The organism is Mycobacterium hippophais, assembly GCF_027529605.1.
GTDB classification, from domain to species: domain Bacteria; phylum Actinomycetota; class Actinomycetes; order Mycobacteriales; family Mycobacteriaceae; genus Mycobacterium; species Mycobacterium arseniciresistens.
This window is the reverse complement of record NZ_JAPZPY010000007.1, coordinates 57063-112613: the sequence shown is the minus strand read 5'-3', so window position 1 is coordinate 112613 and position 55551 is coordinate 57063. Positions and strand designations below refer to the sequence as shown.

57 protein-coding genes, 2 tRNA genes and 1 pseudogene (2 of these 60 running past the window's edge) are annotated in these 55551 nt (G+C 70.1%); 42 read left to right on the top strand and 18 right to left on the bottom strand.

The window, feature by feature from the left end; translation table 11 throughout:
- A protein-coding gene (locus tag O6P37_RS16440) for an alanine/glycine:cation symporter family protein (protein ID WP_269895086.1) crosses the window boundary here: on the bottom strand, positions 1-97 show its 5' end (the start). It extends 1454 nt beyond the left edge of the window; 97 of the gene's 1551 nt are visible here — the first part of the coding sequence; the start codon lies at positions 95-97; its stop codon lies off the left edge, out of view.
- A gap of 112 nt (positions 98-209) precedes the next feature.
- Positions 210-1493, bottom strand: a complete 1284-nt coding sequence (locus O6P37_RS16435; RefSeq protein WP_269895085.1) for an outer membrane protein assembly factor BamB family protein — start codon at positions 1491-1493, stop codon at positions 210-212.
- Positions 1494-1634: 141 nt separating this feature from the next.
- On the opposite strand from O6P37_RS16435, the gene O6P37_RS16430 reads away from it, so the two are divergent.
- The 4 genes from O6P37_RS16430 to O6P37_RS16415 all read left to right on the top strand — a co-directional run bounded on the left by O6P37_RS16430 (position 1635) and on the right by O6P37_RS16415 (position 3795).
- Entirely contained in the window at positions 1635-2372 is a 738-nt protein-coding gene (locus O6P37_RS16430) for an acyltransferase (RefSeq protein WP_269895084.1), read from the top strand.
- An 88-nt stretch (positions 2373-2460) separates the two neighbouring features.
- Entirely contained in the window at positions 2461-3030 is a 570-nt protein-coding gene (locus O6P37_RS16425; RefSeq protein WP_269895083.1) for a TetR/AcrR family transcriptional regulator, read from the top strand.
- Between the two features lie 32 nt (positions 3031-3062).
- The gene (locus O6P37_RS16420; protein ID WP_269895082.1) at positions 3063-3422 is read left to right on the top strand and encodes a DoxX family protein; all 360 of its coding nucleotides are present in this window, start codon (positions 3063-3065) and stop codon (positions 3420-3422) included.
- 19 nt (positions 3423-3441) lie between these two features.
- On the top strand, positions 3442-3795 hold the full coding sequence (locus O6P37_RS16415) for a nuclear transport factor 2 family protein (protein ID WP_269895081.1): 354 nt from the start codon (positions 3442-3444) through the stop codon (positions 3793-3795).
- A gap of 8 nt (positions 3796-3803) precedes the next feature.
- Here the strand turns inward: O6P37_RS16415 and O6P37_RS16410 are convergent, their stop codons facing one another.
- Genes O6P37_RS16410 through O6P37_RS16400 form a run of 3 tightly spaced genes read right to left on the bottom strand, consistent with a single transcriptional unit; the run spans position 3804 to position 7466 of the window.
- Positions 3804-5048, bottom strand: coding sequence for a glycosyltransferase family 4 protein (locus O6P37_RS16410; protein ID WP_269895080.1), 1245 nt, complete (start codon positions 5046-5048; stop codon positions 3804-3806).
- A gap of 19 nt (positions 5049-5067) precedes the next feature.
- Positions 5068-6672, bottom strand: coding sequence for a glycoside hydrolase family 57 protein (locus O6P37_RS16405; protein WP_269895079.1), 1605 nt, complete (start codon positions 6670-6672; stop codon positions 5068-5070).
- Positions 6669-7466, bottom strand: a complete 798-nt coding sequence (locus O6P37_RS16400; protein ID WP_269895078.1) for a class I SAM-dependent methyltransferase — start codon at positions 7464-7466, stop codon at positions 6669-6671. Before O6P37_RS16400 ends, O6P37_RS16405 begins: the two co-directional genes overlap by 4 nt.
- A gap of 217 nt (positions 7467-7683) precedes the next feature.
- Between O6P37_RS16400 and O6P37_RS16395 the strand changes: the two genes are divergently transcribed.
- The 9 genes from O6P37_RS16395 to mnmA all read left to right on the top strand — a co-directional run bounded on the left by O6P37_RS16395 (position 7684) and on the right by mnmA (position 15907).
- Positions 7684-8475: an electron transfer flavoprotein subunit beta/FixA family protein gene (locus O6P37_RS16395; protein WP_269895077.1), complete on the top strand. Its 792-nt coding sequence runs from the start codon at positions 7684-7686 to the stop codon at positions 8473-8475.
- 45 nt (positions 8476-8520) lie between these two features.
- The gene (locus O6P37_RS16390; RefSeq protein ID WP_264011975.1) at positions 8521-9477 is read left to right on the top strand and encodes an electron transfer flavoprotein subunit alpha/FixB family protein; all 957 of its coding nucleotides are present in this window, start codon (positions 8521-8523) and stop codon (positions 9475-9477) included.
- A 171-nt stretch (positions 9478-9648) separates the two neighbouring features.
- Complete coding sequence (locus tag O6P37_RS16385; protein WP_269895216.1) at positions 9649-10392, top strand: SDR family oxidoreductase; 744 nt, start codon at positions 9649-9651, stop codon at positions 10390-10392.
- A 1-nt stretch (position 10393) separates the two neighbouring features.
- Positions 10394-11110: an SDR family NAD(P)-dependent oxidoreductase gene (locus O6P37_RS16380; protein WP_269895076.1), complete on the top strand. Its 717-nt coding sequence runs from the start codon at positions 10394-10396 to the stop codon at positions 11108-11110.
- Positions 11111-11121: 11 nt separating this feature from the next.
- Positions 11122-11781, top strand: a complete 660-nt coding sequence (locus tag O6P37_RS16375; protein ID WP_269895075.1) for a nitroreductase — start codon at positions 11122-11124, stop codon at positions 11779-11781.
- Positions 11782-11874: 93 nt separating this feature from the next.
- Positions 11875-12711, top strand: a complete 837-nt coding sequence (locus O6P37_RS16370; protein WP_269895074.1) for a GNAT family N-acetyltransferase — start codon at positions 11875-11877, stop codon at positions 12709-12711.
- A complete protein-coding gene (locus tag O6P37_RS16365; protein ID WP_269895073.1) occupies positions 12708-13601 on the top strand; it encodes a lysophospholipid acyltransferase family protein in 894 nt (297 codons plus the stop codon). The genes O6P37_RS16370 and O6P37_RS16365 overlap by 4 nt, the downstream gene beginning before the upstream one ends.
- Positions 13602-13648: 47 nt before the next feature.
- Positions 13649-14839: a cysteine desulfurase family protein gene (locus O6P37_RS16360; protein ID WP_269895072.1), complete on the top strand. Its 1191-nt coding sequence runs from the start codon at positions 13649-13651 to the stop codon at positions 14837-14839.
- On the top strand, positions 14840-15907 hold the full coding sequence (mnmA, locus tag O6P37_RS16355) for a tRNA 2-thiouridine(34) synthase MnmA (RefSeq protein ID WP_269895071.1): 1068 nt from the start codon (positions 14840-14842) through the stop codon (positions 15905-15907).
- Here the strand turns inward: mnmA and O6P37_RS16350 are convergent.
- Both O6P37_RS16350 and O6P37_RS16345 read right to left on the bottom strand, forming a co-directional pair.
- On the bottom strand, positions 15904-16281 hold the full coding sequence (locus O6P37_RS16350) for a DUF4267 domain-containing protein (protein WP_269895070.1): 378 nt from the start codon (positions 16279-16281) through the stop codon (positions 15904-15906). The genes mnmA and O6P37_RS16350 overlap by 4 nt on opposite strands.
- Positions 16282-16333: 52 nt before the next feature.
- Positions 16334-16810: a DUF1772 domain-containing protein gene (locus tag O6P37_RS16345; protein WP_269895069.1), complete on the bottom strand. Its 477-nt coding sequence runs from the start codon at positions 16808-16810 to the stop codon at positions 16334-16336.
- A 101-nt stretch (positions 16811-16911) separates the two neighbouring features.
- On the opposite strand from O6P37_RS16345, the gene O6P37_RS16340 reads away from it, so the two are divergent.
- Complete coding sequence (locus tag O6P37_RS16340; protein WP_269895068.1) at positions 16912-17490, top strand: TetR/AcrR family transcriptional regulator; 579 nt, start codon at positions 16912-16914, stop codon at positions 17488-17490.
- A 13-nt stretch (positions 17491-17503) separates the two neighbouring features.
- Here O6P37_RS16340 and O6P37_RS16335 read toward each other — a convergent pair whose 3' ends face one another.
- Positions 17504-18157 carry a sensor domain-containing protein gene (locus O6P37_RS16335; RefSeq protein ID WP_269895067.1) on the bottom strand — a complete coding sequence of 218 codons (654 nt, stop codon included), beginning with the start codon at positions 18155-18157 and terminating at the stop codon, positions 17504-17506.
- A 52-nt stretch (positions 18158-18209) separates the two neighbouring features.
- Here O6P37_RS16335 and O6P37_RS16330 point away from each other — a divergent pair, with 52 nt between their 5' ends.
- The 3 genes from O6P37_RS16330 to O6P37_RS16320 all read left to right on the top strand — a co-directional run bounded on the left by O6P37_RS16330 (position 18210) and on the right by O6P37_RS16320 (position 20114).
- A complete protein-coding gene (locus tag O6P37_RS16330; protein WP_269895066.1) occupies positions 18210-19220 on the top strand; it encodes a uroporphyrinogen decarboxylase/cobalamine-independent methonine synthase family protein in 1011 nt (336 codons plus the stop codon).
- A 76-nt stretch (positions 19221-19296) separates the two neighbouring features.
- Positions 19297-19791, top strand: a complete 495-nt coding sequence (locus O6P37_RS16325; protein ID WP_269895065.1) for an SRPBCC family protein — start codon at positions 19297-19299, stop codon at positions 19789-19791.
- On the top strand, positions 19788-20114 hold the full coding sequence (locus O6P37_RS16320; RefSeq protein ID WP_264011964.1) for an ArsR/SmtB family transcription factor: 327 nt from the start codon (positions 19788-19790) through the stop codon (positions 20112-20114). The genes O6P37_RS16325 and O6P37_RS16320 overlap by 4 nt, the downstream gene beginning before the upstream one ends.
- On the opposite strand, the gene O6P37_RS16315 is transcribed toward O6P37_RS16320, so the two are convergent.
- Both O6P37_RS16315 and O6P37_RS16310 read right to left on the bottom strand, forming a co-directional pair.
- Entirely contained in the window at positions 20111-21715 is a 1605-nt protein-coding gene (locus O6P37_RS16315) for a 4-coumarate--CoA ligase family protein (RefSeq protein WP_269895064.1), read from the bottom strand. The genes O6P37_RS16320 and O6P37_RS16315 overlap by 4 nt on opposite strands.
- A 38-nt stretch (positions 21716-21753) precedes the next feature.
- Positions 21754-22149 carry an MmcQ/YjbR family DNA-binding protein gene (locus O6P37_RS16310; protein ID WP_269895063.1) on the bottom strand — a complete coding sequence of 132 codons (396 nt, stop codon included), beginning with the start codon at positions 22147-22149 and terminating at the stop codon, positions 21754-21756.
- A gap of 84 nt (positions 22150-22233) precedes the next feature.
- Here O6P37_RS16310 and ligA point away from each other — a divergent pair, with 84 nt between their 5' ends.
- The 4 genes from ligA (at position 22234) to O6P37_RS16290 (ending at position 26735) form a co-directional block, all read left to right on the top strand.
- Positions 22234-24306: an NAD-dependent DNA ligase LigA gene (ligA, locus tag O6P37_RS16305; RefSeq protein ID WP_408633191.1), complete on the top strand. Its 2073-nt coding sequence runs from the start codon at positions 22234-22236 to the stop codon at positions 24304-24306.
- An 81-nt stretch (positions 24307-24387) separates the two neighbouring features.
- A complete protein-coding gene (locus tag O6P37_RS16300) occupies positions 24388-25386 on the top strand; it encodes an AAA family ATPase (RefSeq protein ID WP_269895061.1) in 999 nt (332 codons plus the stop codon).
- A gap of 7 nt (positions 25387-25393) precedes the next feature.
- A complete protein-coding gene (locus tag O6P37_RS16295; protein WP_269895060.1) occupies positions 25394-26269 on the top strand; it encodes a DUF58 domain-containing protein in 876 nt (291 codons plus the stop codon).
- Entirely contained in the window at positions 26259-26735 is a 477-nt protein-coding gene (locus O6P37_RS16290) for a hypothetical protein (protein WP_269895059.1), read from the top strand. Before O6P37_RS16295 ends, O6P37_RS16290 begins: the two co-directional genes overlap by 11 nt.
- Before the next feature lie 7 nt (positions 26736-26742).
- Here the strand turns inward: O6P37_RS16290 and O6P37_RS16285 are convergent, their stop codons facing one another.
- Complete coding sequence (locus O6P37_RS16285; protein WP_264011957.1) at positions 26743-27402, bottom strand: ACT domain-containing protein; 660 nt, start codon at positions 27400-27402, stop codon at positions 26743-26745.
- A gap of 91 nt (positions 27403-27493) precedes the next feature.
- Here O6P37_RS16285 and gatC point away from each other — a divergent pair, with 91 nt between their 5' ends.
- From gatC to O6P37_RS16245, 8 genes and pseudogenes are all read left to right on the top strand, one after another.
- Positions 27494-27793: an Asp-tRNA(Asn)/Glu-tRNA(Gln) amidotransferase subunit GatC gene (gene gatC / locus O6P37_RS16280; RefSeq protein WP_264011956.1), complete on the top strand. Its 300-nt coding sequence runs from the start codon at positions 27494-27496 to the stop codon at positions 27791-27793.
- Positions 27790-29274 carry an Asp-tRNA(Asn)/Glu-tRNA(Gln) amidotransferase subunit GatA gene (gatA, locus tag O6P37_RS16275; RefSeq protein ID WP_269895058.1) on the top strand — a complete coding sequence of 495 codons (1485 nt, stop codon included), beginning with the start codon at positions 27790-27792 and terminating at the stop codon, positions 29272-29274. Before gatC ends, gatA begins: the two co-directional genes overlap by 4 nt.
- A 79-nt stretch (positions 29275-29353) precedes the next feature.
- A complete protein-coding gene (locus tag O6P37_RS16270) occupies positions 29354-30526 on the top strand; it encodes a sensor histidine kinase (protein WP_269895057.1) in 1173 nt (390 codons plus the stop codon).
- A gap of 25 nt (positions 30527-30551) precedes the next feature.
- Positions 30552-31196, top strand: a pseudogene (locus O6P37_RS16265) (response regulator); the annotation flags it as partial.
- 85 nt (positions 31197-31281) lie between these two features.
- A complete protein-coding gene (locus O6P37_RS16260; RefSeq protein WP_269895056.1) occupies positions 31282-32313 on the top strand; it encodes an ATP-dependent 6-phosphofructokinase in 1032 nt (343 codons plus the stop codon).
- A gap of 100 nt (positions 32314-32413) precedes the next feature.
- Entirely contained in the window at positions 32414-33916 is a 1503-nt protein-coding gene (gene gatB, locus O6P37_RS16255; protein WP_269895055.1) for an Asp-tRNA(Asn)/Glu-tRNA(Gln) amidotransferase subunit GatB, read from the top strand.
- A 6-nt stretch (positions 33917-33922) separates the two neighbouring features.
- Positions 33923-34417: a GNAT family N-acetyltransferase gene (locus O6P37_RS16250; protein ID WP_269895054.1), complete on the top strand. Its 495-nt coding sequence runs from the start codon at positions 33923-33925 to the stop codon at positions 34415-34417.
- 51 nt (positions 34418-34468) lie between these two features.
- The gene (locus O6P37_RS16245) at positions 34469-36109 is read left to right on the top strand and encodes a peptide chain release factor 3 (RefSeq protein ID WP_269895053.1); all 1641 of its coding nucleotides are present in this window, start codon (positions 34469-34471) and stop codon (positions 36107-36109) included.
- Positions 36110-36155: 46 nt separating this feature from the next.
- Here O6P37_RS16245 and O6P37_RS16240 read toward each other — a convergent pair whose 3' ends face one another.
- On the bottom strand, positions 36156-37274 hold the full coding sequence (locus O6P37_RS16240; RefSeq protein ID WP_269895052.1) for a PQQ-dependent sugar dehydrogenase: 1119 nt from the start codon (positions 37272-37274) through the stop codon (positions 36156-36158).
- A 125-nt stretch (positions 37275-37399) separates the two neighbouring features.
- Between O6P37_RS16240 and O6P37_RS16235 the strand changes: the two genes are divergently transcribed.
- Positions 37400-38239 carry a DoxX family protein gene (locus O6P37_RS16235; RefSeq protein ID WP_269895051.1) on the top strand — a complete coding sequence of 280 codons (840 nt, stop codon included), beginning with the start codon at positions 37400-37402 and terminating at the stop codon, positions 38237-38239.
- Between the two features lie 3 nt (positions 38240-38242).
- Here the strand turns inward: O6P37_RS16235 and O6P37_RS16230 are convergent, their stop codons facing one another.
- Complete coding sequence (locus O6P37_RS16230; protein ID WP_264012248.1) at positions 38243-38584, bottom strand: PH domain-containing protein; 342 nt, start codon at positions 38582-38584, stop codon at positions 38243-38245.
- Positions 38585-38919: 335 nt separating this feature from the next.
- Here O6P37_RS16230 and O6P37_RS16225 point away from each other — a divergent pair, with 335 nt between their 5' ends.
- Genes O6P37_RS16225 through ilvC form a run of 3 tightly spaced genes read left to right on the top strand, consistent with a single transcriptional unit; the run spans position 38920 to position 42357 of the window.
- Positions 38920-40791, top strand: coding sequence for an acetolactate synthase large subunit (locus O6P37_RS16225; RefSeq protein WP_269895050.1), 1872 nt, complete (start codon positions 38920-38922; stop codon positions 40789-40791).
- Positions 40788-41297 carry an acetolactate synthase small subunit gene (gene ilvN, locus O6P37_RS16220; RefSeq protein ID WP_264012247.1) on the top strand — a complete coding sequence of 170 codons (510 nt, stop codon included), beginning with the start codon at positions 40788-40790 and terminating at the stop codon, positions 41295-41297. The genes O6P37_RS16225 and ilvN overlap by 4 nt, the downstream gene beginning before the upstream one ends.
- 58 nt (positions 41298-41355) lie before the next feature.
- Positions 41356-42357 (top strand): ketol-acid reductoisomerase, encoded by a 1002-nt coding sequence (gene ilvC, locus O6P37_RS16215; RefSeq protein ID WP_264012246.1) that lies wholly within the window; start codon positions 41356-41358, stop codon positions 42355-42357.
- 88 nt (positions 42358-42445) lie between these two features.
- On the opposite strand, the gene O6P37_RS16210 is transcribed toward ilvC, so the two are convergent.
- Positions 42446-43915: a phytoene desaturase family protein gene (locus O6P37_RS16210; protein ID WP_269895049.1), complete on the bottom strand. Its 1470-nt coding sequence runs from the start codon at positions 43913-43915 to the stop codon at positions 42446-42448.
- A gap of 30 nt (positions 43916-43945) precedes the next feature.
- On the opposite strand from O6P37_RS16210, the gene serA reads away from it, so the two are divergent.
- Both serA and O6P37_RS16200 read left to right on the top strand, forming a co-directional pair.
- Positions 43946-45532, top strand: coding sequence for a phosphoglycerate dehydrogenase (gene serA / locus O6P37_RS16205; RefSeq protein ID WP_269895048.1), 1587 nt, complete (start codon positions 43946-43948; stop codon positions 45530-45532).
- Positions 45529-46539, top strand: coding sequence for a 3-isopropylmalate dehydrogenase (locus O6P37_RS16200; RefSeq protein ID WP_269895047.1), 1011 nt, complete (start codon positions 45529-45531; stop codon positions 46537-46539). The genes serA and O6P37_RS16200 overlap by 4 nt, the downstream gene beginning before the upstream one ends.
- Positions 46540-46597: 58 nt before the next feature.
- Here the strand turns inward: O6P37_RS16200 and O6P37_RS16195 are convergent, their stop codons facing one another.
- Positions 46598-47839 (bottom strand): MFS transporter, encoded by a 1242-nt coding sequence (locus O6P37_RS16195; protein ID WP_332909799.1) that lies wholly within the window; start codon positions 47837-47839, stop codon positions 46598-46600.
- A 66-nt stretch (positions 47840-47905) separates the two neighbouring features.
- On the opposite strand from O6P37_RS16195, the gene O6P37_RS16190 reads away from it, so the two are divergent.
- The 4 genes from O6P37_RS16190 (at position 47906) to O6P37_RS16175 (ending at position 50488) form a co-directional block, all read left to right on the top strand.
- Positions 47906-48688, top strand: a complete 783-nt coding sequence (locus tag O6P37_RS16190; protein ID WP_269895045.1) for a fumarylacetoacetate hydrolase family protein — start codon at positions 47906-47908, stop codon at positions 48686-48688.
- A complete protein-coding gene (gene gltX, locus O6P37_RS16185) occupies positions 48688-50160 on the top strand; it encodes a glutamate--tRNA ligase (protein WP_269895044.1) in 1473 nt (490 codons plus the stop codon). The genes O6P37_RS16190 and gltX overlap by 1 nt, the downstream gene beginning before the upstream one ends.
- 116 nt (positions 50161-50276) lie before the next feature.
- Positions 50277-50348: transfer RNA gene (locus tag O6P37_RS16180), tRNA-Gln, on the top strand.
- A gap of 64 nt (positions 50349-50412) precedes the next feature.
- Positions 50413-50488: transfer RNA gene (locus O6P37_RS16175), tRNA-Glu, on the top strand.
- A gap of 68 nt (positions 50489-50556) precedes the next feature.
- Here the strand turns inward: O6P37_RS16175 and O6P37_RS16170 are convergent.
- Positions 50557-51258, bottom strand: a complete 702-nt coding sequence (locus O6P37_RS16170; protein ID WP_269895043.1) for an IclR family transcriptional regulator — start codon at positions 51256-51258, stop codon at positions 50557-50559.
- An 87-nt stretch (positions 51259-51345) separates the two neighbouring features.
- On the opposite strand from O6P37_RS16170, the gene leuC reads away from it, so the two are divergent.
- From leuC to O6P37_RS16155, 3 genes are all read left to right on the top strand, one after another.
- Positions 51346-52776 (top strand): 3-isopropylmalate dehydratase large subunit, encoded by a 1431-nt coding sequence (leuC, locus tag O6P37_RS16165; RefSeq protein ID WP_408633188.1) that lies wholly within the window; start codon positions 51346-51348, stop codon positions 52774-52776.
- Positions 52776-53369: a 3-isopropylmalate dehydratase small subunit gene (gene leuD, locus O6P37_RS16160; protein WP_269895041.1), complete on the top strand. Its 594-nt coding sequence runs from the start codon at positions 52776-52778 to the stop codon at positions 53367-53369. Before leuC ends, leuD begins: the two co-directional genes overlap by 1 nt.
- A gap of 203 nt (positions 53370-53572) precedes the next feature.
- Positions 53573-54241 carry an HU family DNA-binding protein gene (locus O6P37_RS16155; RefSeq protein WP_264011935.1) on the top strand — a complete coding sequence of 223 codons (669 nt, stop codon included), beginning with the start codon at positions 53573-53575 and terminating at the stop codon, positions 54239-54241.
- Positions 54242-54324: 83 nt separating this feature from the next.
- On the opposite strand, the gene mutT1 is transcribed toward O6P37_RS16155, so the two are convergent.
- Together mutT1 and O6P37_RS16145 are read right to left on the bottom strand one after the other, a co-directional pair.
- Positions 54325-55251: an 8-oxo-(d)GTP phosphatase MutT1 gene (mutT1, locus tag O6P37_RS16150; RefSeq protein WP_269895040.1), complete on the bottom strand. Its 927-nt coding sequence runs from the start codon at positions 55249-55251 to the stop codon at positions 54325-54327.
- A gap of 51 nt (positions 55252-55302) precedes the next feature.
- On the bottom strand, positions 55303-55551 hold the end of the coding sequence (locus O6P37_RS16145; RefSeq protein WP_269895039.1) for an RNA degradosome polyphosphate kinase. The gene runs 1950 nt beyond the window's last position; 249 of the gene's 2199 nt are visible here — the last part of the coding sequence; its start codon lies off the right edge, out of view; it ends in the stop codon at positions 55303-55305.

The following is a 55551-nucleotide window of genomic DNA, read 5'->3' as shown; positions in this document are numbered from 1 at the left end:
TGGACCGGATGGAGAAGTACACCCCTGCCGCCAGGCACAGGTAGACCAGCGCATTGCTCCAGACGTAACTGTTGACGAGATCGAGGAATTCGGACAAGAGATCGCCCTTCGCATCGCGGTTGTCGAGGTGCTTCGGATGTGACGCTCGAGCATGATCGCACCCGGAGGGCGGCGGCCTGTTACGAATCGGTCACCCGGCGGTAAATCGGCTAGGCCGGCGCGAACCCGTACACCTGACCGTCGCTGGTGGCGGTGACGATGCGGCCGTCGTGCGCGATCGACACCCCGACCGGCCATCCGGTGGCCTCCGGCAGCGGATAGCTGTTCACCGTGCGGCCGTCGCCTGCGTCGAGGACCAGCAGCGCCTGCCCGCGCTCACCGTCGGGGACCACCGTGTAGGCGAGCGCACCGGCGCGGCTGGCCGTGGTCAGCGGCGCGACGTCGTCGCGGGTCCAGGCGACTTCGCCGCGATCACCCTCGTCGCGGACGGCGAGCAGGCGAGAGCGGGGTCCGCCGCCGGTGAGGATCAACCCGTCCGGCGACACCGACGGCGGGGTCTGCGCGACGTACTCCAGCGGCACCGACCACTTCGGCGTGCCGTCGGCGCTGTTCAGCGCCCACAGCCGCGAGTCGCGGCCGTTGACGTAGACGGTGGCGCCGTCGGCGGACAGCACCGGGCTGGCCAGCGGCCCGCGGCCCACCGCCTCACTGGTCCACTCGTGGGTCAGCAGTGGACGCTGACCGGCGCGGTAGCGCAGTCCGACGAGCACGGGCGCGTCGGCGCCGGGCTCCCACAGCGTCAGCGCCACGGTGCCGGTCTGCGCCGAGAACGCCGGCGCCGCCGCCACCGGGCAGCCGCGCCGGGCGGTCCGGCAGTCGGCGAGGCCGCGCACGGAGTCGGTGGGATCGACACCCGCGACCAGGTCGAGCGGCGCGCCCTCCACCGTTCCGCGGTGCCCGTCGAACGTCAGCACCTGGCCGAGGTGCGTCACCACCAGCAACAGCCCGTCGGTGAGCAGGCGCGGGGTGGTGGGCATGCCGATGACCGGCTGGCGCCAGCGGATCCACTGCGTCGGCGGGAAGGACACGATGGCGCCGGGCTGGCCGACGTAGAGGTTGTCGAATCCGTCGAAGAGGGGACTGGCGCCGCCGCCGCCCTGCACCAGCCGCGTGCACCAGCGCTGTCGCGCGAGGTTGTCGAACTCCCACACCATCAGTGAGCAACCCGCCGGGGTCTGCGCATTGGCGGCCAGATAGTTGCCGGAACCCAGCGCGACGGCGGCGCCGAGGTCGCCCTTGACCGACCGGGTCCACTCCAGCGTGAGGGCTCCAGGCCCGGCGTCGGCGGTGTAGCTACTGTTCGCGGCGTCGCCGTACTGGGCGGACCACCCCGAGGCGGCCTTCGACTCGACCCAGCCGTCGGTGTCCCCGCAACCGGCGAGCACGCCCGCGAGCAGCGCCGTCATCACCAGCACGGTCAGTCGCCGGTACACAGTGCTCCGTCAGTCCTCTCGTCCGGGCGTGATGCGCGGCCCACGTGAGGGTAACCCGGTGGGGCGGCGCCCCGGCCACCCGGCAAGCGTGACGCGGCGACCCGGGAAACCAGACCTGGTGCTCGCGTAGGCTTTGCGGCCATGACGACGATGTGGGGTGCGCCGTTGCACAAGCGCTGGCGCGGCTCGCGGCTGGGCGATCCGCGTCAGGCGAATTTCCTCACCGTGGCCTCGCTGAAGTGGGTGTTGGCCAACAAGGCGTACACGCCGTGGTACCTGGTCCGCTACTGGCGGCTGCTGAAGTTCAAGCTGCGCAACCCGCACATCATCACCCGCGGCATGGTGTTCCTGGGCAAGGGCGTGGAGATCGAGGCGACCCCGGAGCTGTCGACGATGGAGATCGGCCGCTGGGTGCACATCGGCGACAAGAACACGATCCGCTGCCACGAAGGGTCGCTGCGTATCGGCGACAAGGTGGTGCTGGGCCGCGACAACGTGATCAACACCTACCTCGACATCGAGCTGGGCGATTCGGTGCTGATGGCCGACTGGTGCTACATCTGCGACTTCGACCACCGGATGGAAAACATCGACCTGCCGATCAAGGACCAGGGCATCGTCAAGGGCCCGGTGCGCATCGGGCCCGACACCTGGGTCGGCGTCAAGGTCACCGTGCTGCGCAACACCACGGTCGGGCGCGGCTGTGTGCTGGGCTCGCACGCGGTGGTCAGGGGCGACGTCCCCGACTTCTCGATCGCCGTCGGCGCTCCGGCGAAGGTGGTCAAGAACCGCAAGCTGGCCTGGGAGACCTCGGCCGCCCAGCGCGCCGAACTCGCCGCGGCGCTGGCCGACATCGAACGCAAGAAGGCCGCCCGCTGACCCCTCTTCCGAACTGAGGAACTCGACGCGTCGCTCGTCTCACCAAACCATACGGTCCAGTATGATGTGCCCTCATGTCGAGGCGCTCGTGAACAGGAACAACACACGGGAGAAGTGGCTGGATGCCGGCCTCCGGGTATTGGCCGCCGACGGCGCGAGCGGATTGCGGATCGACCGCATCGCGGCCAGGCTGAAGTTGTCCAAGGGCTCGTTCCACCACCACTTCAGCGGTGCCGACGGCTACAAGCGGGAACTGCTCGCGCATTTCGAGGCGATGGCCGTCGATGCCATGGAGCGTGAGATCGACGCCGCCCGGGCGCCCGGTGATGCCCGCGCCGTGCTGACCCGGCTCACCGGTCTCGTTTCCGCTGGCGGAGAGGGCCTTTACCGTCCCCAGCTCGAAGTGGCGGTCCGTGCGTGGGCGACCTGGGACGACGAGGTCAACCGGGTCCAGGGTCGCATCGACAGGGCCAGGCTGACGGCTCTCCAGCGGATCTGGCGCCCCCATGTCGCGACCGACGCCGATGCGCGGGTGGCCGCACTGCTGCCGTATCTCGTCGCCCTCGGCGCTGCGGTGTCGGTTCCGCCCGTCGAGCCCGAGGAACTGGGGCGCGTCTACGAGACGCTGCTGCCGCTCGTCCCCGGGCCGCACGCTTGAGCCAAATCATACGGTACGGTATGGTTTGATTCGTGACGTCGTTGCCCGACCCGCAGTGGCCCGTCGTGGTGCTGGCGGTCATTCAGCTCGTGGACGCGGCTCTGTGCATCAAGCCGGCCGCATTCATCGCAGACTGCTTCCGGGGGGTGGACTGGCCGCAACGTCTCTGGTGGCTGATGCCGCCGCTCAAACTGGCCGCCGCGGCCGGGCTGGTGGCCGGGCTCTGGATCCCTCACCTGGCGGCGTTGACCTGCGCGGCGCTCGTGGCCTACTTCCTGTGTGCTGTCGCCGTCCATGTCCGCGCCCGCGATTACGGCCGGAATCTGTTCCTCAACGCGACGGGCATGCTCGTCATCTGCATCGCCGTCGGTGTCTTCTGCTTCCTCGTCTGAACCCGAGAAAGGACTGGATATGAGCGAGTCCGACGGAGCGGCAACGCTGTTCGAGAGGTGGGTGCTCGAGGTGTGGTCCGGCGGGCCGGTACCCACCGACCTGGTCGCCGACGACTTCATCGGCCACTGGCCCGGCCGGGACATTCGCGGCACGGCGGAACTGGCGGCGATCATCGACGAGACCCGCTCCGCTTTCGAGGAGCTCACCTTCCAGATCGTGCTCGGCCCGTTCACCGACGGGGAGCTGATGGCCGGACGGTGGATCGGGCACGGTCGGCACAGTTCGGGAGAGGCGCGATTCTCCGGCAATGACATCCTGCGCATCGCCGACGGGCGCATCGCCGAGTACTGGACGGGGACGTCGGGCGGCTGATGTACCGGCTACCGGCCGGGCAGGGCGTGTTCGACCGTGGGCCGACGCGGATGTGGTTCACGCTCACCGCGTTTGGCCGCCAGATAGACCTGTGCGGTGTCGGCCGCGACGGTGTGCCAGTCGAAGTCGGAGGTGAGCCGGTCGCGGGCGGCGATGGCATGGCGCTGCGCCGCTTGCGGATCGTCGAGCACCGCGACGACGGCGGCCGCGAGCCCCGCGACATCGCGCGGAGCGCATGACATCCCGGTCTCCCCGTCGATGACGGCCTCGCCGAGTCCGCCCACATTCGTGGTCACCAGGGGGGTGCCGGTGGCGGCGGCCTCGAGCGCGACGATGCCGAACGGCTCGTAGTGGCTCGGCAGCACGGCCGCGTCGGCGGTGTGCAGCATCGCGACCAGGTCATCATGTCCGAGCCGCCCGACGAATCGTGTCGCCTTGCGCACCTTGTGCTTTCGTGCCTGCTCGACGAGCCACTGCTCCTGGGTGCCGTCGCCGGCGATCGTCAGTGTGGTGCCAGGGTGCGCGCGCCGGATCCGTGGAAGCGCGGCGATGGCGTCGTGGATGCCCTTCTCGTACTCCAGTCGGCCGACGAACAGCAGGTGTGGCGCGCCCTGCCGGGCACGCCGGGTGGCGAACGGCCAGAGGCCGGCATCGATGCCGTTGCGGATCACCCGGACCTCGGCGAGGCCGGGGCCGAACAGTTCGGTGATCTCGTCGCTCATGGAGGCCGAACACGTGATGAGCGAATCGGATTCGTGCACCAGCCAGGATTCGACCGCGTGCACCTGGCGACTGATCTTGCCGGACACCCAGCCCGAGTGCCTGCCCGCCTCGGTGGCGTGAATGGTGGAGACGAGTGGCACGTCGAAGAACTCGGCGAGCGCGATGGCCGGATGCGCCACCAGCCAGTCGTGTGCGTGCACGACGTCGGGCCGCCAGGGTGTGCCGTCGGCGGTGTGGCGCAGCGTGAGGCCCGACCGGACCATGGAGTGCCCCATCGCGAGGACCCAGGCCATCATGTCGGTGCCGAAGTCGAAGTCGTGCGGATCCTGCGCCGCGGCGACGACGCGCACGCCCTCGCTGTACCCGTCGGTCGACGGGTGGGTGCTGGGATCGGTGCCGGTGGGACGGCGGCTGAGCACGACGACCTCGTGACCGGACTCTGCCAGTGCAGTCGCGAGGTGGTGGACGTGGCGGCCGAGGCCGCCGATGACCACCGGCGGGTACTCCCACGACACCATCAACACCTTCATGGGCGTGACCGGGGCCGGCTCATCGCGGGAGCCGCCGGGCGTCGAGCGCGCCGAACAGTCCGTCGGCGCGGTTCCAGCCGTCGGCGAGCCGCTGCGCGGTGTCGCGGCGGCCAGAGGCCAGCGCCCCGGCGATCTCACGGGTGGCGTGGGCGTGCAGGTGGGCGCGGTAGCGCGCGTAGTCGGCGGCCGAGTCCTTGCTGACCATGAACGGCCAGTCGCTCGACACGGTCAGCAGTGTCTCGCGCAGGATCTGGTCGGCGACGTGGTCGCGCGCCGACGACGATCCGACGGCCGAGGTCTGGGCGAGCGCCTTGTCGACGGTGCTGAGTGCCGTCTCGGTGACCTCGCTGTTGAGCTGCACCAGGTCGGCGACCTGCTCGCCCGCCCAGACCTGCCAGTCCTTGCCCGATCCCCATGAGCTGGGCGGCAGTTCGACCGGTGCGCCGACGAATCCGCCGGCGACGGCGTCGGAGAGGGTGCCGACCCGGACGCCGGCTTCGGGGAGTGCCCGCAGCACCCGCGCCAGCCACTCCGGGCCCTCGTACCACCAGTGCCCGAACAGCTCGGTGTCGAAGGCGGCCACGACGTGCGCGGGCCTGCCGATCCGCTCGCTCTCGGCGATCAGCCGCTGCCGCACGGTCTCGACGAAGTCGGCGACGTGTCCGTCGACGGCCGCGCTCGCGCGCTGCGGGTCGTACGGCGCCTTGTCCTCGGACGCCACGTTGCGCCCGGTGACCCGGGCCGGTTTGAGGCCGGTGACGTGGTCGTGGGTGTGGAAGTCGCGGTAGGCGCCGTGGCCCGGATAGCCGGACTTCGGTGACCACACCCGGTAGCTGACCTGCAGGTCACGGCCGAACGCGACGACATCCGACGCGCCCACCGGGCGGCCCAGCGCGGTGTCCCCGTGCAGCGACGGCCCGTCGACCATGAAGTGCCCGACGCCCGCGGCGGCGTACTCGGTCTCCATGCCGGGCGCGTAGGCACACTCCGGCGCCCAGATGCCGGTGGGCACATGGGCGAACCGCTGGCCTGCGTCGGCCAAACCCTCGCGCAGCGCGAACTCCCGCAGCCGCGGGTTGAGCAGTGGCTGGAACGGGTGCGAGAGCGGCCCGCCCAGCAGTTCGATGGCGCCGGCGTCGATCAGCTCACGCAACAGCGGGCTGCCGCCGTGGCGCCACAGCGTGGTGAAGTCCTCGAGCGCCTCGTTCGCCACCCGGTGTTCGTGCGCACCGAACGCGCGCAACGCCTCCGGGGCGGAGGCCGCGCCGGTGGCGGTCGACGTGCGCAGTGTCGCGGCCTCGAGTGCCCGCAGCTCCCAATTGGCCAACCAGTGGTGCATGCCGGTCAGGCAGTACGGGTCGTCGAGCTGCGCGGTCACCACCGGCGTCATCCCGAGGGTGAGCAGGTGCCCGCGGCCTTCGGCGGCCAGCGTGCGCAGCACGCGCATCAGGGGGAGATACGCCGCCGACCACGACTGGTAGAGCCACTCCTCGCCGACCGGCCAGCGGCCGTGATGGGCCAGCCACGGCAGGTGCGTGTGCAGCACCAGGGTGAAGAGCCCGGGTACCGGCGCCGCCGGGCTCGGCGGGCAGGAGCGTAGCGACCCGGGGTTCGGATCCGTCACGGCCGCACCGCGATCGCCACCAGATCGAGGCTGTCGTCGATCGGGCGCTCGGCCGCGGGCGTCAGGTCGAAGTCGTCGACGGTGACCGCGGCGACGTCGGCCAGCAGGTCCGCCGGCCACGGGGCGTCGGCCATCGCGCGGGCGATCTGGGCGTCGATGATCGAGCCGCCGTGCCGGGCGTCGAGTGCGGTCAGGCGGGGGCCGTGGAATACGCCGTGGATCCCCTCCAGGGCGAAGCCGGCACCGGTCAGCAGTTCGGTCAGCTCGTCGGCATTGAGTTCGCGGGTGTGGAACGGGTTGACCGGGGTGTCGCTACCGGGGGTGAACGTGATCCTGTTCGGTGTCGACATCAGCAGGACGCCGGAGGGCCGCAGCACCCGCAGGCATTCGGCGACGAACTGCGGCTGGTCCCAGAGGTGTTCGATCACCTGGAAATTCACCACGACGTCGACGGAGGCGTCGGGCAGCGGGAGCGCGGCCAGGTTGCCGTGGTGCATCTCGATGCGCGGGTAGCGGGCGCGCACGTGGGCGACGGTCGCCTCGTCGTAGTCCAGGCCGATCACCCGGCGCGCCACGTCGGCGATCAGGTCGGCGCCGTAGCCCTCGCCGCACCCGGCCTCGAGCACGTCGCGATCGGCGCAGCGGGCCGCCAGCCGCCGGTAGACGACCTCGTGCCTGCGGAACCAGTAGTTCTCCTCGGCCAGGCCGGGGATGGTCCGCTCGCCGGTCAGCGGCAGGGCAGGGGGTGTCCGGCCAGGGCCGTCCCCGACCGCCCCCGTCAGGAATGCGCTCATCGGAAGGCAGGCTAACCCAGGCGAAGCGCCGATGGCCGATTCGCGAACAGTTCCTCCACGCCGCCCCTGCTTAGGGGAGGTCAGCGCGCAAACTTCGACCAGCTATGGTGTCAGTACGGCCACCACAAGTTACCGACGGGTAACATGGTGGCAGTTGCTTGAAACGTGGTAATGCAGGCCGGCCCATCGGCCTCACCGAGGAGGACGAACCAGAGTCATGACGAACATCGTGGTCCTGATCAAACAGGTCCCTGACACGTGGTCCGAGCGGAAGCTGTCCGACGGGGACTACACGCTCGACCGGGAAGCCGCCGACGCCGTGCTCGACGAGATCAACGAGCGCGCGGTCGAAGAAGCGCTGCTGATCAAGGAGCGCCAGGGCGACGACAGCACCGTCACCGTGCTGACCGCCGGTCCGGAGCGCGCGACCGAGGCCATCCGCAAGGCGCTGTCGATGGGCGCCGACAAGGCGGTCCACCTCGTCGACGAGCAGCTGCACGGCTCCGACATGGTCCAGACCGGGTGGGCGCTGGCCCGCGCGCTGGGGACCATCGAGGGCGCCGAGCTGGTCATCGCCGGCAACGAGGCCACCGACGGCACCGGCGGCGCCGTGCCGGCGATCATCGCCGAGTACCTGGGCCTGCCGCAGCTGACGCACGTGCGGAAGCTGAGCGTCGAGAACGGCAAGGTCACCGGCGAGCGGGAGACCGACGACGGCGTGTTCACCCTCGAGGCCTCGCTGCCCGCCGTGGTGAGCGTGAACGAGAAGATCAACGAGCCGCGCTTCCCGTCCTTCAAGGGCATCATGGCCGCGAAGAAGAAGGAAGTGGTCAAACTCACGCTGGCCGAGATCGGTGTCGAGGCCGATGAGGTCGGCGTCGCCAATGCCGGTTCCAAGGTGCTGTCGTCGACCCCCAAGCCGCCGAAGACGGCAGGCGAGAAGGTCACCGACGAGGGCGAGGGCGGCGCGAAGGTCGCCGAGTACCTCGTGGCCCAGAAGATCATCTAGCCGCGACCCGACCAGACATTCCTAGAAGAGGCGAAAGACAAACCCATGGCTGAAGTACTCGTGTTCGTCGAACACGCCGAAGGTGCCCTGAAGAAGGTCACCTCCGAACTGATCACCGCCGCCCGCGTGCTCGGTGAGCCCTCCGCCGTCGTGGTGGGCAAGCCCGGCACCGCCGAGCCGCTCGTCGACGGCCTCAAGGCCGCAGGCGCCGCGAAGATCTACGTCGCCGAGTCCGACGACGCGGAGAACTACCTGATCACCCCGCAGGTCGACGTGCTGGCATCGCTGGTGGAGTCGGCGTCGCCGGCCGCCGTGCTGCTGTCGTCGAACGCCGACGGCAAGGAGATCGCGGGCCGGCTCGCCGCCCGCATCGGGTCCGGTGTGCTGACCGACGTCGTCGAGGTCAAGGAGGGTGGCGTGGCCATTCACTCGATCTTCGGTGGCGCCTTCACCGTCGAGGCGGAGTCCACCGGCGAGCTGCCGGTGATCACGCTGCGCGCCGGTTCACTCGACGCCGAGCCGTCCGACGGCGCCGGCGAGGTCGTCAACGTCGAGGTGCCGGAGCAGGCGGAGAACGCCACCAGGATCACCGCGCGTGAGCCCGCGGTGGCCGGTGACCGTCCCGAGCTCGCCGAGGCCACGGTCGTGGTGTCCGGTGGCCGCGGTGTCGGCAGCGCCGAGAACTTCAACGTGGTGGAGGAGCTGGCCGACGCGCTCGGCGGCGCCGTCGGTGCGTCGCGTGCCGCGGTCGACTCCGGCTACTACCCGGGCCAGTTCCAGGTCGGCCAGACCGGTAAGACGGTGTCGCCGCAGCTGTACATCGCGCTCGGCATCTCCGGGGCGATCCAGCACCGCGCCGGCATGCAGACGTCGAAGACGATCATCGCGGTGAACAAGGACGAGGAGGCGCCGATCTTCGAGATCGCCGACCTCGGCATCGTCGGCGACCTGTTCAAGGTCACCCCGCAGCTGACCGAGAAGGTGAAGGCCCGCAAGGGCTGACCCCTCGGTCGACGCACACGCTCAACCGGAACCCCGGCGCCCTGCGGCGCCGGGGTTCCTTCTTGTCAGGGGGGCGGGCAAGACCACGGATTCTCCAGGGGGCGACCACGGCCACGGGGCGCCGATGCTGAGGGCAGGTCAACCGAGGAGGGTTCTGAAATGACGAACAGCATGCGGGTCACGGTCATGGGCGCCACGGGACAGGTGGGCGTGAGGGTGGTCGAACTGCTCGAGAACGCGCGCCATGAGGTGGTCGCGGCGTCCCGCTCGACGGGCGCCGACGTGCTCACCGGTGCGGGCCTCGCCGACGCGCTGTCCGGCGCCGACGTCCTGGTCGACGTCACGAATTCGCCCTCGTTCGACGACGATCCGGTGCTGGACTTCTTCACGAGGTCGACGGCGAACCTGACCGCGGCGGCCGCAGACGCCGGCGTCGGGCACTACGTCGCGCTGTCCATCGTCGGCGCCGACGGGCTGCCCGAAAGCGGCTACATGCGCGCGAAGGTGGTGCAGGAGCGCGCGATCATCGACTCCGGGCTGCCATACACGATCGTGCGGGCCACGCAGTTCCACGAATTCGCGGAGATGATCACCGGATCGCTGATCGTCGGCGACGAGGTGCACGCCCCCGATGCGTTGATCCAGCCGATCGCCGTCTCCGACGTCGCCGAGCAGGTGGCCCGCGTGGCGCAGGCACCTCCGCGGGGCGGCGTCGTGAACATCGGCGGCCCGGAGAAGATGTCGTTCGCCGACCTGGCCCGTGCGGTGGTGCAGCGGCAGGGCGGCGGGCAGCGCGTCGTGGTCGATCCACACGCCACCTACTTCGGCACGCCGGTGCAGCGCACCAGCCTGGTCACCGGCGACGACGGCATCCTGGCCGGCATCCGGTTCGGCGACTGCCAGGCGGGTCGCTGACATGGAACTCACCGGTCAGTCCGCGCTGGTCACCGGCGGCACCGCGGGCATCGGCCTGGAAGTCGCCAGACTGCTCGCCCGTGAGGGTGCGGCGGTGACCGTCACCGGTCGCAACGCCGTCCGCGGCGAGCAGGCGGCTGCCACACTCGGCGTGCGGTTCATCGAGGCCGACGTCGCCGACCTCGCGTCGGTCGAATCGCTGGTCCGCCGTTGCGGCGACGTGGACATCCTGATCAACAACGCGGCCAGTTTCCCCGGCGCGCTGACCGTCGACCAGGACGTGGCCTCGTTCGAGACGACGTTCGACACCAATGTGCGTGGCGCGTACTTCCTGGTCGCCGCGCTGGTGCCGGGCATGATCGCCCGCGGCGGCGGCAGCATCGTCAACGTCACCTCCATGGTGGCGTTCAAGGGCGTGCCGGGAGCGTCCACCTACAGCGCCTCGAAAGCTGCGCAGGAGTCACTGACCCGCACCTGGGCCGCCGAGTTCGGGCCCATGGGCGTCCGGGTGAACAGCGTCGCACCGGGCCCGACCGCCACCGAGGGTGTCTACGCCGAATGGGGCGACACCAACGACGAACTCGGCCGGACGCTGCCGCTGGGACGGACCGCCCGCCCGGCGGAGATCGCCGAGGCGGTGCTGTTCCTCGCTTCGCCGAGAGCGAGCTTCATCACGGGATCGACGCTGCACGCCGACGGCGGGGGCGCTGCGGCCTGAAGGGAGATGTGATGACCGACCTCGACGAGGTGGTGCGGGCGCGTCGCTCCAACCGGATGTTCCTGCCGGACAGAGCCGTTCCGCGCGAACTGCTCGACGAAGCGCTCGAGCTGGCGATGCGCGCGCCGTCCAACTCGAACACCCAGCCGTGGCAGCTGTACCTCGCCACCGGGGAGCGCCGGGCGCGGCTGGCCGAGGCTCTGCTGGCTGCCGTCGACGCGACGCCGCCCGCGCTGGCGGCAGCCGGCCTGCCGCCGAAGTTCGCGTATCGGCGGATGCAGAGTGGCGCCCTGGTGTACGGCGCGATGGGCATCGAGCGGGACGACCGGGAAGGCCGGTGGAAAGCCCAGCGGCGCAACTGGGAATTCTTCGGCGCACCGGTGGCCGGGGTGGTGTGCATGCACCGCGACTTCGGCCCGGTGGACGCGCTCGGGGTGGGGATGTTCCTGCAGACGCTGCTGCTGGCGCTCACCGAGCGCGGTCTCGGCAGTTGTGTGCAGGTGTCGATCGCGCTGTATCCCGACGTGCTCCGCGAACAACTGGACATCCCCGACGACCTGACGGTGCTGTGCGGCCTGTCAATCGGATATGCCGATCCGGCGTTCCCCGCCAATCACCTCGTCATGCCACGGAACCCGGTGGGCGAGAACGTGGTGATCCTCGACTCCTGAGAGCGCCGACGACCACATTTCGTCATCCAGCGCTCATGGACACGTCATGCACACGACGCCGTCCCGAGACCCGGCTAGGCGAGCGTGCTGACCATGAGCACTGCTGCTGTACTCATCGCCGCTGAACAGACCACCTCTGCGCACACCCCTCGGTACTCGCTGCTGCTGTCCACCGACTCCGACCTGATCGAGGCCGCCCAGCGGCTGCGCCACGACGTGTTCACCTCCGAGCCGGGTTTCGCCCTGGCCGGCGCGACCGACGGCCGCGACGCCGACCGCTTCGACGAGTACTGCGATCACCTGCTGGTCCGCGAGGAGGGGTCCGGTGAGCTGGTCGGCTGCTACCGGATGCTGCCACCTCCGGGCGCCATCGCCGCCGGCGGCCTCTACACCGCAACGGAATTCGACGTCACCGCGCTCGACTCGCTGCGGCCGTCACTGGTGGAGATGGGGCGTGCGGTGGTGCGCGAGGACCACCGCAACGGCGGAGTGGTGCTGCTGATGTGGGCGGGCATCCTGGCCTACCTGGACCGCTGCGGCTACGACTACGTCACAGGCTGCGTCTCCGTGCCCACGCATACGGACGGCGCCGACGATGCGCCGGGCAGCCAGATCCGCGGGGTCCGCGACTTCGTCCGGCGCAGGCACGCCGCCCCCGAGCAGTTCACCGTGCACCCGTACCGCCCGGTGGTGCTCGACGGGCGTGGACTCGACGACATCGAACCGCCGGCCCGCGTCGCCGTTCCCGGACTGATGCGCGGCTACCTGCGTCTCGGCGCCCGGATCTGCGGCGATCCCGCCCACGATCCGGACTTCGGCGTCGGCGACTTCCCCGCGCTGCTGGACAAGCGTCAGGCCGACACCCGCTACCTGAAACGCCTCCGGTCGGTCTCGGCGGCGTCGACGATGGCCGAAGGGGTGACCCGATGACCGGCCTGGCGCCCGGTTCGGGATCCGCCGCAGTGCCGGCTCCCGTAGTTGCCGACCACCCCTGGCTGCCCCGGGCCTCCTGCGACTCCAGCTGTGTCAGCGCCGGCGTCGGCCGGCCGAGCCGGCCGGTCCTGGTGCGGCTGCGCACGGTGCTCCGGCTGACCATGGCCCTGCTGCTGGCGCCGGCGCTGCCGCTGCTCGCGGTGCCGCTGCCCGGACGCGCGCACGTCCAGCGCGCCTACTGCAGGCTGATGCTGCGCTGCCTCGGCGTGCGCATCACCGTGTCCGGCGGCCCGATCCGCAATCTGCGGGGCGTGCTCGTGGTGAGCGGGCACGTGTCGTGGCTGGACATCTTCGCGATCGGCGCCGTGCTGCCGGGGTCGTTCGTCGCGCGGGCGGACCTGATCGAGTGGCCCGCCATCGGCCGCCTGGCGCGGATGGTGAAGGTCATCCCGATCGACCGGGCCAGCCTGCGCCGCCTGCCCGCTGTCGTGTCGGCGGTCGCCGACCGGTTGCGGGCCGGCCACACCGTCGTGGCGTTCCCCGAGGGCACCACCTGGTGCGGGCTGGGGTACGGCCGGTTCCGCCCCGCGATGTTCCAGGCCGCGGTCGACGCCGGCCGGCCGGTGCAGCCGCTGCGGCTGAACTACCACCACCGTGACGGCAGGCCGTCGACGGTGCCCGCCTTCGTCGGTGACGACACGCTGGTGGCGTCCCTGCGCCGGGTCACCGGCGCCCGCCTGACGGTCTGTCACATCGAGGTCGCATCGCTGCAGCTGCCCGGCGCCGACCGGCGCGACCTCGCCGCACGCTGCGAGGCACTGGTCCGCGGCCAGGACCGGCAGGCGCTGTCCACCACACCGGCGTCGGCGCACGCCCTGGCGGCCTGACCAGGCGAAGCGAGCGGCCCAGGGGTGGCCGGTATCCTTGAACGGTTATGTCCGAGCCGGTCTATCTCGACCACGCCGCCACCACCCCGATGCATCCCGCCGCCATCGAGGCGATGACCGCTGTACTGGCGACAGTCGGTAACGCGTCGTCGCTGCACGGCACCGGCCGGCTGGCCCGCAGGCGGATGGAGGAGGCGCGAGAGGCGCTGGCCCACCTGCTGGGCGCCCGCCCGTCCGAGGTGATCTTCACCGCTGGCGGCACCGAGAGCGACAACCTCGGCGTCAAGGGCATCTACTGGGCCCGCCGCGACGCCGATCCGCGGCGCCGCCGCATCATCACCACCCCGGTCGAGCACCACGCCGTGCTCGACGCGGTGGAGTGGCTCGCCGAGCACGAAGGCGCCGAGGTGACCTGGTTGCCGGTAGAGCCGGACGGTTCGGTGACGCCCGCCGCGCTGCGGACGGCGCTGCAGGACGGCGGCGACGTCGCGCTGGTTTCGGTGATGTGGGCCAACAACGAGGTCGGCACCATCCTGCCGGTGCCCGAACTGGCCGCGGTGGCCGCCGAATTCGACGTCCCGATGCACAGCGACGCGATCCAGGCCGTCGGGCAGATCCCGGTCGACTTCGCCGCCAGCGGCCTGTCGGCGATGAGTGTGGCGGCCCACAAGTTCGGCGGCCCCACCGGTGTCGGCGCACTGCTGCTGCGCCGCGACACCGCCTGCGTCCCGCTGCTGCACGGCGGTGGCCAGGAGCGCGACGTGCGTTCGGGCACACCGGATGTCGCGGGTGCGGTGGCGATGGCGGCCGCGGCCCGGATCGCGATCGAGGGGATGGCCGTCACCAGTATGCGCGTGCAGCAGCTGCGCGACCGGCTGATCGACGGCGTGCTCTCCGGCATCGACGACGTCTACCTCAACGGCGCCCGCGACGGCGGCCGGCTGCCCGGCAACACGCACTTCACCTTCCGTGGATGTGAAGGCGACTCGCTGCTGATGTTGTTGGACGCCAAGGAAATCGAGTGCTCGACCGGCTCGGCCTGCACCGCCGGGGTGGCCCAGCCCTCGCATGTGCTTGTCGCGATGGGTGTCGACCCGGTGAATGCCCGCGGATCGCTGCGGCTCTCGCTGGGACACACCAGCACCGACGCCGATGTCGACGCCGCGCTTGCGGTCCTGCCCGCGGCGGTGGAACGCGCGCGCCAGGCGGCGCTGGCCAGTTCAGGGGTGCTGGAGTAGATGCGAGTCCTGGTCGCGATGAGCGGCGGTGTCGACTCCTCGGTCGCCGCCGCCCGGATGGTCGACGCCGGCCACGACGTCGTGGGTGTGCACCTGGCGCTGTCGGCCGCGCCCGGCACGCTGCGCACCGGATCGCGCGGATGCTGCTCGAAAGAGGATGCCGGCGATGCCCGGCGGGTCGCCGACGTCCTCGACATCCCCTTCTACGTCTGGGATTTCGCGGACCGCTTCAAAGAGGACGTGATCGACGACTTCGTGGCGTCCTACGCCCGCGGCGAGACACCGAACCCGTGCGTGCGGTGCAACGAGAAGATCAAGTTCTCCGCGCTGGCGGCCCGCGCCCTTGCGCTGGGCTTCGATGCCGTCGCGACCGGGCACTATGCGCGGCTGTCGGAGGGCAGGCTGCGGCGCGCCGTCGACCACGAGAAGGATCAGTCCTACGTCCTCGGTGTGCTCACTGCCGGTCAATTGCGCCACGCGCTGTTCCCGATCGGTGACACCCCGAAGGGGCAGATCCGCGAGGAGGCCGCCCGCCGCGGCCTGGCCGTCGCCGACAAGCCCGACAGTCACGACATCTGCTTCATCCCGTCCGGCGACACCCGGGCGTTCCTGGGCGCCCGAATCGGCGTACGGCGCGGAGCGGTCGTCGACTCCGGTGGCGCCGTGCTGGCCGAACACGAAGGTGTGCACGGCTTCACCGTCGGACAGCGCAAGGGCCTCGGCATCGCCGGACCCGGCCCGGACGGGCGGCCGCGCTACGTGACGGAGATCGACGCCGCCAGCGGGACGGTCCGCGTCGGCGACAGGGCCGATCTGGACGTGTGGCGGCTGACCGGCGAGCGGCCGGTGTTCACCAGCGGATCGGCGCCGGACGGCCCGGTGGAGTGCGCGGTGCAGGTGCGGGCGCACGGCGGCGTCGCCGACGGGGTCGCGGCGCTGGTGGACGGACTGCTCACGGTCGAGCTGCGTGCCCCGCTGCGCGGTGTCGCGCCGGGACAGACGATGGTGCTCTACCGCCCCGATCCCGACGGCGACGAGGTGCTCGGCAGCGCCACGCTGCGCGGCTAGGAGATCAGCAGCAGCGCCGACGTCGCCACCATGACGGCGGCGGTGACACCGTGGACTCCCCAGGCGATCGACTTCGGACCGCCATTGGCGAGCACGATGGCCGTGTCGGCGATCGGGATGATCGTGGCGGCCAACAGCACCCAGCCGAGCAGGTGCGTGGCACCCGCGGCGATGAGGATTGCGACGAACAGTCCCGAGGCGATGTCACGAACGCCCTTGACGCTCAGATAGGCGCCGGCGTGACGCTGATCCAGATCTGGTTCCACCCCGTAGCCGGCGGCGGCGGCACGCGGCGCGACGAGGAACCGCGCGCCGATGACGATGATGGCCGCGGCGATGAGTCCGGCGAGCACATAGGCGACGGTGACGGTCATGATGGAGACTCCTGGTGCTGAGAGCGAATGCGGAGAACGACATCGAGGGGTGTCATGTCATCAGCGCGATGCACAGGGCGGCCAATGCCATACCTTGCAGCGCGGCGCGGGCGCCGATGATCCGGTCCCACCGTGCCTGCAGCATTCGCCCGTCCGGTAGCGGCCGCCCGGCATCGGCGGCCGCCGTCAGTCGCCGGTTGATAGGTGCGCTCACCCGGAGGTACAGCACGAGCCAGACCGACAGCAGGATCAGCGCGACGGCCGCCGCGATCGCCTGTGCCCAGTGTGCGGCCACTGCGGCCAGCACCATGGTGGCCGCGGCGCCGAGGATCCCGAGCACTCCAGGCACCGGCATCCGCCGGTCGCCGTAGCGGTGCACGTGTCCGGTCACCGCGACGAGGGCGCCGTCGTCGACCGCGGCCAGGGCAGGCCGAAGCACGATCGCGCAGAACACGTCGGTGCCGTAGACCACCGCGGTGCCGAGCACCGCGATGAGTGCGGCGGCACTGGTGATGAGGTCCAAGGACATATCGGGGACTCCCCGCTCCGGTAGGTGTTAGCAACGCTAACCCTGCTCAACTCGGCGAGTCAATAGCGGCGCTAGAAGATCTAGCGGTGATAGCATGCGGTATGCCGATCGAAGATCGCCGCGAGCGCGAGCGGGCCGCCCGTCGACAGCTGATCGTCTCCACGGCCCGCAGGCTGGCCGAGGCCGAGGGCTGGGACGCCGTCACCACACGTCGCCTGTCCGCCGAGATCGAGTACAGCCAGCCGGTGCTGTACAAGCACTTCAGCGGCATGGAACAGATCGCCGAGGCCGTCGCCCTCGACGGGTTCGGCGAGTTGGTCGAGGTGCTCCGCGCCGCCCGCACCGGCCCCGGCGCGGCCGGTGACGTCCTTTCCCGGATCTCCTACGCCTACGCCGGCTTCGCCCGCGACAACCCGGCCCTCTACGACGTGATGTTCACCCGTGCGACCACCCTGCAATTCGCCGCCCAGGACACCCCGCCGCAGCTGACGGCGGCCTTCACCGAGCTTCAGCAGGCGCTCGCCGTGGTTACCGGTGGGCAGGACGCGGACGCGCTCACCGAGGCGTTCTGGGCCGGGCTGCACGGACTGGTCACCCTGACCCGCGCCGGCCGGCTACGCCCCGGCCACGATGCGGAGCGCCTCGACGTGCTCGTCACGTCGTTCGCGGGAAGCGACTGACAGCCCGGCGGAGCTACTCGCGGATCCTGGCCAGGATGTTGGTCATCACGATGTCGGGCACCGAGTCCGGGAAACTGCAGAACGTCACCTCGACCAGCACCACCGACTTGAGGCGGTAGTCGCGGCCGCACCCGCCGGGCCGGGTCTGTGCCGCATCATCGGACGCCGTCCAGTCGCCGACGATCGACGGCCCGGCGCCGGTGCCGTCGCAGCGGTCGATGTGCGCGACGAGGCCGTCGAAGGCGCGGCGGGCCGTCACCGGATCGCGGTAGCCGGCGGCGCCCTGCGAGATGAGCCCACCCTCGGGCGGATTCTGGAACGTCGTCTTGTGGAACTCCTCGACGTCGGGTCCGAACGTCTGCGTCTCGGCGTAGACCCATCCGCACTGCGGCGGGACCGTCGGCAGCAGCGCCTCGATGTCGACCGGGAACTTGCCGTCCATCGACGGGATGATCGTCAGGTCCTCGCCGGCGCCCGTGATGGCGCGCATCTGCGACTGTTCGAGCAGCACCGTGTCCACGTCGACGGATGAGCGTGAATCGTCGTCGATGCCGGGCACCGGCCGCACCGCCGTCCCGCCGACGGTGTGGGCGCACCCCGCCATGAGCACGGCCGCGCCGCACAGCACGAGCGACCGGGCCAGAGCGCTCTTCGCGCGAGCGCTCATCGCGACCCCTTCCGTCGCCATGAGGTTAACCCCGTCGCATATCGTCAAACGGGTGAGCGTTTTCGCCGGTGCGACCGGTATCGGATCCTGGCCCGGCGCCGACGCGCGTCAGGCCGCCGAGGTGGTGGTGGGGGAGCTGCACACGCTGCCGCACCTCGTCGAGCTGCCGTCGCGCGGGGTCGGCGCCGACATGATCGGCCGGGCGGGGGCGCTGCTGGTCGACATCGGCATCGACATCGTGCCGCGCGGATACCGCATCGCCCATGGCCGCAGCACGGCGCGACGCCGTGCAGTCAGCCTGCTCGCCGAGGACGTCGACGCACTCGAGGAGGCCTGGGAGAAAGCCGGATTGGCCGGCTCCGGTCGCACGGTGAAGGTGCAGGCGCCCGGGCCGATCACCCTGTCGGCGGAACTGGAGCTGCCCGGCGGACATCGCGCGATCACCGACCCGGGTGCGGTACGCGATCTGACCTCCTCACTCGCCGAAGGGGTGGCGGGCCATCGCGCAGAACTGCAGCGGCGCCTCGGCACCCCGGTGGTGGTGCAGTTCGACGAACCCCTGCTGCCCGCCGCGCTGGCGGGCCGCCTCACCGGCGTCACCAGTTTCAGCCCGGTGCACCCGGTCGACGAGCCGGTGGCCACCGCCCTGCTCGACGAGTGCGTGGCCACGGTCGGCGGCGACGTCGCGCTGCACAGCTGTGCCCCCGACCTGCCATGGAAACTGTTCCTGCGCAGCGCTCTTCACGCCATCTCTGTCGACAGAACGACACTCACCGTCGGCGACCTCGACGGTGTCGGTGAATTCGTCGACAGCGGCCGCGCCGTGCTGCTGGGCGTCGTGCCGTCGGCGTCCCCGAGCGCGCCGACAACGGCCGAGGACATCGCGAAGGCCGCGGTGACACTGACCGACCGGCTCGGGTTCGCACGGTCCGTGATCGCCGAGCGGATCGGCATCACCCCCGCATGCGGTCTGGCCGGGTCGACGCCGGAGTGGGCGCGCACGGCCGTGGGACTGGCGCAGAAGGCCGCCGACGTCCTGGCGGTCGACGCCGCAGCTGTCTGACACCTCGAAGGCGCAACCAGATGGTTGCCTTTCCCGGCGATGATTGCTAGCGTGAGAAGCAACCAGGAGGTTGCATATGAATACCGATCGTATCGAGAAGGAAGTACTGCTGCGCGCCCCGCTGGAGCGGGTCTGGCGCGCGATCAGCGACGCCGACGAGTTCGGCCGCTGGTTCGGGGTGCGCTTCGACGGGCCGTTCGTCGAGGGTGCGGCCGTCACCGGCGTCATGACGCCGACGGCCGTGGACGACCGGGTGGCCACCATGCAGGAGCCGTACGCCGGGCAGGCCGACAGCTGGCAGGTGGTCGCGGTCGAACCCAAGCGCCGGTTGGCATTCCGGTGGCATCCCTATGCCGTCGAGCCGGGCGCCGACTACTCCGCCGAACCGACGACCCTGGTGGAGTTCACCCTCACCGAGGCTGACGGCGGTGTGCTGCTGCGTATCGTCGAGTCCGGCTTCGACGCCGTTCCGGCCGCGCGCCGCGCCTCGGCCTTCGAGGCCAACAGCGAGGGCTGGGGACTGCAGGCCGAGCTGATCGGCAAGTACCTGGCGCTGGACGAAAAGGTGTGAGTACCACCGTCGAGGCGACCGCACCGCTGTTCGACGCGCTCGGCGACGCGAACCGGCTGCGGATCGTCATCCGGCTCTGCGACGGCGGCCCGTGCTCGACATCCGAGGTGACGCAGGTGATCCCGGTGACCAGGCAGGCCGCCACCAAGCATCTGCTGCAGCTGGAGGCGGTGGGTCTGGTGAGCAGTCACCGGCAGGGCCGCGAGCGGATCTGGCGCATGCGGCCCGAGCCGCTCGCCGAGGCCAGCGACTACCTGACGGCGCTGTCGAGCCGGTGGGACCGCGCGATCGAGCGGTTGCGCGCCCACGTCGAGGACGACTAGCGGCGCAGGTCCTTCCGCAGGATCTTGCCCGACGCGGATTTCGGTATCGCGTCGATGAACTCGACCATCCGCACCTTCTTGTACGGCGCCACCTGACCGGCGACGAACTCCATCACGTCGTCCTCGGTCAGCTCGGCGTCCGACTGCGCGACGACGAACGCCTTGGGCACCTCTTCGCCCTCGGCGTCGTTGACGCCGATCACCGCCGCGTCCGCGATCGACGGATGGCTCAGCAGCACCGCCTCGAGTTCGGCGGGCGGCACCTGGTAGCCCTTGTACTTGATCAGCTCCTTGAGCCGGTCGACGATGTACACGCAGCCGTTCGAGTCCACCTGCGCCAGGTCGCCGGTGTGCAGGAAGCCGTCGTCGTCGATGGTCTCGGCGGTGGCCTTCTCGTTGTTCAGGTAGCCCGCCATCACGTTGGGCCCACGGAACCACAGCTCGCCGGTGGCGCTCAGACCTTCTGCGGGAGGGCCGATCTCATTCCCGGTCTCGCCGTCGACGATCCTGCTCTCGGAATTGGGCACGGTCCAGCCGCTCGAACTCAGCGGCGCGACCGCGCCCACCAGTTCGGTGCCGCCGTCGAACGGGGTGACGTGGCTGACCGGGCTGAGCTCACTCATGCCGTAGCCCTGCACCACCGCGCAGTCCAGTCGCTCGGCGACCGCGCGGCCGAGGTCGGCGTCCAGCGGTGCGGCGCCGGACATGATCCCGCGCAGGCTCGACAGGTCGTAATCGTCGATCATCGGGTGCTTGGCCAGCGCGACGGCCACCGGCGGCGCGATGAACGCGAACGTGCAGCGGTGTTCGGCGATGTTGCGCAGGAAGTCGCCGAGGTCGAACTTCGGCATGATCACCAGCCGCGCCCTGGCGTGCAGCGCCGCGTCGAGCAGCACCGTCATGCCGTAGATGTGGAAGAACGGCAGCACGGCCAGGATCCGGTCGTCGGCCGTCATGCCCTGCACCGGACGGATCTGCGCGACGTTGGCGGCAAGGTTGCGGTGAGTCAGCATGACGCCCTTGGGGTTTCCCGTGGTGCCGGAGCTGTAGGGCAGTACCGCGAGGTGGGTGGCGGGGTCGAAGCTGACGTCCGGAGCGGGGTGGCCGGGGCCGAGCAGGTCGTCGGCGTTGGGGTGGCCGTCGGCGGCCAGGCCGGGGCCGTCGAGCACCACCAGCCGGTCGGCGGGCAGGCCGACCGCCTCGGCGGCCTCGGCCGCCTGGGGCAGCAGCAGGCCGACGGTGACCAGCAGCCGCGCGCCCGAATCGGTCAGCTGCTTGGCGACGTCCTTGGCGGTGAACAGCGCGTTGACGGTGGTGGCCGTCGCGCCGGCCCGCAGGATGCCGTGGAACGCTATCGCGAAGGCCGAGCTGTTCGGGGCGAGCAGCGCGACCACGTCGCCGACGCCGATGCCGCGATCGGCCAGTGCGCCCGCGAACGCGTCGATGCGGCTGAGCATCTCGCCGTAGCTGATCTCGGTGCCGGGTGCGGCGTCGACGAGCGCGACCCGCTGCGCATCGGCCTCGGACAGGTCGGCGAACAGGTAGTCGTACAGGCTCGTGGTGGGGATGTGGACGTCGGGGTAAGGGCTCGCGAAACTCATGGTGCCTGCCATCGAACCACGCCCGGCGGCGCGGCCGGTCAGAGTCCGTCGAGGAGCTTGAGCTGCTTCCTGCCCGCCACCAATCGGTACGACGCGTCGACGAGTTCGCGCACCTCGTCCCAGTCGACGTCGGCCCTGCTGAAATCCAGTCCGAGCCAGCCCGACGGGCCCATGTAGGCCGGGAAGAAGAACCGGTCGTCCTGCAGCAGCGCCTCGTGGTCGGATTCGTCGACCTTGACCATCACGCAGTGCGCAACGGTCTCCATCGAGCCGCTCTCCTTGGTGCTGCCGCCGTACATCGCGAACATCTTCGACACGAAGAAGCCGGGACGGCCGTGAGACACCTTCTCGTAGGCCTCCGGGTAACCCAGCGCGATCTCACGCACTTCCGCCAGTCCGGGATCGCCCTCGCGGAACATGATCGGGTGCGGCATGCCCGTCAGGCTAAGCGCTCCGGAGCCTCTGTCACAGCGCTTCGATAACCTGCGTAGGTGAGCTCGAAAGACGCCGAGTCGGCGCTGGCCGAACAGGCCGAGGAGGCGCCGGACGCCGACGTGCGACGGGCGTGGCAGGAACTCGCCGACGAGGTGCGCGCGCATCAGTTCCGCTACTACGTCAAAGACGCGCCGATCATCACCGACGCGGAGTTCGACACGCTGCTGCGCCGGCTGCAGGCACTCGAGGACACCCATCCCGAACTGAGAACCCCCGACTCGCCGACGCAGCTGGTCGGCGGGGCCGGCTTCGCCACCGACTTCACCTCGGCCGAGCACCTCGAGCGCATGCTGAGCCTGGACAACGTGTTCACCCCTGACGAGCTCGGGGCCTGGGCGGCGCGCCTCAAGGGCGAGATCGGCGAGGACGCGCACTTCCTGTGCGAGCTCAAGATCGACGGTGTGGCACTGGCCCTGGTCTACCGCGACGGCAAGCTCGAACGCGCCGCCACCCGCGGCGACGGCCGCACCGGCGAGGACGTCACACTCAATGCCCGCACCATCGACGACGTGCCCGAGCGGCTCACCGCCACCGAGGAATTCCCGCTGCCCACGGTGCTCGAGGTGCGCGGCGAGGTGTTCTTCCGGCTGGCCGACTTCGAGGACCTCAACGCCGGCCTGGTAGCCGAGGGCAAGCCGCCGTTCGCCAACCCCCGCAACAGCGCGGCGGGCTCACTGCGGCAGAAGAATCCGGCCGTGACGGCGCGGCGCCGGCTGCGGATGATCTGCCACGGCCTCGGTCGGGTCGAGGGCTTCACACCCACGACGCTGCACGACGCCTACCGGGCGCTGCAGGCGTGGGGGCTGCCAGTGTCCGACCACACCACCCGGGTGCAGGGTGTCGACGCGGTGACCGAGCGTGTCGCGTACTGGGGCGAGCACCGCCACGACGTCGAGCACGAGATCGACGGCCTGGTGGTCAAGGTCGACGAGGTGTCGCTGCAGCGCCGGCTCGGGGCGACGTCACGGGCGCCGCGCTGGGCGATCGCCTACAAGTACCCGCCCGAGGAGGCGCAGACCAAGCTGCTCGACATCCGCGTCAACGTCGGCCGCACCGGCCGCGTCACGCCGTTCGCCTACATGGAGCCGGTGAAGGTGGCGGGTTCCACGGTCGGGCTCGCCACGCTGCACAACGCGTCGGAGGTGAAGCGAAAGGGAGTGCTGATCGGCGACACCGTCGTCATCCGCAAGGCCGGTGACGTCATCCCCGAGGTGCTCGGCCCGGTGGTCGACCTGCGCGACGGCTCGGAGCGCGAGTTCGTGATGCCCACGCACTGCCCGGAATGCGGCACCGAACTGGCGCCGGCCAAGGAAGGCGACGCCGACATCCGCTGCCCGAACGCGCGGACCTGCCCGGCACAGCTGCGTGAGCGGGTGTTCCACGTCGCGGGCCGCGGCGCGTTCGACATCGAGGGCCTCGGGTACGAGGCGGGCATCGCGCTGCTGCAATCAGAGGTCATCACCGACGAGGGTGACCTCTTCACGCTCACCGCCGACGACCTGCTGCGCACCGAGCTGTTCACCACCAAGGCCGGCGAGGTGTCGGCCAACGGCCGCCGGCTGCTGGCCAATTTGGACAGAGCCAAGAGTCAACCGCTGTGGCGGGTGCTGGTCGCGCTGTCGATCCGGCACGTCGGCCCCACCGCCGCCCGGGCGCTGGCCACCGAGTTCGGCAGCCTGGACGCCGTCATCGAGGCCTCGGAGGAGGAGCTGGCCGCCACCGAGGGGGTCGGGCCGACCATCGCCGCCGCGGTCAAGGAGTGGTTCACCGTCGACTGGCACTGCGCCATCGTCGAGAAGTGGCGCGATGCCGGGGTCCGGATGGCCGACGAGCGCGACGCCCGCATCGCCCGCACGCTGGAGGGGTTGTCGATCGTCGTCACCGGATCGCTCACCCGGTACTCCCGCGACGAGGCCAAGGAGGCGATCATCGCCCGCGGCGGGAAGGCCGCCGGTTCGGTGTCGAAGAAGACGGCCTACGTCGTCGCCGGCGACGCGCCCGGTTCGAAATTCGACAAGGCCGTCGAACTCGGGGTGCCGGTGCTCGACGAGGACGGCTTCAGCCGGCTGCTCGAGGGCGGCCCCGACGCCGTCTGAGCAGGGCCGCCGCACCGATCGCCGTTTGCTGCCGCTGCGTGGCGATGTTTGGGGAACCGGCGGACGGCTACTCTGACCCCGATGACCACGAGCAGCCCGTCCGACGTCGAGCAGCTGGACCGGACCCGCCGCGTGGTGGCCGGCATCGCCGAGGCGTTCTCGGCCAAGGTCGTCGGCCAGGAGAATCTCCGCGAGACCCTGCTGATCGGCCTGCTCACCGGCGGCCACATCCTGCTCGAAGGCGTTCCCGGACTGGCCAAGACCACCGCGGCCCGCGTCGTCGCCGAGTCCATCTCCGGAGGATTCCAGCGGATCCAGTGCACACCGGACCTGCTGCCCAGCGACATCATCGGCACCCAGATCTACGACTCGGCCACCAGTTCCTTTGTGACACAGCTGGGTCCGGTGCACACCAACATCGTGGTGCTCGACGAGATCAACCGGTCGAGCGCCAAGACGCAGAGCGCGATGCTCGAGGCGATGGAGGAGCGGCAAACCACCATCGCCGGACAGCTCTACCCGATTCCGGAGCCGTTCCTGGTGATCGCCACCCAGAACCCCGTCGACCAGGAGGGCACCTACCCGCTCTCGGAGGCCCAGACCGACCGGTTCATGCTGAAAGAGGTGCTGCGCTACCCGACGCCCCAGGAGGAGGCGGAGGTGATGTTCCGGATCGACGCCGGGGTCTACGACCGCGCGCACACCACCCCGCCGGTCATCACACTCGACGAGATGCGGATGATCCAGCAGGTCGCCGCCCGGGTGCATCTCGACCCGAAGCTCGTCCACTACGTGAGCCGGCTGGTGTACGCCACCCGCAACCCCGACGAGTTCCTCACCCCGCAGCTCGCCCGGCTCGTCGAGTACGGCGCGAGTCCCCGCGCGACGATCGCGTTCTGCCGGTCGGCGCGGGCACTGGCGTTGCTGGCCGGCCGTAACCATGTACTGCCCGACGACATCCGCGACCTCGCGCATCGCGTGCTGCGCCACCGGCTCGTCCTCGGCTTCGAGGCCGTCAGCGCCGGTGTCACCACCGAGACCGTCGTCGACGCCGTGATGCAGTCCGTCCGGGTGCCCTGAGTCCGTCATGGGCAGGCACCTCAATCGGGCCAAACAATACTTCGGCTCCGACACCCGGGGAATGCTCGAGGGCGGTCACTACGCCCTGTTGCACACGCGGACAATGGAATTCGACGACCTGCGACCGTACGTCCCCGGTGACGAGATCCGCGACATCGACTGGCGGGCGACCGCGAGGGCGGGCTCGGTGCTGGTCAAGCGATTCGTCACCGAGAAGCACCACAAGATCCTGCTGGTGGCCGACGCGGGCCGCAACATGTCGGCGCTCGCCCCCGGCGGTGAGCTCAAACGCGACGTCGCGGCGGTGGCGATGGGTGCGATCGGCCTGATCGCGTTGCGCCGCTCCGACGAGGTGGGCCTGGTCTACGGCGACGCCCGCGGCTCGCAGCACATGCGCAGCGGCCGCGGCGAACCGCACATCGAGGGCCTGATCGAGCAGTTCTACCTGCACAGCCGCGGCGACGTCGGCATCAGCGACATCACCTGCCAACTGGAGTACGTCGCCCGCCACCTCCGGCGACCGGTGCTGCTCGTGGTGATCTCCGACGAGCCGGAGGTCAGCCCCCGCCTCGACGAGTTGGTTCGCCGACTCGCTGGCCGCCATGACGTGCTGTGGCTGATGATCTCGGACATGCCCGCTGTGGGTGGCCCCGCCGACGGCGGGCACGAGGGCGTCGACGTGGCGACCGGACGGGTGGTACTCGACGGCCACAGCCTGGGCCCGCGGGTGCTTGCCGCCTACCGCAAGGCCGAGCGCCGCCGCCTCGGCGCACTGGTCGAGACGATGACCACGCGCGGTGTGCCGTTCGCCCGGATCACGGGCAGCGCCGACGTGCGCGCGAAGCTCACCGCGGTGACCGAGGCGTACCGCCGTGCCGGGTGAGGACCTGCTGCGGTTCGTCGGCGGCCCACTGCCGTACTCGACGGGCTGGCTGCTGCTGGCGGCCGTCCTCGCCGTCACCGTGCTGCTCTGGTGGACGGCTGTGGTGCTGTGGACGCTCCCGCCGGACCGGCTGCGGCGCATCCCGGTCGTGCGGGATCTGCATCGGCGCCTGACCCAACGCCGGTTCGTGCGGTCGGCCCGCGCGATCACCGATCGGCACCGCCGTGGCGAGCTGTCGGCGGCTGAGGCCGGCGCCGAACTCGCCCGGGTGGTGCGGAGTTTCCTGTTCGTGCGGACCGGCATCGCGGCGCAGTTCGTGCACACCGGTGATATCGCGCGTGGTGAACTCGCCCATGCGGCACCGCTTCTCGAGCGGATCGACGACGTCCGGTTCAACGCCGACTCGGGGGTGGATGTGGCGGAGCTGGGCGCCGACACCGAACAGTTGATGACGAGCTGGGACTGACGCCCGCTCAGCGCAGGATGGTCGCCACGATGCCGGCCAGATAACCCAGCCGGGCCACCTCCGACGGCCGGAACAGCGGCCCGCCGGGGCGGCCGAGCACGACCGCGCAGTGCGGTTCGCTCAGCGGCGCCGCGGCCAGCGTGGTGTCCATGTCGCGCCACACCTGCGGCACCCAGTCGGCCGCGCCGTCCAGCGCGGCGGCGCGCTCGAGCGGCAGCCACGGCGCGGACCCCGCCTGCGTCTCCGGGGCCGAGGCGCTGCCGACGATCCGCTCGATCCCGGCGGCGGTCGAGCGCACCACGGTGCACCACCCGACGCGCAGCACCTTGGGTGCCTCGTCGGCCAGTACCTGCAGCTTGCCGTCGCGGCTCGGTGCGGCGGCGATGTGGTCGATCAGCTCCAGTTCGCGATGCGCCTCCAGCAGGCCGGTGTGCGGGCGGATGCTGTCGACGTAGACGCCGTTGAGGTTCTCCGCGGCCGTGATCAACATGTCCGGCATCGCCCCTGCGGGCAGGTCGACCACCAGGTCGTCGATCGCGTATCCGGAGGCGCGCTCGACGACGTCGAGGGACAGGATGTCGGCGCCCACCGAGCCCAGTGCGACCGCCAGCGAGCCGAGACTGCCCGGCCGGTCGGCCAACTGGACCCGCAGGAGATACGAAGGCACGGCTGACACTGTGACACAGCGGGCGCGGTCCCGCCTGCCGCGTGCCTGCCCCCCGGACCGGCCCGACCCGCCGTGACTAGGCTGTTCAGTCGTGTCGCAGATCTCCCGAGACGAGGTTGCCCACCTGGCCCGTTTGGCCCGGTTGGCGCTCACCGATGACGAACTCGACGGTTTCGCCGGCCAGCTGGACGCGATCCTCGGCCACGTCGGCAAGATCCAGGCGGTGGACGTCACCGGTGTCGAGCCCACCGGCAATCCGCTGACCGACGTCAACGTCATGCGCCCCGACACCGTCGAGCCGTGCCTGACGCAGGACGAGGCGCTCTCCGCGGCCCCGCACGCCGTCGACGGCCGCTTCGCCGTCCCGCGGATCCTGGGGGAGCCGGAGTGAGCAGCGAGCTGACCCGCCTCGACGCCGCCACCCTGGCCGGGCGTATCGCCGCCGGGGAGGTGTCCTCCACCGAGGTCACCAGGGCGTGCCTGGATCAGATCGCCGCGACCGACGAGCGCTATCACGCGTTCCTGCACGTGGCGCAGGACGCGGCGCTGGCGGCCGCCGCCCGGGTCGACGAGGCCGTCGCGGCCGGGGAGAAGCTGCCGTCGGCGCTGGCCGGGGTGCCGCTGGCGCTCAAGGACGTGTTCACCACCACCGACATGCCCACCACCTGCGGCTCGCGCATCCTCGAGGGCTGGCGTTCGCCCTACGACGCGACGGTCACCACACGGTTGCGGGCGGCGGGCATCCCGATCGTCGGCAAGACCAACATGGACGAGTTCGCGATGGGCAGCTCGACGGAGAACTCCGCGTACGGTCCGACCCGCAACCCGTGGGACGTCGACCGCGTTCCCGGTGGTTCGGGCGGGGGCAGCGCCGCCGCGCTCGCGGCGTTCCAGGCGCCGCTGGCCATCGGCACCGACACCGGCGGTTCCATCCGTCAGCCCGCCGCGCTGACCGCGACCGTCGGGGTGAAGCCGACCTACGGAACGGTGTCGCGGTACGGCTTGATCGCCTGCGCGTCATCGCTGGACCAGGGCGGGCCGTGTGCCCGAACGGTGCTCGACACCGCTCTGCTGCACGAGGTGATCGCCGGGCACGACCCGAAGGACTCGACGTCGGTGACGGCCGACGTGCCGGACGTGGTCGCCGCGGCGCGGGCCGGCGCGGACGGCGACCTGTCCGGTGTGCGCGTGGGAGTGGTGCGCCAGTTGCGCGGCGACGGCTACCAGCCGGGCGTGCTGGCGTCGTTCAACGCGGCGGTGGAGCAGCTGACCGCGCTGGGCGCCGAGGTGACCGAGGTCGACTGCCCGCACTTCGACCACTCGCTGGCGGCCTACTACCTGATCCTGCCTTCGGAGGTGTCGTCGAACCTGGCCCGCTTCGACGCGATGCGTTACGGATTGCGGGTGGGCGACGACGGGACGCACAGTGCCGAGGAGGTGATGGCGCTGACCCGGGCCGCGGGATTCGGACCGGAAGTCAAGCGCCGCATCATGATCGGCACCTACGCGCTGTCGGCGGGCTACTACGACGCCTACTACAACCAGGCGCAGAAGGTCCGCACGCTGATCGCCCGCGACCTCGACGAGGCGTACCGCAATGTCGACGTGCTGGTGTCGCCGGCGACGCCGACAACGGCGTTCCCGCTGGGGGAGAAGGTCGACGACCCACTCGCGATGTATCTGTTCGACCTGTGCACGCTGCCGCTGAATCTGGCCGGGCACTGCGGCATGTCGGTGCCGTCGGGGTTGTCTCCCGACGACGGTCTGCCGGTGGGCCTGCAGATCATGGCGCCTGCGCTGGCCGACGACCGGCTCTACCGGGTGGGTGCGGCGTACGAGGCGGCCCGCGGAGCGCTGCCGACCGCGCTGTAGCGGCTGGCTCCGGCGAGCCAGTCGGGAATCACCCCGCAGGGGGATGGCCGGGGCCGCAAAGCGCCCTAGCATTCGGACCGTGAACAGGCCAAGCGGTTCGACGGGGTGGATGCGGCGCGGACACTGGACGGACTGGCTGGTGATCGCCGCCGCCGGGGTGCTGTTCGCGGTGGCGTGGCCGACGCTGTTCGTCACCCACCAGGTGCCTGCGGCGCTGGCGCCCATCGTCGCCGCGCTCGCTGCCCTGCCGATCTTGTTTCTGTCGGTCAATCCGCTTCTCGGATGGTCGATCTCGGCGGTGTCGGCGGTGTTGATCCCGCTGTTCTTCGACAGGCAACCGGGCTGGACCTACCCGTGGCAGGTGGTGCATCTCATCGAGCTGCTGGTGTTGACCGTCGCCGTGGTCTGGACCCGGCCGCTGCCGGTCGTCGTCAGGGTGTGGCTGGCGACCGCGCTGCTGTTCCTCGTCGCGATGCCGAATCACGTGGACGGCGGCTGGACTTTCGGCGTCACCGCCATCGTGTTCGCCGTGGTGCTGGTGCGCTGGCTGGTGCTGTCACGACGGCAGGTCGCCGAACTGGAGGAGGTGGGCGATCTGGAGCGGGCCAGGCGAACGGTGCTGCAGGAGCGCACGAGGATCGCGCGCGACCTGCACGACGTCGTCGCCCACCACATGTCGATGGTGGTGGTGTCGGCTCAGACCGCGCCGTATCGCCACGCCGACGTGCCACCGAGCCTGCAGGCCGAGTTCGAGACGATCGCGGCGACCGGCCGTGAAGCGCTCAACGAGATCCGCGGTCTGCTGGGTGTGCTCCGCAGCGGCGTGGAGCCCGCGGAGCTCGCGCCCGCGCCGACGATCGCCGACCTGCCCGCGCTGTTCACCTCGACCCAGCGTGCGGGTGTGCACCTGACGTGGCGGATCGACGGGCCGACGGACCTGGTCGGAGACCTGGTCGGGTCGGCCGCGTACCGGATCGTGCAGGAGTGTCTGGCGAATGCCGCGCGGCACGCGCCGGGGGCGACGGTGACCGCGGAGGTGAGCATCACCATCGGCGGCGTCGGCGTTGAGATCCGCAACCCGCTGATGACCGAATCGTGGGAGCCTCCGGTGCCCGGTCTGGGCATCGCGGGCATGCGGGAGCGGGCCGCGGCGGTCGGCGGCATGGTGGCCGTCCACGACACCGAGGGCGAGTTCGTCGTGTGGTCCTATCTGCCGTGCGTCCCGGCTACCGTGTCGGGGTGCCCGGTCTGACGCTCCGCAGGCGCCCGGGTCGCCGATGATCACCACCTTCATCGCCGACGACCAGGCGATGGTGCGGCAGGGCTTCGGCGCGCTGCTGGCGGCCCAGCCCGACATCAGCGTGGTGGGCGACGCGGCCAACGGGCGCGACGCCGTGGCCGGTGTGCTCACCTCGGCCCCCGACGTCGTGTTGATGGACGTGCGGATGCCGGAGATGAACGGGTTGGACGCGGCCACGGAGATCCTGGCCCAGACCACGTCGAAGGTCCTCATGCTGACCACCTTCGACGTCGACGACTACGTCTACGCGGCCTTGCGTGCCGGAGCCAGCGGCTTCCTGCTCAAGGACGCGCCCGCCGACGAGCTGATCCGTGCGGTGCGCGTCGTCGCGGCGGGCGACGCGCTGCTGGCGCCGTCGGTCACCCGGCGCGTGATCGCGGACCTGATGAGCCGGCATGCCGCGCCGCGCCGCGGCACCGACGAGCTGGCGCGTCTGACACCGCGGGAGACCGAGGTCCTGGAGCTGCTGGCCCGCGGGATGTCGAACGCCGAGATCGCGGCGGGTCTGGTGGTCTCGGAGGAGACGGTGAAAACGCATGTCGGCAAGATCTTCTCGAAGCTCGGGCTGCGTGACCGCGCGCAGGCCGTGGTGATCGCCTACGAATCGGGGCTGGTGTCCCCGTTCGCCCGTTCCGCCGCTGACGAGCCGCGAACCGACGATGCTGGCAGGATCGGGGTCCATGGGCACGCGAGGAACGGTATAGATCATGCGGATCGGAGTTCTCACCGGTGGCGGTGACTGTCCTGGCCTGAACGCGGTGATCCGCGCGGTGGTCCGCACCTGCGACGTCCGGTACGGCTCGTCGGTCGTCGGCTTCCTCGACGGGTGGCGGGGGCTGCTGGAGGATCGCCGCATCCAGCTCAAGAACGACGACCGCAACGACCGCCTGCTGGCCAAGGGCGGCACCATCCTCGGCACGGCGCGCACCAATCCGGACAAGCTGCGCGCCGGGCTGGAGCAGATCAAGCAGACCCTCGACGACAACGGCATCGACGTGCTGATCCCGATCGGCGGCGAGGGCACGCTGACCGCCGCGCACTGGCTGTCCGAGGAGAACGTCCCGGTGGTCGGCGTGCCCAAGACCATCGACAACGACATCGACTTCACCGACGTGACTTTCGGTCACGACACCGCGCTGAACGTGGCGACGGAGGCGATCGACCGTCTGCACAGCACGGCCGAATCCCATCAGCGGGTGATGCTCGTCGAGGTGATGGGCCGCCATGCGGGCTGGATCGCGTTGGGGGCCGGCATGGCTTCCGGCGCCCACATGACGCTGATCCCCGAGCAGCCGTTCGACATCGAGGAGGTGTGCCGGCTGGTCAAGGCGCGCTTCGTGCGGGGTGACTCGCACTTCATCTGCGTGGTGGCCGAGGGCGCCAAGCCGGCCGAGGGCTCGATGCAGTTGCGCCAGGGCGGAATCGACGAGTTCGGGCACGAGCGGTTCACGGGCGTCGCGCAGCAGCTGGCGATGGAGGTCGAGAAACGGATCAACAAGGAGGTCCGGGTGACGGTCCTCGGCCACGTTCAGCGCGGCGGTACGCCCACGCCGTTCGACCGCGTGCTGGCCACCCGCTTCGGCGTGAACGCCGCGGACGCCGCCCATGCCGGCGAGTTCGGGATGATGGTGTCTCTGCGCGGTCAGGAGATCGGCCGGGTGCCGCTCGCCGATGCGGTGCGCCAACTGAAGTTGGTGCCGCAGAGCCGTTACGACGACGCCGCCGAGTTCTTCGGCTGACCTCTCCCCGCGAGCAGACACATATTGTCGAGTTTTGCGGCGTGTCGCGGGCATTTTGCGTCTGCTCGCCGGGAAAAGGTGACCCATTAGGATCGCTGGTATGACTGCCGCTACCGCCGAGTTGCTCGACTACGACGAGGTCATCGCGCGCTACGAACCCGTGATGGGCATGGAGGTGCACGTCGAGCTGTCGACGGCGACCAAGATGTTCTGCGGGTGCGCCAACGCCTTCGGCGCCGAGCCCAACACGCAGGTGTGCCCGGTGTGCCTGGGGCTGCCGGGGTCGCTGCCGGTGATCAACCAGTCGGCGGTGGAGTCGGCGATCCGGATCGGGCTGGCGCTCAACTGCGAGATCGTCCCGTGGTGCCGGTTCGCCCGGAAGAACTACTTCTACCCGGACCAGCCGAAGAACTACCAGATCTCGCAGTACGACGAGCCGATCGCCGTCAACGGGCACCTCGATGTGCCGTTGGACGACGGCAGCACCTGGCGGGTGGAGATCGAGCGCGCGCACATGGAGGAGGACACCGGCAAGCTGACCCACCTGGGCAGTGACACCGGCCGGATCGCCGGGGCGACGCATTCGCTGGCCGACTTCAACCGTGCCGGGGTGCCGCTGATCGAGATCGTCAGCAGGCCGATCGAGGGCGCGGGCGCCCGCGCCCCCGAGATCGCCAGGGCGTACGTCACGGCGCTGCGGGACCTGTTGCGCGCCTTGGGCGTCTCCGACGTCCGGATGGACCAGGGCTCCATGCGGTGCGACTCGAACCTGTCGCTGAAACCGATCGGCCAGGCCGAGTTCGGCACCCGCACCGAGACCAAGAACGTCAACTCGCTCAAGAGCGTCGAGGTCGCGGTGCGCTACGAGATGCGCAGGCAGGCCGCCGTGCTCGAGTCCGGTGGCCGGATCGTGCAGGAGACCCGCCACTTCCACGAGGACGGCTACACCTCGCCGGGCCGGAGCAAGGAGACCGCACAGGACTACCGGTATTTCCCCGAGCCCGATCTCGAGGCGGTGGCGCCCAGCGCGGAGCTCATCGAGCGGCTTCGCGGCACCATCCCGGAGCTGCCGTGGTTGTCGCGCAAGCGGATTCAACAGGACTGGGACATCTCCGACGAGGTGATGCGCGACCTGGTCAACATCGGTGCGCTCGACCTGATCACCGCGACGGTCGCGCACGGCGCATCCGGCGACCAGGCCCGCGCCTGGTGGGGGAACTACCTGGTGCAGAAGGCCAACGAGGCCGGCGTCGAGCTCGACGCGCTGTCCATCACGCCCGCACAGGTGGCCGCTGTGATCAAGCTCGTCGACGATGGCAAGCTGTCGAACAAGCTGGCCCGCCAGGTGATCGAGGGAGTGCTCGCCGGCGAAGGCGACCCCGAGCAGGTGATGGCCGACCGCGGTCTGGCGGTGGTGCGCGACGACTCCGTGATCCAGGCGGCGGTCGACGAGGCGCTGGCCGCCAACCCCGACATCGTGGAGAAGATCCGCGGCGGGAAGGTCCAGGCCGCAGGCGCGATCGTCGGCGCCGTGATGAAGGCCACCAGGGGTCAGGCCGATGCCGCCCGCGTCCGCGAACTGGTCCTCGCCGCCTGCGGCTGATCGGCGGTGCTGGAGATACGGGCCGCGGCCGCCGGCGACGTCCGGCAGATCGCCGCGATCTTCCGTCCGGTGGTCGCCGACGGCGAGAGCTACGCCTACCCCGAAGGGCTGACCGACGACGAGATCGCGCGACTCTGGCTCGAGCCGCCGCCGGCGCACGCCATCGTGGCCTTGACGGACGGCAGGGTGGTCGGCACCGCGAAGATGGGCCCCAACCGCCCCGGCCGTGGTGACCACGTCGGCACCGCCAGTTTCATGGTCGATCCCGGGCTGCAGGTGCGCGGGACGGGGCGGGCGATGGCCGAATGGGTGATCGACTGGCACCGGCGCAACGGCTACCGGGCGATCCAGTTCAACGCGGTGGTCGAGACCAACACCCGCGCGGTGCGGTTGTGGCAGTCGCTGGGATTCGAGATCGTTGGCACCGTCCCGGGCGCCTTCCGTTCGCGCACGCGCGGTCTGGTGGGCCTGCACGTGATGCATCTCGCACTGCAGGCCTAGGCCGCCGCGATTATCGGTTTCGCCGCCACGGCCAATACCATTGACGGTGCAATGACCGATACCGCCTCCGGTGTGTCGACGGCCGCCACGGGGCCCAAGGCAGACCGCATCTCCGCCGAAGCGCGACGTCGCAGAACGTTCGCGGTGATCAGCCATCCCGACGCCGGTAAGTCCACGCTGACCGAGGCGCTGGTGCTGCACGCCAAGGCGATCACCGAGGCGGGCGCGATCCACGGCAAGGCCGGCCGTCGCGCCACCGTCTCGGACTGGATGGAGATGGAGAAGGCCCGCGGGATCTCGATCACCTCGACGGCGCTGCAGTTCCCGTACCGGACGCAGCACGGGGACACCTGCGTCATCAATCTCCTCGACACTCCCGGCCACGCCGACTTCTCCGAGGACACCTACCGCGTGCTGACGGCCGTGGACTGCGCGGTGATGCTCATCGACGCCGCCAAGGGCCTGGAACCCCAGACGCTCAAGCTGTTTCAGGTCTGCCGCCATCGGGGCATTCCGATCATCACGGTGGTCAACAAATGGGACCGGCCGGGTCGCCACGCGCTGGAGTTGATGGACGAGATCCACGAGCGCATTCAGCTGCAGACCACGCCCCTGACGTGGCCGGTCGGTATCGCCGGCGACTTCAAGGGCGTCCTCGACCGCCGTACCGGCGAATACATCAAGTACACCCGCACAGCCGGCGGTGCCACCGCCGCGCCCGAAGAACACATCGACGCCGCCCGCGCCCACGAGATCGCGGGCATCGACTGGGACAACGCGATCGAGGAGTCGGAGCTGCTGTCCGCTGACGGCGCCGACTTCGACCGGGACTCGTTCCTGCGGTGTACGTCGACACCGGTCCTCTTCACCTCCGCCATCCTCAACTTCGGGGTGAACCAGCTGCTCGACGTCCTCGCGCAGCTGGCGCCGTCGCCGCACGGTCAGCTCGACGTCGACGGCAAATTGCGCGACGCCTCGTCGCCGTTCAGCGCGTTCGTGTTCAAGGTCCAGGCGGGCATGGATTCCGCGCACCGTGACCGGATCGCGTACGCCCGGGTGGTCTCGGGAACGTTCGAACGCGGTGAGGTGCTCACCCACGCCGCCACCGGCAAGCCGTTCGTCACCAAGTACGCGCAATCGGTCTTCGGTCAGAACCGTTCCACCCTGGACACCGCCTGGCCGGGCGATGTCATCGGGCTCGCCAACGCCGCGTCGCTGCGTCCGGGCGACACGCTCTACCGGGACATCGCCGTGCAGTACCCCCCGATACCGAGCTTCTCGCCCGAGCATTTCGCGGTCGCGCGGGGCACCGATCCCAGCAAGCATAAGCAGTTCCGGAAGGGCATCGAGCAACTCGAGCAGGAAGGCGTCGTGCAGGTGCTGCGCTCGGACCGGCGCGGTGACCAGGCGCCGGTCTTCGCCGCGGTGGGGCCGATGCAGTTCGAGGTGGCCACCCACCGGATGGCCGCCGAGTTCGCCGCGCCGATCGCGCTCGAGCCGCTGCCGTACACCGTTGCGCGCGCCGCCGACCCCGCCGACGTCGAGCTGCTGCAGAAGCAGGCGTCCGTCGAGGTCTTCACCCGGACCGACGGCGTCATCCTCGCGGTGTTCTCCACCCCGTGGCGCCTGCAGAGCGTCGAACGGGACAACCCCGGCCTGCGACTGCGCTCACTGGTGGCGGCAGGGGATTAGTCCCCCCGCGCGGGGACCAGTGCCTCCCACGCGGCAGGTAGCCGAATCAGGTGTTGTCGGCGTTGCTGCGCGGGAAACCGCCGCCCTGCGGGAACAGCGGGAAGACCACGTCGTCGAGCTTCTCGGCGTCACCCGCGGTCTTGTTGACCGTGGCGCCCCACACGTTGCCGTCGGGGGAGAGCTGCAGCGCCCAGGCGTGGCCGTGGGTGTCCTGGCGCAGCACCTCCGGCTCGCCGGTGACCGCTCCGGTGTCAGGCGCGAGTCGCACCGCCACCGTCTGCTTGGTGTTCACCAGGTTCACCAGCACGGTGCCGTCCAGCGCCGCGCACCCGGCCGCGCCCGGCCGGTCCGGCCACGTCCACACGGTCGAGACCGCCGAGTCCTTGGTGACCCGCTGCAGCCGGTCCGCGGTGGGCGTGCGGTCGGTGACGTAGAGGGCTCCGTCGGACGGGTCGATGCACATGGAGCCACCCGCCCCGAGCCCGCTCAGCGCGGTCGTCGTCGGCGCCTGGTTGACCGTGGTCGGCTGCTCGATGCGCAGCACCTTGCCGGCCAGTGAGCCGGGATCGGCGGCCTGCGCGGGGTTGCCTGCGTCGCCGGTCTGCACCAGCAGCGTCGTCGGGCTGGTGAAGATCAGCGATCCCGAGTTGCCGGTGGCGCCCTTGGGGATGCCGGTCAGGATGGGCTTGGGGATGTCGCCGTCGGCGATGCGCACGACGCGGTTGTCCGACGGAGTGCTGACGTAGGCGTACATCAGCCGGTCCTGTGCGTAGGTCGGCGACATGACGATGTCCATCAGGCCACCGTCGCCGGACCCGTCGACCGGGATGGTGGTCTTCACCTTGGGCTCGGCGCGGACCGCGACCTCCTTGACCGCGCCGGTGGTGCGCTCGGCGACCAGCGCGGACTGGCCGTCGGGCAGCATGATCAGGCCGCTGGTGCTCTCCAGGCAGCCCTGCATGACCCCGGGCGCCGGGCACTGCTTCGGAAACGGATTGGGCGGCAGCGGCGGTGGCGGTGGCGGCGCCGAACTCGGCGGCGGCTTCATCTCCGGCTCGGTGGTGAACGGCTGCGACTGCGCCTCGTCGAAGCGGGCGCAACCCGACCCGACCACGACGGCGCACAACAGCACGAACACACCCATGACCGGCCGGCGCGTCCTCATGCGAGCCAGATTACGGATCGCCGGGCGGTGCCCGCCACGCCGGTGTTCGCCCACCTGCCGAAACGCGGTCAAAGCGCCGTGGTAAATCCCCGGTTCGGGGGTGACTTGCACTTACCCTGGGCTGCGTGACCAGTCACTCTCAGGACCCGCGCGCCTGGCAACGGCCCGACGGCTCGGCCCGTCCGGCGACGGCGAGCCTGGTCGACCCGGAAGACGATCTGCCGACCTCGACGTACGGCGGGGACTTCGAGACCACCGCGATCCCGCGCTACGACTCCACCAAGGGCACCACCGGCGAGCCCGGGCTCGGTCTGCTCGCCGACCCCGAACCGCTGCCGTACGTCCAGCCCAGCGGGCGCCATGCGATGGCGCCGTACTCCGCCGAGCCGGCCGAGATCGACGTCGACCCCATCGCCGAGGACCGGGTCCGGGCCGCGGGCCGGCGCGGCACCCAGGACCTCGGCCTGCTCGTGCTCCGGGTGGCGGTCGGCGCGCTGCTGATCTCCCACGGCCTGCAGAAGGCGTTCGGGTGGTGGGGCGGTCCCGGCCTCGGCGGGTTCGAGACGACGCTGACCGAACTGGGCTTCCAGCACGCCGGCGTGCTGACCTATGTGGCCACCATCGGCCAGATCGCCGCCGGGGTACTGCTGGTGCTCGGCCTGTTCACCCCGGTGGCCGCCGCGGGCGCGCTGGCGTACCTGATCAACGGGGTGCTCGCCGAGGCGGTCGTCGCCCACGAGGAAGCCAGGCTGTCCGCGTTCCTCACCGACGGCCACGAGTACCGGGTGTTCGTGCTCGCCGCGGTCGTCGCGATCATCCTGGCCGGTCCGGGGCGGTACGGGTTCGACGCCGGTCGCGCCTGGGCACGCAGGCCGTTCGTCGGGTCGTTCGTCGCGCTGCTGCTGGGCGCCGGCGCGGGTATCGGCCTGTGGGTGCTGCTCAACGGCGCCAACCCGCTGGCCTGACGGCTACGCGTACGGGTTGGGCACCCGGCCCGCGCTGATCTCCGTCAGCTGGGGCAGCGTCGCGAATGTCACGGCCGGCAGCCGCAATTCGGAACCGTCGGTCAGGCGCGCCGACGCCCAGGCGCCCTTGCCGAACTGCAGGCCCTCGATGTCCGACCAGGCGACGGTGGTGCTGCCGAATGCCCGGCGCGCGGTGACGCTGTCCTGGTCGGCGACGGTGCGGTAGCGAATGATCAACGCCGACAATGCGATCGGGAGTACGAACAGAACGGCGGATACCGGCGGGGTGCTCATCACGATCGCGAGCAGCGCGAACGCGAAGAAGCCGACCGCAAGGTGCGCCATCGGCGAGATCCGGATGACGACCGGAGCCGGCGGCGTGTTTGCGGATGGCGTGGTCACGTTCCCATTCTGGCACTGCGCCGAAGGGGCCGCGGCGGGCCGGACCGGGGGCGCCGGAATTTGACCTGTGACCTGTGCGGAGGCTACCGTCATGTGTTATGCGAAAGGGCTTGCTCGTAGTAATTGGTTGGCGCGTTGATGCCGCGCTGGCCCTCACTTGGGCATAGCCACCAGCATCGACGCGCCAACCCTCGTACAGCAGCCCTGCTGACGGGGGTTTTTTGTTGCTTCAAGGGCGCCGAAGTGAAACCGACAACAACGAGATTCAAGAGGACGAAGTGAGCGCACCGACCACGCGACCACCGGAACGGGCCGCCACCGCGCCGCCCAGCGGCGATGCCGTGTCCGCTGTCAAGTCCACCAGCCCGAAGACCGTGCAGCCCAAGCGAATTGCGCCGCACGAAGTCACCGGTGCCCAGGCGGTGATCCGGTCGCTCGAGGAACTCGACGTCGACGTGATCTTCGGCATCCCGGGCGGTGCGGTGCTGCCCGTCTACGACCCGCTATTCGACTCGCAGAAGCTTCGGCATGTGCTGGTGCGCCATGAGCAGGGCGCCGGCCACGCCGCCAGCGGCTACGCCCACGCCACCGGACGGGTCGGCGTGTGCATGGCCACGTCGGGCCCCGGAGCCACCAACCTGGTGACGCCGCTGGCCGACGCGCAGATGGACTCCATCCCGGTGGTGGCGATCACCGGTCAGGTCGGCCGTGCGCTGATCGGCACCGACGCCTTCCAGGAGGCCGACATCTCCGGCATCACGATGCCGATCACCAAGCACAACTTCCTGGTCCGCAACGGTGACGACATCCCGCGGGTGATCGCCGAGGCGTTCCACATCGCGTCCTCCGGACGGCCGGGCGCCGTGCTGGTCGACATCCCCAAGGACATCCTGCAGGGCAAGTGCACCTTCTCCTGGCCGCCGCAGATGGACCTGCCCGGATACAAGCCGAACACCAAACCGCACAGCCGTCAGGTGCGGGAGGCGGCGAAGCTGATCGCGGCCGCGCGCAAGCCGGTGCTGTACGTCGGCGGCGGCGTGATCCGCGGCAACGCCAGCCAGGAACTGCTGGACCTGGCCGAGCTGACCGGCATCCCGGTGGTCACCACGCTGATGGCCCGTGGCGCGTTCCCCGACAGCCACCCGCAGAACCTCGGCATGCCGGGCATGCACGGCACCGTCTCCGCGGTGGCCGCGCTGCAGCGCAGCGACCTGCTGATCGCGCTGGGCACCCGCTTCGACGACCGGGTGACCGGGCAGCTGGACTCCTTCGCACCCGAGGCGAAGGTCATCCACGCCGACATCGATCCGGCGGAGATCGGCAAGAATCGGCACGCCGACGTCCCGATCGTGGGCGACGTCAAGGCCGTGATCGCGGATCTGCTTGAGGTGCTGCGAAGGGACACCGGCGGGCAGGAGCGGCAGACCGACACCTGGTGGGAGTACCTGCGCGGCGTCCAGTCGACGTATCCACTGAGCTACGGCCCGCAGAGCGACGGCAGCCTGTCGCCGGAGTACGTGATCGAGTCGCTGGGCAAGCTGGCCGGCCCCGATGCGATCTATGTGGCCGGCGTCGGGCAGCACCAGATGTGGGCCGCGCAGTTCATCTCCTACGAGAACCCGCGGACGTGGCTCAACTCGGGCGGCCTGGGCACCATGGGCTTCGCCGTCCCGGCGGCGATGGGCGCCAAGATGGGCCGGCCCGAGGCCGAGGTGTGGGCCATCGACGGCGACGGCTGCTTCCAGATGACCAACCAGGAGCTGGCGACCTGTGCGGTCGAGGGCATCCCGATCAAGGTCGCGGTGATCAACAACGGCAACCTCGGCATGGTGCGCCAGTGGCAGACGCTGTTCTACGAGGAGCGGTACAGCCAGACGGATCTGGGCACCCACTCGCGCCGGATCCCGGACTTCGTGAAGCTGGCCGATGCGCTCGGCTGCGTCGGGTTGCGGTGTGAGCGTGCCGAAGACGTCGAGGACGTCATCAACCAGGCGCGCGCGATCAACGACCGGCCGGTGGTCATCGACTTCACCGTCGGCGCCGACGCGCAGGTGTGGCCGATGGTGGCCGCAGGCACCAGCAATGACCAGATCATGGCCGCCCACAACATCCGTCCGCTGTTCGACGACAACGAAGAGGGGCACGCCTGATGACCACCACGCACACGCTGTCGGTGCTCGTCGAGGACAAGCCCGGCGTGCTCGCCCGTGTCGCGGCGCTGTTCTCGCGGCGCGGCTACAACATCGAGTCCCTGGCCGTCGGCGCGACGGAGCAGAAGGACATGTCCCGGATGACGATCGTGGTCAGCGTCGAGGAGCTGCTCCCGCTCGAGCAGATCACCAAACAGCTCAACAAGCTGATCAACGTGATCAAGATCGTCGAGCAGGACGCCGACAATTCGGTCTCGCGGGAACTGGCGCTGATCAAGGTGCGCGCCGACGCCACCACCCGCGGTCAGGTCATCGAGGCGGTGAACCTGTTCCGCGCCAAGGTCGTCGACGTCTCCAACGAGTCGCTGACCGTCGAGGCCACCGGCACGCCGGGCAAGCTCGAGGCACTGCTGCGGGTGCTCGAGCCGTACGGTATCCGCGAGATCGTCCAGTCCGGTGTGGTGTCGTTGTCCCGCGGTCCCCGCGGCATCGGCACCGCCAAGTAACCCCTGAAACAAGCGAAAACGCTCGGAAGACAAGGAAATATCACCAGTGGCAGTTGAGATGTTCTACGACGGCGATGCGGATCTGTCCGTCATCCAGGGACGCAAGGTCGGCGTCATCGGCTACGGCAGCCAGGGCCATGCCCACTCGCTGAGCCTTCGCGACTCCGGCGTGCAGGTGAAGGTCGGCCTCAAGGAGGGCTCGAAGTCCCGCGACAAGGTGACCGAGCAGGGGCTCGAGGTCGACACCCCCGCCGAGGTCGCCAAGTGGGCTGACGTGATCATGCTGCTGGCGCCCGACACAGCGCAGGCCGACATCTTCACCAACGACATCGAGCCGAACCTCGAGGACGGCAATGCGCTGTTCTTCGGGCACGGCCTGAACATCCACTTCGACCTGATCAAGCCGCCCGCCAACGTGACGATCGGCATGGTGGCGCCCAAGGGGCCCGGCCACCTGGTGCGCCGTCAGTTCGTCGACGGCAAGGGTGTTCCGTGCCTGGTCGCCGTGGAGCAGGATCCCAAGGGCGAGGGCGAGGCGCTCGTGCTGTCCTACGCCAAGGGCATCGGCGGCACCCGGGCCGGCGTCATCAAGACCACGTTCAAGGACGAGACCGAGACCGACCTGTTCGGTGAGCAGGCCGTGCTGTGCGGCGGCACCGAGGAACTCATCAAGACCGGCTTCGAGGTGATGGTCGAGGCGGGGTACGCGCCGGAACTGGCCTACTTCGAGGTGCTGCACGAGCTGAAGCTGATCGTCGACCTGATCTACGAGGGCGGCATCGCGCGGATGAACTACTCGGTGTCCGACACCGCCGAGTTCGGCGGCTACCTGTCCGGACCGCGGGTCATCGACGCCGACACCAAGAAGCGGATGGAGCAGATCCTCTCGGAGATCCAGGACGGCACCTTCGTCAAGAAGCTCGTCGCCAACGTCGAGGGCGGCAACAAGGAGCTCGAGGGCCTGCGCAAGCAGAACGCCGAGCACCCGATCGAGGTGACCGGCAAGAAGCTGCGTGACCTGATGAGCTGGGTCGACCGCCCGATCACCGAAACCGCCTGACGAACCACGCTTTCGGCGCGTCCACCTCACCGGAGGTGGGCGCGCCGAAGTCGTCTCAGCGCACGGCGTGTCCGAGCGGCGCGCGACCCTAGGGCCGGTCGTGACCCCCCGATGTCACCAATCCCTCGGGGGCGAGGCTCGGCAACTCACGGATGCCGAACTCGCGGCGCAGCACGGAGCGTGCCGCGTAGTACCCCGCCATCCCGTGAACGCCTGCGCCCGGCGGCGTGGCCGACGAGCACAGGTACACCTTGTCGATGGGTGTCGCCCACGGATCGAGCCTCGGTGTCGGCCCCAGCACCGCCTTGAACACGTCGGCGCCACCGACGGTGATGTCGCCGCCCACGTAATTCGCGTTGTGACGCGGCATCTCGGCGGCGGGGACGCTGCGCGCGGCGACGACGATGTCCCGGAAACCGGGCGCGAACCGTTCGATCGAGGCGGTGACGGCCTCGGTCTGGTCCACCGTCGACCCGGCGGGAACGTGTGCGTAGGTCCACATCGGCCGCCACCCGGCGTCGTCCATGCGGGCGGGGTCGACGAGGTGGGGGAGCGCGGCGAGGATCATCGGTCGCGCGGCGTGCCGTCCCTCGGCGGCCTCGATCTCGGCCCGGGCCATCTCGCCGCGGCTGCCACCCAGGTGCAGTGTCGGCGCATCGGCAAGACGCTCGTCGGACCACGGCACGTCACCGGACAGGACGAAGTCCACTTTCGCCGCGCCGGGCCCGAAGCGGTAGCGCATGAGCTGCCTGGCATACCGGGACGGAACGCGTTCGCGGTAGATCGGCATCAGCGCGGTCGGGGCGGTGTCGTACAGCACGACTCCCGACGGCGGAGTGGTCACCGCACTGTCGGAGTGGATCTCGCCACCGTGGGCGCGCAGGTCGGCGATCAGGGCGTCGGTGATCGCCTGCGTGCCGCCGATCGGGATGGGCCAGCCCTCGGTGTGGGCCAGCATGCTGAGCATCATCCCGGCACCGGACGACGCCAGCGAGGGTGGTCGCGAGATGGCGTGCGCGGCAACCCCCGTGAGCAATGCCTGAGCATCGTCGCCGTGCAGCAGCAGGTTCCACGCCCGCGTGCCCTGCTCGAGGATCCGCAGGCCGAGCCTCGTCACGTTGAGCAGATCCCGGGGCAGGGAGCGCTTGTCGCCCAACATGAACCCGAGCACCGTGTCCTCGTGCTCCACCAGCGGACCGAGCAACCGCCGCCACGACGCACCGTCGGACAACTCGTCGCACGTGCGATCGAGATCGCGGTAGGCGATCGCCGCGGGCCGCCCCGCCAACGGGTTGGCGTAGGAGATCTCGGGCACGCCGAACCGGACGCCGCGCGCCCGCAGGTCGAACTCGGCGAAGAACGGCGACCCGAGCGCCAGCGGGTGCACCGCCGAGCACACGTCGTGCAGGATGCCGTCGAACTCGGGGTCGGCGGCGCTCCGCGCCCCACCGCCGAACGTCGGCTGCGCCTCCAGTACCTGCACGGACAGCCCCGCGCGGGCGCAGACCACGGCCGCGGCGAGCCCGTTGGGTCCGCTGCCGACCACCGTGATGTTCATTCGCCCATTACAGCCCACTACGCTGTCCGCGTGAGCCTGCCCGTTGTATTGATCGCCGACAAACTCGCCGAGTCGACCGTCGCCGCCCTCGGTGACCAGGTGGAAGTCCGCTGGGTGGACGGCCCGGACCGCCCGAAACTGCTGGCCGCGGTGCCGGACGCCGACGCGCTGCTGGTGCGTTCGGCGACGACCGTCGACGCCGAGGTGCTGGCCGCCGCGCCCAAGCTCAAGATCGTCGCCCGGGCCGGTGTCGGCCTGGACAACGTCGACGTCGACGCCGCCACCGCGCGCGGTGTGCTGGTGGTCAACGCGCCCACGTCCAACATCCACAGCGCCGCCGAACACGCACTGGCGCTGCTCCTCGCCACGGCTCGGCAGATCCCCGCCGCCGACGCCACGCTGCGCCAGCACGCGTGGAAGCGCTCGTCGTTCTCGGGCACCGAGGTCTTCGGCAAAACCGTCGGTGTCGTCGGACTCGGCCGCATCGGGCAGCTGGTGGCCCAGCGGCTCGCGGCGTTCGGCGCACACATCACCGCCTATGACCCGTACGTGTCGTCGGCGCGGGCCGCGCAGCTGGGCATCGAGCTGCTCTCCCTCGACGAACTGCTCGGCCGGGCCGACTTCATCTCGGTGCACCTGCCGAAGACGAAGGAGACCGCGGGCCTGTTCGGCAAGGACGCGCTGGCCAAGATCAAGCCGGGCGCCATCATCGTCAACGCCGCGCGCGGCGGGCTGATCGACGAGCAGGCGCTCGCCGACGCGATCACCAGCGGGCACATCCGCGGCGCCGGTCTGGACGTGTTCGCGACCGAACCGTGCACCGACAGCCCGCTGTTCGAGCTGCCGCAGGTCGTCGTCACACCGCACCTCGGCGCGTCGACCGCCGAGGCACAGGACCGGGCAGGCACCGACGTCGCGGCCAGTGTGCGGCTCGCGCTGGCCGGCGAGTTCGTGCCGGACGCCGTGAACGTCGGGGGCGGCACCGTCGGCGAAGAGGTGGCGCCGTGGCTCGACCTGGTCCGCAAGCTGGGCGTGCTGGTCGGGGCGCTGTCCGCGGAACTGCCGACCAACCTGTGCGTCCAGGTGCGCGGTGAGCTGGCATCCGAGGACGTCGGGGTGCTGCGGCTGTCCGCGCTGCGCGGCCTGTTCTCCGCGGTGATCGAGGATCAGGTGACGTTCGTCAACGCCCCCGCCCTGGCTGCCGAGCGCGGCGTCGAGGCGAGCATCGACGCCGAGAGCGAGAGCCCCAACCACCGCAGCGTGGTCGACGTGCGCGCCGTGGCCGCCGACGGTTCGACCGTCAACGTCTCGGGCACGCTGTCCGGGCCGCAGCTGGTCGAGAAGATCGTGCAGGTCAACGGCCGCAACCTGGATCTGCGCGCCGAGGGCGTGAACCTGATCATCAACTACGACGACCAGCCGGGCGCGCTGGGCAAGATCGGCACCCTGCTGGGCGGTGCCGCGGTGAACATCCTGGCCGCGCAGCTGTCCCAGGATGCCGACGGCGACGGCGCGACCATCATGTTGCGGCTCGACCGGCAGGTTCCCGACGACGTGCTGGCCGGCATCGGCCGCGACGTGAACGCATCGACGCTGGAACTGGTCGACCTGTCGTGAAGCTCGCCGTCATCGCCGGCGACGGCATCGGACCCGAGGTCATCGCCGAGGCACTCAAGGTGCTCGACGTCGTGCTGCCGGGCGTCGAGCGCACCGAGTACGACCTCGGCGCGCGGCGCTATCACGCGACGGGGGAGACGTTGCCCGACGGTGTGGTCGACGAGTTGCGCGGCCACGACGCGATCCTGCTCGGTGCGATCGGTGATCCGTCGGTGCCCAGCGGGGTGCTCGAGCGCGGGCTGTTGCTGACGCTGCGCTTCCAGCTCGACCACCACGTGAACCTGCGGCCGTCCCGGCTGCTGCCCGGCGTCACCAGCCCGCTGGGCGGCGACCCGGCGATCGACTTCGTGGTGGTGCGCGAAGGAACCGAGGGGCCGTACACCGGCACCGGCGGCGCGATCCGCGTCGGGACCCCGCACGAGGTCGCCACCGAGGTCAGCCTGAACACCGCGTTCGGTGTCGAACGGGTGGTGCGCGACGCGTTCGCGCGAGCGGCCAAGCGGCGCAAGCACCTGACGCTGGTGCACAAGACGAACGTCCTGACGTATGCGGGCACGCTGTGGGCGCGCACGGTCGCCGAGGTCGGTCGCGAGTTCCCCGATGTCGAGACCGCCTATCAGCACATCGACGCCGCCACCATCCACATGGTGACCGATCCGGGCCGGTTCGACGTGATCGTCACCGACAACCTGTTCGGCGACATCATCACCGACCTCGCGGCCGCCGTCTCCGGTGGGATCGGCCTGGCCGCGAGCGGCAACATCGACGCCACGCGCACCAATCCGTCGATGTTCGAACCGGTGCACGGCAGCGCGCCGGACATCGCGGGCCAGGGCATCGCCGACCCGACGGCGGCCGTCATGTCGGTGGCGCTGCTGCTGGCCCACATCGGCGAGGACGCCGCCGCGGCACGCGTCGACCGTGCCGTCGAGCAACACCTCGCCACCCGTGGTGACGAGAAGCTGTCCACCGCCCAGATCGGCGACCGGATCGCGGCGAACCTCTAGCGCCGCTGCCGCGCCGGAACCAGTTTCTGCGCAACGGATTCGACGCCGGTGCTGTCGATCAGGTGTCCGGCGGGGTCTCGATGTCGACGGGAACCAGGGGCAGGGCGATGAGCGGCAGCACGGCGCACACCGCGAACGCCGCCGGATAGCCGGCGATTCCGATCAGCCCGCCGAACAGCGGCGCAGCGGCCGCGGACGCCAGGTGCTGGCTGGTGTTCTGCGCGCCGAGGGCACGCCCGCTCCAGAAGGGGCCCGCGATCTCGGCGATCGCGGTGAAGGCCAGCCCGTTGTCGGACACGGTGATCACCGACGCCGCGACCATCAGCGCGACGCTGACCGGTGATCCGAGCGCATCGGTCAGCGCGAGCAGCGCCATCGTGGCGGCGGCGGCCAGTGCGATCGACCGGATCGGCCGGAGCCGGTGACGCACCCTGTCGGACCAGTAGCCGGCGGCGACACGTCCACCCGCACCGAGGAGTTGGGCGACGGTCACGAGTGTCCCGGCCGACACCGCCGACCATCCGCGATCGGTCATCAGCCACACCAGGGTGAACGTCCACACCACCGCCTGCGGCACCACCAGCAGCACCGAGACGGCGTGGATCCGCCACAGCACGGCCGCGCCCCGGTACGGGTTGGCCAGATCCGCGGCCGGCGCCTCCGCACGCGGCGGCCGCGGCGGATCCACCACGCCCGCCACGCAGATCACCGCCGCGACCGCGCACACCACCGCAGGGAACAGCAGCGCGGTCCCCACACCGTGCGACTCGGCAAGCCGTGGGATGACCAGTGCGCCGAGCCCGACGCCCAGTGGCGTGGCGGTCTGCCGGATGCCCATCACCATCCCGCGCTGCTGCGGGGGGAACCAGCCCACCACCAGCCGGCCGCTGGCCGAATTGCTGCTCGCAGCGGCCATGCCGCCGAGAAACAGCAGTGCACCCACCAGGATCAGGGAGTCGGCGGCTGCCGCGGCGAAGGCGGCGGCTGCGGTCAGCGCCGAACCGACGGTCAGCACGAACCGCTCGCCGACCCGGTCGACCACGTAGCCCCAGGCGATCAGCGTGACCACCATCCCGAAGCTCGGCATGGACGACAGCAGGCCGGCCACCGCCAGGTCGAGTCCACGGTCGGAGTGCAGGGTGGGGATGAGGAACGCCGCCCCGTTGATGAACACGTTCGCGCACAACGTGGCGGTGAGCGCGATGACCAGCATCGACCAGCGTCGCAGGGTGCCGATCGCCGCCGTGGCCATGCGGACATGGTGGCACACGTGTCTCACGCTGCAGAACTTCTGTCTCATGATATGGGACGTCGGAGGCGGGGAGTCCGCCGTCGGTCGCCGCTCGGCGGCCACTAGGCTGTGTTGATGCGCCTCGGTCGAATCGCCAGCCCAGACGGTGTCGCCTTCGTCAGTGTCGAAGGCCCTCCCGACGATCCGACGGCCGTCGCCAAGGAGATCGCCGAACATCCGTTCGGCACTCCGACGTTCACCGGGCGGTCCTGGCCGCTGGCCGACGTCCGCCTGCTGGCACCGATCCTGGCCAGCAAGGTGGTGTGCATGGGCAAGAACTACGCCGCCCACATCGAGGAGATGGGCGGCGGCGACTTCCCGGATCCGATCATCTTCCTCAAGCCCAACACGTCGATCATCGGTCCGCGCGTCCCGATCCAGCTCCCGGCCGGCGCCAATCCGGTTCACCACGAAGGGGAACTGGCGGTGGTGATCGGCCGACCGTGCAAGGACGTCCCCGCCGCCCGCGCCGCCGAGAACATCCTCGGCTACACGATCGCCAACGACGTGTCAGCCCGGGATCAGCAGAAGCAGGACGGCCAGTGGACGCGCGCCAAGGGCCATGACACCTTCTGCCCGCTCGGGCCGTGGATCGTCACCGACCTCGACCCCACCGACCTGGATCTGCGCACCGAGGTCAACGGGCAATTGCGCCAGCACAGCCGGACGTCGCTGATGATCCACGACATCGGGGCCATCATCGAGTGGGTGTCGGCGGTGATGACCCTGCTGCCGGGTGACGTCATCCTCACCGGCACGCCGGAGGGGGTCGGCCCGCTGGAGGACGGCGACACCGTCAGCATCACGGTGGATGGCATCGGCACGCTCACCAATCCCGTTGTGCGGAAAGGCAAGTGATGACGGTCCGGGTCCGGTTCTGCCCCTCGCCGACGGGAACGCCGCACGTCGGCCTCATCCGCACCGCCCTGTTCAACTGGGCCTACGCCCGCCACACCGGGGGCGCATTCGTCTTCCGTCTCGAGGACACCGACGCCGAACGCGACAGCGAGGAGAGCTATCTGGCCCTGCTGGACGCGCTGTCCTGGCTGGGGCTCGACTACGACGAGGGTCCCGACATCGGCGGGCCGTACGCGCCCTACCGGCAGTCGCAGCGCCGCGACATCCACCGCGACGTGGTGGACCGCCTGCTCGCGGCCGGCGAGGCCTACGAGGCGTTCTCGACTCCCGAGGAGGTCGAGGCCCGGCACGTGGCCGCCGGGCGCAATCCGAAACTGGGCTACGACAACTTCGATCGCGAGCTCACCGACGAGCAGCGGGCGGCCTACCTCGCCGACGGGCGCAGGCCGGTGATCCGGCTCAAGATGCCCGACCACGACCTCACGTGGCGCGATCTCGTGCGCGGCGAGACGACCTTCCCGGCGGGCTCCGTCCCGGATTTCGCGCTCACCCGCGCCAGCGGCGATCCGTTGTACACCTTGGTCAATCCGGTCGACGACGCGTTGATGAAGATCACCCATGTGCTGCGCGGCGAGGACATCATGTCCTCGACGCCGCGCCAGATCGCCTTGTACGAGGCGCTGATCCGGATCGGAGTGGCCGAGCGGGTGCCCGGATTCGGGCATCTGCCGAGCGTTCTCGGTGACGGCAACAAGAAGCTGTCCAAGCGGGATCCGCAGTCGAACCTGTTCCTGCACCGGGAGCGGGGCTTCATCCCGGAGGGCCTGCTCAACTACCTGGCGCTACTGGGGTGGGGGATCGCCGACGACCACGACGTGTTCAGCCTCGACGAGATGGTGGCCGCGTTCGACGTCGCCGACGTCAACTCCAATCCGGCACGCTTCGACCAGAAGAAGGCCGACGCCCTCAACGCCGAGCACCTCCGGTTGCTCAGCGAGGACGAGTTCACCGTCCGGCTGCGCGACTTCTTCTCCACCCACGGTCACGACACCGGCCTCGACGAGCGGCAGTTCGCCGAGGCCGCTCGGCTGGTGCAGACGCGCATCGTCGTGCTCGGCGACGCATGGGAGCTGTTGAAGTTCCTCGACGACTCCGCGTTCGCGCTCGACGAGAAATCCGCGGCCAAGGAACTGCGCTCGGAGGCGGTGGCCGTGCTCGACGCCGCGGCGACCGCCCTGGAGGGTCTCGCGGAGTGGACGACCCCGGCGATCGAGGAGGCGCTGAAGGCAGCGCTGATCGACGGCCTCGAGCTCAAGCCGCGTAAGGCGTTCGGCCCGATCCGGGTGGCGATCACCGGTGCGACCATCAGCCCCCCGCTGTTCGAGTCGCTGGAACTGCTCGGCCGCGACCGCAGCCTGCGGCGGTTGCGCGCCGGTCGGCAGCGCGCGGCGGCCGAGACACCCCAGGCGTGAAAAGTCGTCGCGAAATCTTTGGTAGTCTGCCTGTCGGCCCACAAACACGGGCGGCGGCGACGAGCCGCTGCTGGTAGGGCCGAAAGCGCTCGTGACCTGCGGTGACGAGTAGCCCATGGGGTATGGTGTAATTGGCAACACAGCGGTTTCTGGTACCGCCATTCTAGGTTCGAGTCCTGGTACCCCAGCTGCACCCGGAGATTAGGTCAGGCATGTCGCCTGAGCTATGCTGGCTCTCCGGAATTTGTTCTAGCCCCCGTCGTCTAGCGGCCTAGGACGCCGCCCTCTCACGGCGGTAGCGTGGGTTCGAATCCCATCGGGGGTACCAGAAAATCGATCGCCCGCCTCGCTCGAGGCGGGCGTTTCTCGTTCGCCAGGGCGCGACTGCGACCCTCGTCACAGCCGGCGGGTGAGCGCCTCCGCCGCCGCCACCAGGTCGGCAGCCCAGCGGGCACCGGGGCGGCGGCCCATCCGGTCGATCGGTCCCGACACCGACACCGCGGCCACCACCGCGCCGCGGCCGTCGCGCACCGGGGCGGACACGCTCGCCACCCCGGGTTCGCGCTCGGCCGCACTCTGCGCCCAACCCCGCCTGCGCACCTCGGCGAGGGCGCGGTCGGTGAACTTCGCCTCCGGCAGCACGGCGTGCTGGGTGGCCGGATCGGCATAGGCCAGCAGCACCTTGGCGCCCGAGCCCGCGGTCATCGACAGCCGGGTGCCCACCGGAACCGTGTCACGCAGGCCCGCCGGCGGCTCCAGCGCCGCCACACAGATCCGTGCGGTGCCTTCCCGCCGGTACAACTGCACACTCTCACCGGTGATCTCGCGCAGCCGCGGCAACACCACCGCACCAGCGGCCAACAGCGGGTCGTTGACGTGCCCGGCCAGTTCGGTGAGCGCGGGCCCGAGTCGCCAGCGGCCGTCGGGGTCGCGGGCGAGCAGCCGGTGCACCTCGAGGCCGGCCGCGAGGCGGTGCGCCGTCGCGCGCGGCAGCCCGGTGCGGTCGCACAGTTCCGCGAGCCCGCATGGTGACTCGGCCACCGAATGGAGTACGCCCACGGCTTTGTCCAGCACGCCGATGCCGCTATCCTGTCTCACAGAGAGATACTAGCGTCCCGCATGTTGAGAAACCAGCCCACGGTGTCATGATCAGGGTGCGGGCGCCACGACGCGAATCGAGATGTGATGGCCAACTCGCAGAAGCCCAGGACCATGGCAGAGAAGGTCTGGGCCGACCACGTCGTCGCCCGCGGCGACGGGGAACCCGACCTGATCTACATCGACCTCCACCTGGTCCACGAGGTCACCAGCCCGCAGGCGTTCGACGGCCTCCGGCTGGCCGGACGCCCGGTGCGCCGGCCCGATCTCACCATCGCCACCGAGGACCACAACGTCCCGACGATCGACATCGACAAGCCGATCGCCGATCCGGTGTCGCGCACCCAGGTGGAGACATTGCGGCGCAACTGCGCGGAATTCGGCATCCGGCTGCACCCGATGGGGGATGCCGAGCAGGGCATCGTGCACATCATCGGCCCGCAGCTCGGCCTGACGCAGCCGGGTATGACGGTGGTCTGCGGCGACAGCCACACCTCGACGCACGGCGCATTCGGCGCGCTCGCCATGGGAATAGGCACATCCGAGGTCGAGCACGTGATGGCCACCCAGACGCTGCCCCTGCGCCCGTTCAAGACGATGGCGGTGAACGTCGACGGCGAACTGCCGCCGGGAGTGAGCGCCAAGGACGTCATCCTCGCGGTGATCGCGAAGATCGGCACCGGCGGCGGACAGGGTCACGTCATCGAATACCGGGGCAGCGCCATCGAGGCGTTGTCGATGGAGGGCCGGATGACCATCTGCAACATGAGCATCGAGGCCGGCGCCCGGGCCGGCATGGTGGGCCCGGACGAGACCACCTTCGAGTTCCTGCGTGGGCGGCCGCACGCCCCGCAGGGCGCCGACTGGGATGCCGCGGTCGAGGCGTGGAGTCAGTTGCGCACCGATCCCGGCGCCGAATTCGACACCGAGGTGCACATCGACGCGGCGGCCCTGAGCCCGTTCGTGACGTGGGGCACCAACCCCGGGCAGGGCATCCCGCTGGCCGATGCGGTGCCCGATCCTGAGCTGATCGTCGACGAGGGCGAGCGCCAGGCCGCGGAGAAGGCGTTGACCTACATGGACCTTCGCCCGGGCACCGCGATGCGCGACGTCGCGGTCGACACCGTGTTCGTCGGCTCGTGCACCAACGGCCGCATCGAGGATCTGCGGGTGGTCGCCGACGTGCTGAGCCGCCGCTCGGTCGCCGACGGGGTGCGGATGCTGATCGTGCCCGGGTCGATGCGGGTGAAGGCGCAGGCCGAATCCGAGGGCCTGGACGCGATCTTCACCGCCGCCGGTGCGGAGTGGCGGCAGGCCGGGTGCTCGATGTGTCTTGGCATGAACCCCGATCAACTCTCACCGGGGCAGCGTTGCGCGTCGACCTCGAACCGCAATTTCGAGGGCAGGCAGGGCAAGGGCGGCCGGACCCACCTCGTCTCACCCGCCGTCGCCGCGGCCACCGCCGTGCGCGGCACGCTGTCCTCTCCCGCCGATCTGACCGACCGAGGAGCCCACTGATGGAAGCCTTCACCGCCCATACCGGGATCGGCGTACCGCTGCGCCGGTCCAACGTCGACACCGACCAGATCATCCCGGCGGTGTATTTGAAGCGGGTCACCCGAACGGGATTCGAGGACGGATTGTTCGCCGCCTGGCGCAACGACCCCTCGTTCGTTCTCAATCTGGCACCGTTCGATCGGGGTTCCGTATTGGTGGCGGGACCGGATTTCGGCACCGGGTCATCGCGCGAGCACGCGGTCTGGGCGCTCATGGACTACGGGTTCCGGGTGGTTATCTCGTCTAGGTTCGCCGATATCTTCCGCGGAAATGCGGGCAAGGCGGGACTGCTGGCCGCCGAAGTCGCGCAAGACGATGTGGAACTGCTGTGGAAGCTGATCGAGCAGAATCCCGGGCTGGAAATCGGTGTGGACCTTCAAGATCGAACGGTGACCGCCGGAACGGTTGTGGTGCCGTTCAGAATTGACGACTACACCGCTTGGCGACTGCTTTCCGGACTCGACGATATAGGCCTTACGCTGCAGAAACTCGACGAGATCGAGTCCTATGAACAGCGCAGGCCGGCCTGGAAACCGAAGACCCTGCCGGCCTGATCTCGGCCCCGCGGCGGGCCGAATTCGCCGCCCTGGAAGGGGTTCTCCGAGCCTCCGGCAGGAGCCTGTGCGCGGCAACCGGATTGCCGAATTATTTGCCAGCGACGATTGAAATTGCGCGTGGCTCTTGGAAATCAGTGGTCAAAGGGTTTACCGTGTCCACTAGTCGGTCCAAGGAGGACCACTGGTCTCGGAGGATTTGAATGAACAAAGCGGAGCTCATCGACGTACTGACGAACAAAATGGGCACCGACCGTAGGCAGGCCACCGCCGCGGTCGAGAACGTCGTCGACACCATCGTGCGCGCAGTGCACAAGGGCGACAGCGTGACCATCACCGGCTTCGGCGTGTTCGAACAGCGCCGCCGCGCCGCCCGTGTCGCGCGCAACCCGCGCACCGGCGAGACGGTGAAGGTGAAGCCCACCTCGGTGCCGGCATTCCGCCCGGGTGCTCAGTTCAAGGCGGTTGTGTCTGGCGCGCAGCGTCTCCCGGCGGACGGCCCAGCCGTCAAGCGCGGCGTGACGGCGGCGCCCGCCAAACGCGGGGCCGCCAAGAAGGCGCCGGCCCGCAAGGCCGCCACCAAGACCGCAGCCAAGAAGGCGCCCGCGAAGTCCACCGCGGCGAAGAAGACCACCGCCACCAAGGCGCCGGCGAAGTCGACGGCGGCGAAGAAGACCACCGCTGCCAAGAAGGCACCGGCGAAGTCGACGGCCGCGAAGAAGACCACCCCGGCCAAGAAGGCGCCCGCCGCCAAGAAGGCCGCCACCAAGGCGCCGGCCAAGAAGGCACCGGCCGCCAAGAAGGCCGCCACCAAGGCGCCCGCCAAGAAGTCGGCTGCCAAGAAGGCGCCGGCCAAGAAGGGCCGCAAGTAGATTCCAGCCGGAAACGACACGGAGGCGCCGCGGGTCGAACCGACCCGCGGCGTTTCCTGCTGTGGACCGCCGTGCGGGCGTTCTCAGCCGCTGACGGCCAGAGGGCTGCCGATGTGGTCCGCCGACACGAGCCGGCCACCGGACAGCGACAACACCCACGTGCTGCCCTTGCGGTTGCGTGACTTGTCCGGCCGCACCCCGTCTTGCTCGCACCACCAGTCGACGAGGTGGGGGATGACCTTGCCCTGCGAGCAGATCACCGGAGTGGCACCGCTCTCCCCGGCCTTCGCGACGATGTCGAGGAGCCGGCGGCGGGCCGCCTTCTTGTCATCGGAGTACGCCTCTTCGGTGAGCTCCGGTTCACTGGTCACCGTGGTGCCCAGTTCCTGGGCCAGCGGCTCCAACGTCTGCAGGCACCGGGTGCGGGCCGCGGCGAACAGTTCGTCCGCACCGAATGCGAGCAACTGGCCGACGAGCGACTCGGCCTGTGCGCGCCCGCGTTTGTCCAGCGGACGCTTGTCGTCGTCGCCCCGGTAGCGCTTCTTGTCGCCTGCCGAGCCGTGACGGACGACCAGCACGGTCTGGGTGTCGGCAGGCAGTTTCGCGAACCGGCGCAGGACCTTCCGGTCGTGCGGATAGCCCACCCGCTTCATCGCGTCGCTCACCGGCAGCCAGATCAGCTGGTCGACTTCGTCGTTGGGGGCGAATTCGCCGTCGACGCGGCGGGCGGCCCAGTACCTGACCTTCTTGACGCCGTGGTCCACCGGGTAGCTCACCGTGGTCAGCCGGCGGCCGAGGTGCGCGCCGCAGCCCGTCTCCTCCAGAACCTCCCGCACCGCGGTGACCGGTTCGGTCTCACCCGGGTCGACCTTGCCCTTCGGCAGTGACCAGTCGTCGTAGCGCGGGCGATGGATGACGGCGACCAGTGGCTGCGGGTCGTCGCCGTCGGTGCGCCACAACACCGCACCGGCGGCCAGCACCGCCTTGCCTTTGGGGCTCTTGGTACTCACCTCAACTCCTGCAGTCGGTTCGGGGAGGTACGGCCGAGAGGTGGGCGAGGATCACGGGTGCCGGTGGCGTTCCATCAGCGACACCTGATGGTCGCGCACCGTGCGGCCTTCCTGCGGCGAGGCCGTCCAGCGCCCGTCGGTGCCCAACTCCCAGCACCGGGTCGAGGGATCCATCGCCGACTCGAACGTGTCGTTGAGCTGTGCGGCCAGTCGAGGATCTTTCACCTGCGCCATCACCTCCACCCGGCGGTCGAGGTTGCGGTGCATCATGTCGGCGCTGCCGATCCAGAATTCGTCGAT

What these genes read in the sequence shown, in the direction of transcription:
- O6P37_RS16430 (WP_269895084.1), top strand. Translation starts at nt 1,635, where the DNA reads ATGACGACGATGTGGGGTGCGCCGTTGCACAAGCGCTGGCGCGGCTCG.
- O6P37_RS16415 (WP_269895081.1), top strand. Translation starts at nt 3,442, where the DNA reads ATGAGCGAGTCCGACGGAGCGGCAACGCTGTTCGAGAGGTGGGTGCTC.
- O6P37_RS16410 (WP_269895080.1), bottom strand. Translation starts at nt 5,048, where the DNA reads ATGAAGGTGTTGATGGTGTCGTGGGAGTACCCGCCGGTGGTCATCGGC.
- O6P37_RS16400 (WP_269895078.1), bottom strand. Translation starts at nt 7,466, where the DNA reads ATGAGCGCATTCCTGACGGGGGCGGTCGGGGACGGCCCTGGCCGGACA.
- O6P37_RS16395 (WP_269895077.1), top strand. Translation starts at nt 7,684, where the DNA reads ATGACGAACATCGTGGTCCTGATCAAACAGGTCCCTGACACGTGGTCC.
- O6P37_RS16390 (WP_264011975.1), top strand. Translation starts at nt 8,521, where the DNA reads ATGGCTGAAGTACTCGTGTTCGTCGAACACGCCGAAGGTGCCCTGAAG.
- O6P37_RS16385 (WP_269895216.1), top strand. Translation starts at nt 9,649, where the DNA reads ATGCGGGTCACGGTCATGGGCGCCACGGGACAGGTGGGCGTGAGGGTG.
- O6P37_RS16380 (WP_269895076.1), top strand. Translation starts at nt 10,394, where the DNA reads ATGGAACTCACCGGTCAGTCCGCGCTGGTCACCGGCGGCACCGCGGGC.
- O6P37_RS16375 (WP_269895075.1), top strand. Translation starts at nt 11,122, where the DNA reads ATGACCGACCTCGACGAGGTGGTGCGGGCGCGTCGCTCCAACCGGATG.
- O6P37_RS16370 (WP_269895074.1), top strand. Translation starts at nt 11,875, where the DNA reads ATGAGCACTGCTGCTGTACTCATCGCCGCTGAACAGACCACCTCTGCG.
- O6P37_RS16365 (WP_269895073.1), top strand. Translation starts at nt 12,708, where the DNA reads ATGACCGGCCTGGCGCCCGGTTCGGGATCCGCCGCAGTGCCGGCTCCC.
- O6P37_RS16360 (WP_269895072.1), top strand. Translation starts at nt 13,649, where the DNA reads ATGTCCGAGCCGGTCTATCTCGACCACGCCGCCACCACCCCGATGCAT.
- mnmA (WP_269895071.1), top strand. Translation starts at nt 14,840, where the DNA reads ATGCGAGTCCTGGTCGCGATGAGCGGCGGTGTCGACTCCTCGGTCGCC.
- O6P37_RS16350 (WP_269895070.1), bottom strand. Translation starts at nt 16,281, where the DNA reads ATGACCGTCACCGTCGCCTATGTGCTCGCCGGACTCATCGCCGCGGCC.
- O6P37_RS16345 (WP_269895069.1), bottom strand. Translation starts at nt 16,810, where the DNA reads ATGTCCTTGGACCTCATCACCAGTGCCGCCGCACTCATCGCGGTGCTC.
- O6P37_RS16340 (WP_269895068.1), top strand. Translation starts at nt 16,912, where the DNA reads ATGCCGATCGAAGATCGCCGCGAGCGCGAGCGGGCCGCCCGTCGACAG.
- O6P37_RS16335 (WP_269895067.1), bottom strand. Translation starts at nt 18,157, where the DNA reads ATGAGCGCTCGCGCGAAGAGCGCTCTGGCCCGGTCGCTCGTGCTGTGC.
- O6P37_RS16325 (WP_269895065.1), top strand. Translation starts at nt 19,297, where the DNA reads ATGAATACCGATCGTATCGAGAAGGAAGTACTGCTGCGCGCCCCGCTG.
- O6P37_RS16315 (WP_269895064.1), bottom strand. Translation starts at nt 21,715, where the DNA reads ATGAGTTTCGCGAGCCCTTACCCCGACGTCCACATCCCCACCACGAGC.
- O6P37_RS16310 (WP_269895063.1), bottom strand. Translation starts at nt 22,149, where the DNA reads ATGCCGCACCCGATCATGTTCCGCGAGGGCGATCCCGGACTGGCGGAA.
- O6P37_RS16300 (WP_269895061.1), top strand. Translation starts at nt 24,388, where the DNA reads ATGACCACGAGCAGCCCGTCCGACGTCGAGCAGCTGGACCGGACCCGC.
- O6P37_RS16295 (WP_269895060.1), top strand. Translation starts at nt 25,394, where the DNA reads ATGGGCAGGCACCTCAATCGGGCCAAACAATACTTCGGCTCCGACACC.
- O6P37_RS16260 (WP_269895056.1), top strand. Translation starts at nt 31,282, where the DNA reads ATGCGGATCGGAGTTCTCACCGGTGGCGGTGACTGTCCTGGCCTGAAC.
- gatB (WP_269895055.1), top strand. Translation starts at nt 32,414, where the DNA reads ATGACTGCCGCTACCGCCGAGTTGCTCGACTACGACGAGGTCATCGCG.
- O6P37_RS16245 (WP_269895053.1), top strand. Translation starts at nt 34,469, where the DNA reads ATGACCGATACCGCCTCCGGTGTGTCGACGGCCGCCACGGGGCCCAAG.
- O6P37_RS16240 (WP_269895052.1), bottom strand. Translation starts at nt 37,274, where the DNA reads ATGAGGACGCGCCGGCCGGTCATGGGTGTGTTCGTGCTGTTGTGCGCC.
- O6P37_RS16230 (WP_264012248.1), bottom strand. Translation starts at nt 38,584, where the DNA reads ATGGCGCACCTTGCGGTCGGCTTCTTCGCGTTCGCGCTGCTCGCGATC.
- ilvC (WP_264012246.1), top strand. Translation starts at nt 41,356, where the DNA reads ATGTTCTACGACGGCGATGCGGATCTGTCCGTCATCCAGGGACGCAAG.
- O6P37_RS16210 (WP_269895049.1), bottom strand. Translation starts at nt 43,915, where the DNA reads ATGAACATCACGGTGGTCGGCAGCGGACCCAACGGGCTCGCCGCGGCC.
- O6P37_RS16195 (WP_332909799.1), bottom strand. Translation starts at nt 47,839, where the DNA reads ATGAGACAGAAGTTCTGCAGCGTGAGACACGTGTGCCACCATGTCCGC.
- O6P37_RS16190 (WP_269895045.1), top strand. Translation starts at nt 47,906, where the DNA reads ATGCGCCTCGGTCGAATCGCCAGCCCAGACGGTGTCGCCTTCGTCAGT.
- gltX (WP_269895044.1), top strand. Translation starts at nt 48,688, where the DNA reads ATGACGGTCCGGGTCCGGTTCTGCCCCTCGCCGACGGGAACGCCGCAC.
- leuC (WP_408633188.1), top strand. Translation starts at nt 51,346, where the DNA reads ATGGCCAACTCGCAGAAGCCCAGGACCATGGCAGAGAAGGTCTGGGCC.
- leuD (WP_269895041.1), top strand. Translation starts at nt 52,776, where the DNA reads ATGGAAGCCTTCACCGCCCATACCGGGATCGGCGTACCGCTGCGCCGG.
- O6P37_RS16155 (WP_264011935.1), top strand. Translation starts at nt 53,573, where the DNA reads ATGAACAAAGCGGAGCTCATCGACGTACTGACGAACAAAATGGGCACC.